The organism is Amycolatopsis sp. CA-126428, from assembly GCF_002904335.1.
Taxonomy (GTDB): Bacteria; Actinomycetota; Actinomycetes; order Mycobacteriales; family Pseudonocardiaceae; genus Amycolatopsis.
The window spans coordinates 1-55577 of sequence record NZ_PPHF01000070.1; the positions used below are offsets into that span (position 1 = coordinate 1).

At 71.2% G+C, this 55577-nt stretch carries 57 protein-coding genes (1 of these 57 running past the window's edge); 22 read left to right on the forward strand and 35 right to left on the reverse strand.

Annotation, left to right across the window (positions count from 1 at the left end):
• Positions 1–154: 154 nt before the first annotated feature.
• Complete coding sequence (gene tyrS / locus C2L58_RS17460) at positions 155–1429, reverse strand: tyrosine--tRNA ligase (protein WP_103338645.1); 1275 nt, start codon at positions 1427–1429, stop codon at positions 155–157.
• Between the two features lie 32 nt (positions 1430–1461).
• Positions 1462–2100 (reverse strand): DNA-3-methyladenine glycosylase, encoded by a 639-nt coding sequence (locus C2L58_RS17465; RefSeq protein WP_103338646.1) that lies wholly within the window; start codon positions 2098–2100, stop codon positions 1462–1464.
• 115 nt (positions 2101–2215) lie between these two features.
• Between C2L58_RS17465 and C2L58_RS17470 the strand changes: the two genes are divergently transcribed.
• Genes C2L58_RS17470 through C2L58_RS17480 form a run of 3 tightly spaced genes read left to right on the forward strand, consistent with a single transcriptional unit; the run spans position 2216 to position 3956 of the window.
• Positions 2216–2770, forward strand: coding sequence for a hypothetical protein (locus tag C2L58_RS17470; RefSeq protein ID WP_103338647.1), 555 nt, complete (start codon positions 2216–2218; stop codon positions 2768–2770).
• Positions 2767–3306, forward strand: coding sequence for a DUF4166 domain-containing protein (locus C2L58_RS17475; protein WP_103338648.1), 540 nt, complete (start codon positions 2767–2769; stop codon positions 3304–3306). The genes C2L58_RS17470 and C2L58_RS17475 overlap by 4 nt, the downstream gene beginning before the upstream one ends.
• Positions 3306–3956, forward strand: coding sequence for a TetR/AcrR family transcriptional regulator (locus C2L58_RS17480; protein ID WP_103338649.1), 651 nt, complete (start codon positions 3306–3308; stop codon positions 3954–3956). Before C2L58_RS17475 ends, C2L58_RS17480 begins: the two co-directional genes overlap by 1 nt.
• Here C2L58_RS17480 and argH read toward each other — a convergent pair.
• The 8 genes from argH to argC are packed head-to-tail and all read right to left on the reverse strand — an operon-like array spanning position 3949 to position 11376.
• A complete protein-coding gene (argH, locus tag C2L58_RS17485; RefSeq protein ID WP_103338650.1) occupies positions 3949–5364 on the reverse strand; it encodes an argininosuccinate lyase in 1416 nt (471 codons plus the stop codon). The two genes, C2L58_RS17480 and argH, sit on opposite strands and share 8 nt — an antisense overlap.
• Positions 5365–5394: 30 nt before the next feature.
• Positions 5395–5658: an argininosuccinate synthase gene (locus C2L58_RS17490; RefSeq protein ID WP_233225775.1), complete on the reverse strand. Its 264-nt coding sequence runs from the start codon at positions 5656–5658 to the stop codon at positions 5395–5397.
• Entirely contained in the window at positions 5655–6155 is a 501-nt protein-coding gene (locus C2L58_RS17495) for an arginine repressor (RefSeq protein ID WP_103338651.1), read from the reverse strand. The genes C2L58_RS17490 and C2L58_RS17495 overlap by 4 nt, the downstream gene beginning before the upstream one ends.
• Positions 6152–7078 (reverse strand): ornithine carbamoyltransferase, encoded by a 927-nt coding sequence (gene argF / locus C2L58_RS17500; RefSeq protein WP_103338652.1) that lies wholly within the window; start codon positions 7076–7078, stop codon positions 6152–6154. Before argF ends, C2L58_RS17495 begins: the two co-directional genes overlap by 4 nt.
• Positions 7078–8280 (reverse strand): acetylornithine transaminase, encoded by a 1203-nt coding sequence (locus tag C2L58_RS17505; RefSeq protein ID WP_103338653.1) that lies wholly within the window; start codon positions 8278–8280, stop codon positions 7078–7080. Before C2L58_RS17505 ends, argF begins: the two co-directional genes overlap by 1 nt.
• Entirely contained in the window at positions 8277–9194 is a 918-nt protein-coding gene (gene argB / locus C2L58_RS17510) for an acetylglutamate kinase (RefSeq protein WP_103338654.1), read from the reverse strand. Before argB ends, C2L58_RS17505 begins: the two co-directional genes overlap by 4 nt.
• Positions 9191–10351 (reverse strand): bifunctional glutamate N-acetyltransferase/amino-acid acetyltransferase ArgJ, encoded by a 1161-nt coding sequence (gene argJ, locus C2L58_RS17515; protein ID WP_103338655.1) that lies wholly within the window; start codon positions 10349–10351, stop codon positions 9191–9193. The genes argB and argJ overlap by 4 nt, the downstream gene beginning before the upstream one ends.
• The gene (gene argC / locus C2L58_RS17520) at positions 10348–11376 is read right to left on the reverse strand and encodes an N-acetyl-gamma-glutamyl-phosphate reductase (RefSeq protein WP_103338656.1); all 1029 of its coding nucleotides are present in this window, start codon (positions 11374–11376) and stop codon (positions 10348–10350) included. Before argC ends, argJ begins: the two co-directional genes overlap by 4 nt.
• Before the next feature lie 74 nt (positions 11377–11450).
• On the opposite strand from argC, the gene C2L58_RS17525 reads away from it, so the two are divergent.
• A complete protein-coding gene (locus C2L58_RS17525; protein WP_103338657.1) occupies positions 11451–12407 on the forward strand; it encodes a helix-turn-helix transcriptional regulator in 957 nt (318 codons plus the stop codon).
• Here C2L58_RS17525 and C2L58_RS48670 read toward each other — a convergent pair.
• The 3 genes from C2L58_RS48670 to C2L58_RS17535 all read right to left on the reverse strand — a co-directional run bounded on the left by C2L58_RS48670 (position 12364) and on the right by C2L58_RS17535 (position 15228).
• A complete protein-coding gene (locus tag C2L58_RS48670; RefSeq protein ID WP_146073616.1) occupies positions 12364–12861 on the reverse strand; it encodes a hypothetical protein in 498 nt (165 codons plus the stop codon). The genes C2L58_RS17525 and C2L58_RS48670 overlap by 44 nt on opposite strands.
• Before the next feature lie 82 nt (positions 12862–12943).
• Entirely contained in the window at positions 12944–13441 is a 498-nt protein-coding gene (locus C2L58_RS17530; RefSeq protein WP_103338658.1) for a helix-turn-helix domain containing protein, read from the reverse strand.
• Between the two features lie 203 nt (positions 13442–13644).
• Positions 13645–15228, reverse strand: coding sequence for an alpha/beta hydrolase (locus C2L58_RS17535; protein WP_103338659.1), 1584 nt, complete (start codon positions 15226–15228; stop codon positions 13645–13647).
• 193 nt (positions 15229–15421) lie between these two features.
• Between C2L58_RS17535 and C2L58_RS17540 the strand changes: the two genes are divergently transcribed.
• Positions 15422–16111, forward strand: a complete 690-nt coding sequence (locus C2L58_RS17540; protein ID WP_103338660.1) for a DNA alkylation repair protein — start codon at positions 15422–15424, stop codon at positions 16109–16111.
• A gap of 233 nt (positions 16112–16344) precedes the next feature.
• Here C2L58_RS17540 and pheT read toward each other — a convergent pair whose 3' ends face one another.
• From pheT to infC, 6 genes are all read right to left on the reverse strand, one after another.
• A complete protein-coding gene (gene pheT, locus C2L58_RS17545; protein ID WP_103338661.1) occupies positions 16345–18918 on the reverse strand; it encodes a phenylalanine--tRNA ligase subunit beta in 2574 nt (857 codons plus the stop codon).
• Positions 18918–19979 carry a phenylalanine--tRNA ligase subunit alpha gene (gene pheS, locus C2L58_RS17550; RefSeq protein WP_103338662.1) on the reverse strand — a complete coding sequence of 354 codons (1062 nt, stop codon included), beginning with the start codon at positions 19977–19979 and terminating at the stop codon, positions 18918–18920. Before pheS ends, pheT begins: the two co-directional genes overlap by 1 nt.
• Positions 19980–20238: 259 nt before the next feature.
• Positions 20239–21054, reverse strand: coding sequence for a TrmH family RNA methyltransferase (locus C2L58_RS17555; protein ID WP_255410547.1), 816 nt, complete (start codon positions 21052–21054; stop codon positions 20239–20241).
• Positions 21051–21428 carry a 50S ribosomal protein L20 gene (rplT, locus tag C2L58_RS17560; protein WP_004559056.1) on the reverse strand — a complete coding sequence of 126 codons (378 nt, stop codon included), beginning with the start codon at positions 21426–21428 and terminating at the stop codon, positions 21051–21053. The genes C2L58_RS17555 and rplT overlap by 4 nt, the downstream gene beginning before the upstream one ends.
• Positions 21429–21495: 67 nt before the next feature.
• A complete protein-coding gene (gene rpmI, locus C2L58_RS17565) occupies positions 21496–21690 on the reverse strand; it encodes a 50S ribosomal protein L35 (protein ID WP_103338663.1) in 195 nt (64 codons plus the stop codon).
• Between the two features lie 68 nt (positions 21691–21758).
• Positions 21759–22376, reverse strand: a complete 618-nt coding sequence (gene infC, locus C2L58_RS17570; protein ID WP_103338664.1) for a translation initiation factor IF-3 — start codon at positions 22374–22376, stop codon at positions 21759–21761.
• Between the two features lie 205 nt (positions 22377–22581).
• On the opposite strand from infC, the gene C2L58_RS17575 reads away from it, so the two are divergent.
• The 3 genes from C2L58_RS17575 (at position 22582) to C2L58_RS17585 (ending at position 24822) form a co-directional block, all read left to right on the forward strand.
• The gene (locus C2L58_RS17575) at positions 22582–22941 is read left to right on the forward strand and encodes a DUF1844 domain-containing protein (RefSeq protein WP_103338665.1); all 360 of its coding nucleotides are present in this window, start codon (positions 22582–22584) and stop codon (positions 22939–22941) included.
• 244 nt (positions 22942–23185) lie between these two features.
• Complete coding sequence (locus tag C2L58_RS17580; RefSeq protein WP_199191315.1) at positions 23186–23830, forward strand: GntR family transcriptional regulator; 645 nt, start codon at positions 23186–23188, stop codon at positions 23828–23830.
• On the forward strand, positions 23827–24822 hold the full coding sequence (locus C2L58_RS17585) for a 1-aminocyclopropane-1-carboxylate deaminase (RefSeq protein WP_103338666.1): 996 nt from the start codon (positions 23827–23829) through the stop codon (positions 24820–24822). Before C2L58_RS17580 ends, C2L58_RS17585 begins: the two co-directional genes overlap by 4 nt.
• Positions 24823–24857: 35 nt before the next feature.
• Here C2L58_RS17585 and C2L58_RS17590 read toward each other — a convergent pair whose 3' ends face one another.
• From C2L58_RS17590 to C2L58_RS17600, 3 genes are read right to left on the reverse strand one after another with little or no spacing between them, the layout of a single operon-like run.
• Complete coding sequence (locus C2L58_RS17590) at positions 24858–25241, reverse strand: RidA family protein (protein WP_103338667.1); 384 nt, start codon at positions 25239–25241, stop codon at positions 24858–24860.
• A complete protein-coding gene (locus C2L58_RS17595; protein ID WP_103338668.1) occupies positions 25241–25999 on the reverse strand; it encodes an IclR family transcriptional regulator in 759 nt (252 codons plus the stop codon). Before C2L58_RS17595 ends, C2L58_RS17590 begins: the two co-directional genes overlap by 1 nt.
• The gene (locus tag C2L58_RS17600; RefSeq protein ID WP_233225785.1) at positions 25996–26931 is read right to left on the reverse strand and encodes a sugar kinase; all 936 of its coding nucleotides are present in this window, start codon (positions 26929–26931) and stop codon (positions 25996–25998) included. The genes C2L58_RS17595 and C2L58_RS17600 overlap by 4 nt, the downstream gene beginning before the upstream one ends.
• 168 nt (positions 26932–27099) lie before the next feature.
• Between C2L58_RS17600 and C2L58_RS17605 the strand changes: the two genes are divergently transcribed.
• From C2L58_RS17605 to C2L58_RS17640, 8 genes are all read left to right on the forward strand, one after another.
• Positions 27100–28398 (forward strand): amino acid deaminase, encoded by a 1299-nt coding sequence (locus C2L58_RS17605; protein ID WP_103338670.1) that lies wholly within the window; start codon positions 27100–27102, stop codon positions 28396–28398.
• Positions 28398–29993, forward strand: coding sequence for an N-acyl-D-amino-acid deacylase family protein (locus C2L58_RS17610; RefSeq protein ID WP_103338671.1), 1596 nt, complete (start codon positions 28398–28400; stop codon positions 29991–29993). The genes C2L58_RS17605 and C2L58_RS17610 overlap by 1 nt, the downstream gene beginning before the upstream one ends.
• Complete coding sequence (locus C2L58_RS17615; RefSeq protein WP_103338672.1) at positions 29990–31378, forward strand: GntP family permease; 1389 nt, start codon at positions 29990–29992, stop codon at positions 31376–31378. Before C2L58_RS17610 ends, C2L58_RS17615 begins: the two co-directional genes overlap by 4 nt.
• Before the next feature lie 48 nt (positions 31379–31426).
• Positions 31427–32554: a lactonase family protein gene (locus C2L58_RS17620; RefSeq protein WP_103338673.1), complete on the forward strand. Its 1128-nt coding sequence runs from the start codon at positions 31427–31429 to the stop codon at positions 32552–32554.
• A gap of 72 nt (positions 32555–32626) precedes the next feature.
• Positions 32627–33901 carry an extracellular solute-binding protein gene (locus tag C2L58_RS17625; RefSeq protein WP_103338674.1) on the forward strand — a complete coding sequence of 425 codons (1275 nt, stop codon included), beginning with the start codon at positions 32627–32629 and terminating at the stop codon, positions 33899–33901.
• Entirely contained in the window at positions 33901–34848 is a 948-nt protein-coding gene (locus tag C2L58_RS17630; RefSeq protein WP_103338675.1) for a carbohydrate ABC transporter permease, read from the forward strand. Before C2L58_RS17625 ends, C2L58_RS17630 begins: the two co-directional genes overlap by 1 nt.
• On the forward strand, positions 34839–35687 hold the full coding sequence (locus C2L58_RS17635; protein ID WP_103338676.1) for a carbohydrate ABC transporter permease: 849 nt from the start codon (positions 34839–34841) through the stop codon (positions 35685–35687). Before C2L58_RS17630 ends, C2L58_RS17635 begins: the two co-directional genes overlap by 10 nt.
• A 1-nt stretch (position 35688) precedes the next feature.
• Positions 35689–37056 (forward strand): beta-N-acetylhexosaminidase, encoded by a 1368-nt coding sequence (locus C2L58_RS17640; RefSeq protein WP_103338677.1) that lies wholly within the window; start codon positions 35689–35691, stop codon positions 37054–37056.
• On the opposite strand, the gene C2L58_RS17645 is transcribed toward C2L58_RS17640, so the two are convergent.
• Positions 37057–38847, reverse strand: coding sequence for a M64 family metallopeptidase (locus C2L58_RS17645; protein WP_233225777.1), 1791 nt, complete (start codon positions 38845–38847; stop codon positions 37057–37059). It abuts the gene before it with no gap.
• 47 nt (positions 38848–38894) lie between these two features.
• On the opposite strand from C2L58_RS17645, the gene C2L58_RS17650 reads away from it, so the two are divergent.
• Positions 38895–39542, forward strand: a complete 648-nt coding sequence (locus tag C2L58_RS17650) for a hypothetical protein (protein ID WP_146073617.1) — start codon at positions 38895–38897, stop codon at positions 39540–39542.
• Between the two features lie 4 nt (positions 39543–39546).
• On the opposite strand, the gene C2L58_RS17655 is transcribed toward C2L58_RS17650, so the two are convergent.
• Positions 39547–40215 carry a response regulator gene (locus tag C2L58_RS17655; protein WP_103338679.1) on the reverse strand — a complete coding sequence of 223 codons (669 nt, stop codon included), beginning with the start codon at positions 40213–40215 and terminating at the stop codon, positions 39547–39549.
• Positions 40212–41786 carry an ATP-binding protein gene (locus tag C2L58_RS17660; protein ID WP_103338680.1) on the reverse strand — a complete coding sequence of 525 codons (1575 nt, stop codon included), beginning with the start codon at positions 41784–41786 and terminating at the stop codon, positions 40212–40214. The genes C2L58_RS17655 and C2L58_RS17660 overlap by 4 nt, the downstream gene beginning before the upstream one ends.
• Positions 41787–41958: 172 nt before the next feature.
• Between C2L58_RS17660 and C2L58_RS17665 the strand changes: the two genes are divergently transcribed.
• Positions 41959–43305 carry a cation:dicarboxylate symporter family transporter gene (locus tag C2L58_RS17665; protein ID WP_103338681.1) on the forward strand — a complete coding sequence of 449 codons (1347 nt, stop codon included), beginning with the start codon at positions 41959–41961 and terminating at the stop codon, positions 43303–43305.
• Positions 43306–43403: 98 nt separating this feature from the next.
• Here C2L58_RS17665 and C2L58_RS17670 read toward each other — a convergent pair whose 3' ends face one another.
• Complete coding sequence (locus C2L58_RS17670; protein ID WP_103338682.1) at positions 43404–43805, reverse strand: winged helix-turn-helix transcriptional regulator; 402 nt, start codon at positions 43803–43805, stop codon at positions 43404–43406.
• A 121-nt stretch (positions 43806–43926) separates the two neighbouring features.
• On the opposite strand from C2L58_RS17670, the gene C2L58_RS17675 reads away from it, so the two are divergent.
• A complete protein-coding gene (locus C2L58_RS17675; RefSeq protein WP_103338783.1) occupies positions 43927–45366 on the forward strand; it encodes a DHA2 family efflux MFS transporter permease subunit in 1440 nt (479 codons plus the stop codon).
• Here the strand turns inward: C2L58_RS17675 and C2L58_RS17680 are convergent.
• From C2L58_RS17680 to C2L58_RS17695, 4 genes are all read right to left on the reverse strand, one after another.
• Positions 45354–45797, reverse strand: a complete 444-nt coding sequence (locus C2L58_RS17680) for an SRPBCC family protein (RefSeq protein WP_103338683.1) — start codon at positions 45795–45797, stop codon at positions 45354–45356. The two genes, C2L58_RS17675 and C2L58_RS17680, sit on opposite strands and share 13 nt — an antisense overlap.
• 4 nt (positions 45798–45801) lie before the next feature.
• Complete coding sequence (locus C2L58_RS17685; RefSeq protein WP_103338684.1) at positions 45802–46518, reverse strand: anti-sigma factor family protein; 717 nt, start codon at positions 46516–46518, stop codon at positions 45802–45804.
• Positions 46515–47066 carry a sigma-70 family RNA polymerase sigma factor gene (locus C2L58_RS17690; RefSeq protein ID WP_026469270.1) on the reverse strand — a complete coding sequence of 184 codons (552 nt, stop codon included), beginning with the start codon at positions 47064–47066 and terminating at the stop codon, positions 46515–46517. Before C2L58_RS17690 ends, C2L58_RS17685 begins: the two co-directional genes overlap by 4 nt.
• 145 nt (positions 47067–47211) lie before the next feature.
• A complete protein-coding gene (locus C2L58_RS17695; RefSeq protein ID WP_103338686.1) occupies positions 47212–47715 on the reverse strand; it encodes a hypothetical protein in 504 nt (167 codons plus the stop codon).
• Between the two features lie 226 nt (positions 47716–47941).
• Here C2L58_RS17695 and C2L58_RS17700 point away from each other — a divergent pair, with 226 nt between their 5' ends.
• Complete coding sequence (locus C2L58_RS17700) at positions 47942–48484, forward strand: fibronectin type III domain-containing protein (RefSeq protein WP_103338687.1); 543 nt, start codon at positions 47942–47944, stop codon at positions 48482–48484.
• A 3-nt stretch (positions 48485–48487) separates the two neighbouring features.
• Here the strand turns inward: C2L58_RS17700 and uvrA are convergent, their stop codons facing one another.
• On the reverse strand, positions 48488–51352 hold the full coding sequence (gene uvrA, locus C2L58_RS17705; RefSeq protein WP_103338688.1) for an excinuclease ABC subunit UvrA: 2865 nt from the start codon (positions 51350–51352) through the stop codon (positions 48488–48490).
• Between the two features lie 110 nt (positions 51353–51462).
• Positions 51463–52668 (reverse strand): acyltransferase family protein, encoded by a 1206-nt coding sequence (locus C2L58_RS17710; protein ID WP_103338689.1) that lies wholly within the window; start codon positions 52666–52668, stop codon positions 51463–51465.
• 110 nt (positions 52669–52778) lie between these two features.
• Between C2L58_RS17710 and C2L58_RS17715 the strand changes: the two genes are divergently transcribed.
• Entirely contained in the window at positions 52779–53456 is a 678-nt protein-coding gene (locus tag C2L58_RS17715) for an MBL fold metallo-hydrolase (protein WP_103338784.1), read from the forward strand.
• Between the two features lie 85 nt (positions 53457–53541).
• On the opposite strand, the gene C2L58_RS49245 is transcribed toward C2L58_RS17715, so the two are convergent.
• Positions 53542–53700 carry a hypothetical protein gene (locus tag C2L58_RS49245; RefSeq protein WP_158264135.1) on the reverse strand — a complete coding sequence of 53 codons (159 nt, stop codon included), beginning with the start codon at positions 53698–53700 and terminating at the stop codon, positions 53542–53544.
• Between the two features lie 293 nt (positions 53701–53993).
• Between C2L58_RS49245 and C2L58_RS17720 the strand changes: the two genes are divergently transcribed.
• Positions 53994–54485: an AMIN-like domain-containing (lipo)protein gene (locus tag C2L58_RS17720; RefSeq protein WP_103338690.1), complete on the forward strand. Its 492-nt coding sequence runs from the start codon at positions 53994–53996 to the stop codon at positions 54483–54485.
• Between the two features lie 16 nt (positions 54486–54501).
• Here C2L58_RS17720 and C2L58_RS17725 read toward each other — a convergent pair whose 3' ends face one another.
• Positions 54502–55299, reverse strand: coding sequence for a DUF1684 domain-containing protein (locus tag C2L58_RS17725; protein WP_103338691.1), 798 nt, complete (start codon positions 55297–55299; stop codon positions 54502–54504).
• Between the two features lie 84 nt (positions 55300–55383).
• Positions 55384–55577: the 3' portion of a hypothetical protein gene (locus C2L58_RS17730; RefSeq protein WP_103338692.1), read on the reverse strand. 733 nt of this gene lie beyond the right edge of the window; the window shows 194 of its 927 coding nt (coding positions 734–927); its start codon lies beyond the right edge, outside the window; its stop codon occupies positions 55384–55386.

Here is a 55577-nt window from a genome sequence, read left to right on the forward strand (position 1 = left end):
TCGCGATCCGCGAGAGCTTGGTTCGTGTCCCGGTGGCCACCCGGTTTCCCTGGCGACTTGGAGAACTTTACACCCCTCCGGAGGGCCCGGAACAGGGGGGTACCTTAACCGCGTTCCCGCAGGTCAGGCCCCTGTTCCGGGCCGCCGGAGGCGGTCAGCCGCCGAGCGCGACGCCGGCGACGTTCCGCTTGCCCTTGCGGACCACGAGCCACTTGCCGTGGAGGGCGTCCTCGCGGGACGGCTTCCAGTCCTCGTCCGCGATCTTCACGTTGTTGACGTACGCGCCGCCCTCCTTGAGGGTGCGGCGCGCGGCGCCCTTGCTGTCCACCAATCCCCCGGCGAGCAGCAGGTCGACGATCGTCGGCTCGGCCGCCGGGTCGACCTTGCCGTTCGGGACCTCGGCCATCACCGCGTCGAGGGTGCGTTCGTCCAGTTCGGCGAGTTCGCCGCGGCCGAACAGCGCCTGGCTGGCGTTGATCACCTGCCGGGTCTGCTCCTCGCCGTGGACGAGGGTGGTGAACTCCTCCGCCAGCCGCTTCTGCGCGGCTCGCAGCTGCGGGCGCTGTTCGGTGTCCGCCGCCAGTGCGGCGATCTCCTCCTGGTTGAGGAAGGTGAACATCCGCAGGTAGCGGATGACGTCGGCGTCACCCACATTGACGAAGTACTGGTACCAGGCGTACGGCGAGGTCATCTCCGGGTCGAGCCAGAGGTTCCCGCCGCCCGTCGACTTCCCGAACTTGCGCCCCTCGGCGTCGGTGACCAGCGGCGCGGTCAGCGCGTGCACGCCCGCCCCGTCGGTCCGCCGGATCAGGTCGACGCCGCCGACGAGGTTGCCCCACTGGTCGGAGCCACCGACCTGCAGCTTGCAGCCGTACTGGCGGTGCAGCTGCAGGTAGTCCTGCGACTGCAGGAGCAGGTAGCTGAACTCGGTGTACGACATGCCGTCGCCCTCGAGCCGCCGCTTCACCGTCTCCCGGTTCAGCATGACGTTGATCGAGAAGTGCTTCCCGATGTCGCGCAGGAACTCGAGGGACGTCTGCTGCCCGGTCCAGTTCAGGTTGTTCTCGACGATCGCGCCGGTCGCCGAGTCGTCGAAGTCGACGAACCGTTCGAGCTGGCCGCGGATGCGCCCGGCCCACTCGGCGACGACGTCGAGGGTGTTCAGCGTGCGCTCCCCGGTGTCGCGCGGGTCGCCGATCATCCCGGTCGCGCCGCCGGCCAGCACGATCGGCCGGTGCCCGGCGCGCTGGAAGCGCTTGAGCATGAGCAGCGGGACGAGGTTGCCGGCGTGCAGGCTGGGTGCGGTCGGGTCGAAGCCGCAATAGAGCGTCACGGGACCCTGGTCGAGCTCGCGCCGGAGGGCGTCGATGTCGGTGGACTGCGCGATCAGGCCGCGCCAGGACAGCTCGTCGAGGATGTGTTCGCTCACGCCTGTAGATCCTCCCGCACCAGGTCAACCGACTAACTGGCGGGTCGGACCCGCCGCTTGCCGCCGCGGCGGTAGGTGGACACGGCGGGCGAGCCGTCGACCCAGAACCGCCACGGCGTGTCCATCGCCATCGCGACGCCGACGCGCGGGCCGCTGCGGACCCGCTCGGCCGGCACCCGCTCGCCGACCCGCAGCCGGACCGGCGACGACGGGTCGGTGAGGTCGACGCCGTTCTCCTGCCGGTCGATGCGCAGCACCGACGTGAGGATCGCCGGGCCCTTGGCGAGTTCGCCGGTCCCCCGCGCGTTCGGCCGCCGCTTGCGGACGACGTCGAGACCGCTGACGACTTCGCCCGCCCGTAGCAGCACCGCGCCGGCCACGCCGTCCTGCGAGCCGACGATGTTCGCGCAGAAGTGCATCCCGTAGACGAAGTACACGTACAGGTGCCCCGCGGGCCCCCACATCACGGCGTTGCGCGGGGTCCGGCCGCGGTAGCAGTGCGACGCCGGGTCGTCCTCGCCGCGGTAGGCCTCGACTTCGACCAGCCGGACGCCCACGGTGCCGTCGGGGCCGTCGGCCTCCAGGACCGAGCCGAGCAGCAGGTGGGCCAGGTCGACCGGATCGAGCGCGAGTTCGTCGCGGGTGAACAACCGGCCTGCGTCGCCGCTCAAACGGGGTTCCTCTCCTCGGCTGCCTGGCGCGCCCACCCTAACCCTTGAGCGATCGCTCAAACTACTTCTCTACAGTCGTTTTGAGCAGTCGCTCAAACTCTGAGGGGAGCAGGAGATGCGACCGAAGGCGCTCTACGTGGAGACCGTGATCCGCACGGACCTCGACACCCTCTGGCGGCACACCCAGGACCCGGTCCTGCACCGCCGCTGGGACCTCCGCTTCGCCGAGATCGCTCCGATCGACGGTCTTGACGGCCACTTCCGCTACGTCTCGCGGTTCCTCGGCGTCACGGTCGCCGGCGTCGGGGTGAGCGCGGCGTCGCGGGACTGGCCGGACGGCTCGCGCACGTCGGTGCTGCGGTTCGCCTCCGCCGACCCGCTGTCGCTGATCAGCTCGGGCGCCGGTTTCCGGCGCTACACACCGGTCTCCGGCGGCGTCCGGTTCGTCACCGGCTTCGACTACGGCACCCGCTGGGGACGCTTCGGACGGCTGGCCGACCGGGTGTTCCGGCCGGTGTTCGGCTGGCTGACGGCGTGGTCGTTCGACCGGCTGCGGCTTTGGCTGGAGACCGGCATCCCGCCGGAGGACCAGCCCCTGACCGCGCCCTCGGCCGCCCGCTGCGGCCGGACGCGGCCCCGCGACCAGGTGACTGCCGGAGCGTCGTCGTGACCGGCGTCTTCGAACGCACGCTCGGGGCGGATTTCGCGAACCTGCACCCCCGGATGCGGGAGCGGCTCGCCCTGTCGGACGGGCTCGGGATGATCGGCCACGGCGTGATGGACCGGATCTGGCGCGGCCCCGGCTTCACCCTGCCGTTCCGGTGGCTCGGGTCGGCGTGGCACATCCTGTTCCCCGAGCGCGGCCGGAACGTGCCGTTCACCATCGAGAACTACCCGTACCTGGACGGGCACGGCCGCGAAACGGTGTCCTTCGTGCGGACCTTCGAGTTCCCGGGGCGGCGCCGGCGGTTCGACGCCCAGATGGTGCACAGCACCGGACGCGGGCTCGTCGACTACCTGGGGACCCACCGGCACCTCGCGGTGACCGTCCGGCCGGACGGCGGGTTCCGGATCGAGGTCACGGTGGTCCATCCCCGCTTCGGGCCGGTGTTCGGCTACGCGGGCGGCTTCAGCGCCCGGTTCGTCGACGTCGGCCGCGGGGTGAGCGGCGCGGTCAAGCCGCTTCGTGAGAAGGTCATGGACTGATGGGCACCGGCCGGAACTCCAGTTCGCAGGACACGAAGCAGCGGCTCGTGGACGGCGTACTGGAAGTCGTCCGGCAGCAGGGCATCACCGCCGTTTCCGCCCGGTCGGTCGCCAGTGCCGCGGGCGCGAACCAGGCGCTGGTCTTCTACCACTTCGGCAGCGTCGAGGAACTCGTCGCGCAGGCGTGCCTCTCCGCGACGGAGGCCCGGGTCGCCCTCTACCGGGACCGGTTCGCGGCCGTGGCCACGGTCGGCGAACTGCTGGCGCTCGGGCGGGAGATCCGGACCGCGGAACGCGCGGAAGGCAACCTGGCCCTCCTGGCCCAGACGTTGGCCGGGGCCCAGGGCAGCGAACGGCTCGCCCAAGCGACCCGCGAGGGCCTGGACAAGTGGATCACCGAAGTCCGGGTGGCTCTCGAGCGCGTGCTCGAGGGGTCGCCGCTGGCCGAGCTCGCGGATCCCGACGGGCTGGCCCACGCCGTGTCCACCGGGTTCCTCGGGCTGACCCTGTTCGACACGGTCGACCCCGACGGCGCCGAGCAGGCCGTCGCCGCGCTGGAGCGGCTGGCCGTGCTCGTCGACGTCCTCGACGGGCTCGGCCCGGTGGCCACGCGGGCCGTCCGGGCCAAGCTCCGCAAGACCCTCAGTTGAGCCACTGGCGTGCCGCGGTGACACGCTCCTCGAGCCGGGCGCGCTGCTCGCCCACGCGCACCGGCGCCGTGCCGCCCCGGGCGTCACGGGACTTCACCGAGCCTTCGACGGTCAGGACCTCACGGACCGCGGGGGTGAGCGCCGGATTGATCTTCTCGAACTCTTCGTCGGTCAGCGCGTCCAGGCCGACGCCGCGGGCCTCGGCGACCCGGACGCTCTCGCCCGCCGCTTCGTGCGCGACGCGGAACGGCACGCCCTGGCGCACCAGCCATTCGGCGATGTCGGTGGCCAGGGTGAAGCCGGCCGGCGCCAGCTCGGCGAGCCGGTCGGTGTGGAAGGTGAGCGTTTCGAGCATGCCGGCGATCGCCGGGAACAGGAGCTCGAGCTGCTCGACCGAGTCGAACACCGGCTCCTTGTCCTCCTGCAGGTCGCGGTTGTAGGCCAGCGGCTGCGCCTTGAGGGTGGCCAGCAGGCCGGTGAGGTTGCCGATCAGCCGGCCCGCCTTGCCGCGCGTCAGCTCCGCGACGTCCGGGTTCTTCTTCTGCGGCATGATCGAGCTGCCGGTGGCCCAGGCGTCGTCCAGCGTGACGTACCCGAACTCGGCGGTGTTCCAGATGATCACCTCTTCGGCGATCCGGGACAGGTTCACCGCGAGCATCGCGACGGCAAAGGCGAACTCGGCGACGAAGTCACGCGAAGCGGTGCCGTCGATGGAGTTTTCGACGCTGGTGGCGAAGCCCAGCTCCTCGGCCACGGCTTCGGGGTCGAGCCCCAGCGACGAGCCGGCGAGGGCCCCCGAGCCGTACGGTGACTCGGCCGTACGGGCGTCCCAGTCCTGCAGCCGCGAGACGTCGCGCAGCAGCGCCTGGCCGTGGGCCATCAGGTGGTGGGCGAGCAGCACCGGCTGGGCGTGCTGCAGGTGCGTGCGGCCGGGCAGGATCGCGTCCGGGTGCCGCTTCGCCTGCGACACCAGCGCGTCGATGACCTCCAGGGTGCCCGCGACGACCCGGCGGGCGGCGTCGCGCAGCCACATCCGGAACAGCGTGGCCACCTGGTCGTTGCGCGAGCGGCCGGCGCGCAGCTTGCCGCCGAGCTCGGTGCCCGCGCGCTCGAGCAGGCCGCGTTCGAGGGCCGTGTGCACGTCCTCGTCGGCGATCGTCGGGGTGAACGTCCCCGAAGCGACGTCCTGGGCGAGCGTGTCCAGCGCGGCCAGCATGCCGGTCAGCTCGTCGTCGGTGAGCAGGCCCGCCTTGCGCAGCACCCGAGCGTGCGCCCGCGACCCGGCGATGTCGTAGGGCGCCAGGCGCCAGTCGAAGTGCGTCGACGCGCTCAGCGCGGCCATGGCCTCCGCCGGACCGCTGGCGAACCGGCCGCCCCACAGCTGCACCGGCTGCTCGTTCCCGCTCACTGTTCTCGCTTCTCCTCGGTGTTCGTGGGTTCAGGCGACCGTGATCCGGCCGTCGTACAGGACCAGGCGGACACTGGCATATCCGCGGCCGGTCCGCCGTTCGAGTGCGGCGCACGCTTCGCCGCGCCCGATTCTCTGCGCTTCGCCACGCGCGCTCAACATCCGGCGCGCTTCGGCGACGGAGACCGTCTCGCCGTCGATCGCCACCGGGATCCCGTGGTCGAACGTGATCACGACCTCGTCCGGCGCGAGGAACTCGCCCTCGGCCGGGAAGATGTCGGCGATCGCGATCATGGCGATCCTTCGTCCGCCGATCGCTGCGCGAGGGCGGCGAAACGCTCCGCCAGTTCCTTGCCCGTCAACGGTTCCCGGGCGATGACGGCGACCGTGTCGTCGCCCGCGATCGAGCCGACGACCTCTTCGAGCGCCGCCCGGTCGATGGCGCTGGCCAGGAACTGCGCCGCGCCCGGCGGTGTCCGCAGCACCATCAGGTTGCCGGACGAGTCCGCCGAGACCATCAGCTCGGCGAGCAGCCGGGAGAGCCGTGACGTCCCGCCCTGCACCCCGCGCACCGGGCTGCCGTCCTCGGGGATGACGTAGACCGGCGCGCCCGAGTCCGGCCCGCGCAGCTTGACCGCGCCCAGCTCGTCGAGGTCGCGCGACAGCGTCGCCTGGGTGACCTCGATGCCCTCGGCGGCCAGCAGCTTGGCCAGCTCGGTCTGGCTGCGGATCGTCATGGTGGACACCAGTTCGGTGATCCGCGCCTGCCGCCCCACCCGGCTGCTGGTCATCGCCGGCTCTCTTCGAACAGCCAGACCAGCAGGGCCTTCTGGGCGTGCAGCCGGTTCTCGGCCTCGTCCCAGACCGCGCTGGCCGGGCCGTCGATCACCTCGTCGGTGATCTCCCAGCCGCGGTGCGCGGGCAGGCAGTGCAGCACGATCGCGTCGTCCGCGGCCTTCTTCAGCAGCTCGGCGTTGACCTGCAGGGCGCGGAACGGGCCGACCCGGTCGAGGCCGTCGTTCTCCTGCCCCATCGACGTCCACGTGTCGGTGACGAGCACGTCCGCGCCGTCGACCGCCTCGTAGGGGTCGGTGAAGGCGGTGGCCGTGCCGCCCGTCTCCTCGCCGCGCTTCTTGGCGTCGAGCATGACCTGCTGGTCGGGCTGGAACCCGAGCGGCGAGACGACCCGGACGTGCATCCCGGCGGTGATCCCGCCGAGCAGCAGCGAGTGCGCCATGTTGTTGGCGCCGTCGCCGAGGTAGACGAGCTTGAGACCGGCGAGCTCGCCCTTGCGCTCGCGGATCGTCATCAGGTCGGTGAGCACCTGGCACGGGTGGAACTCGTCGGTGAGCGCGTTGACCACCGGGATCGACGCGGCCGACGCCATCGTCTCGATGCGCTTCTGCGCGAAGGTGCGCCACACGATCCCGTCGACGTAACGCGAGAGGACCCGCGAAGTGTCCTCGATAGTCTCTTCGCGGCCGAGCTGCATCGAGCGGCCGTCGACGATCACCGGGTGGCCGCCCAGCTGGCTGATGCCGACCTCGAACGAGAACCGGGTCCGCGTCGAGTTCTTCTCGAAGATCGCCGTGATGGACTTGCCGGCGAGGATCTTGTTGCCCAGCGGGTCGGCTTTGAGCGCGTCGGCGAGGTCGAGGATGGCTTTCTGCTCGGCCGGACTGACGTCGTCGTCGCGGAGGAAGTGGCGCAGCATCAGTCGGAGTCCTTCGTGGTGGAGTCGAGCGCGTCAGGGAGGGCGGCGAGGAAGCCCGCGGCCTGCTCGCCGTCGAGGACGAGCGGGGGCGCGAGCCGGACGGCGTCCGGCGCGACCGGGTTGACGAGGTAGCCCGCGGCCTGGGCGGCCTGGGCGACCGCCGCCGAAACGGGCTGCTTCAGGGCGATGCCGAGCAGCAGCCCGGCGCCGCGCACGCCGGCGACGAGCGGGTGGCCCAGCGCCTCGACGCCCGCCGCGATGTCCTTGCCCAGCGTGGCGACGTGGTCGAGGAGGCCCTCGGCGGCGATGGTCTTCAGCACGGCGAGGCCGGCCGCGCAGCAGACCGGGTTGCCGCCGAAGGTGGTGCCGTGCTGGCCCGGCTTGAGCAGTTCGCCGGCCGCGCCGACGCCGATCACCGCGCCCAGCGGCAGCCCGCCGCCGAGGCCCTTCGCCAGGGTGATGACGTCCGGGACGATGCCGGCCTGCTGGTAGCCGAACCAGGTGCCGAGCCGGCCGAGACCGGTCTGCACCTCGTCGAGCACCAGCAGCGTGCCGGTGGCTTTGGTGATTTCGCGGGCGGCCTGCAGGTAGCCGTCCGGCGCCGGGATGACACCCGCCTCCCCGAGCACCGGCTCCAGGAACACGGCCGCGGTGTCGGTGTCGACGGCGGCCTGGAGCGCCCCGACGTCCCCGAACGGCACGTGCTCCACCCCGGGCACCAGGGGCTTGAAGGGGTCGCGCTTCGCGGGCTGGCCGGTGAGCGTGAGCGCGCCCAGGGTCCGGCCGTGGAACGCGCCTTCGGCGGCGACCACCTTGGTGCGCCCGGTCAGCCGGCTGATCTTCAGCGCGGCTTCGTTGGCCTCGGCGCCGGAGTTGACGAACAGCACCTTGCCGTGGCCGGTGAGGCCGGCGACGTCGAGCAGCGCCTCGGCGAGCTCGACGGCGACGGGGTTGACGTAGAGGTTCGAGGTGTGGCCGAGCCGCTTGATCTGCTCGGTGACGGCCTCGACGATCGCCGGGTGGGCGTGGCCGAGCGCGTTGACGGCGATGCCGCCGACGAGGTCGACGTACTCCTGGCCGTCGGCGTCCCACACCTTCGCGCCTTCGCCGCGCACCAGCGTCAGCTTGGGCGTGCCGTAGTTGTCCATCAGGGCGGACTGCCAGTGCGCCTGGCCGTCCACATTGGACGTGAGGTCGGTCACGGGAGCTCCGTTTCGGGGAAGACCATGGTGCCGACGCCGCGGGAGGTGAAGACCTCCAGCAGCACCGAATGGGCGAGGCGGCCGTCGATCACGTGCGCCCGGCGCACGCCGCCGCGGATGGCGCGCACGCACGCCTCCATCTTCGGGATCATGCCGCTGGCCAGGCCGGGAAGCATGGTCTCGAGGCGGTCGACGCGGATGCGGTCGATCAGCGACGACCGGTCGGGCCAGTTCGCGTACAGGCCTTCGACGTCGGTGAGCACCACGAGCTTCTCGGCGCCCAGCGCGGCGGCCAGCGCACCCGCGGCCGTGTCGGCGTTGACGTTGTGCACGACGCCGTCGACGTCCGGGGCGACGGTGGAGACCACCGGGATGCGCCCGGCGTTGACGATGTCGAGCACCGCGTCCGGGTTGACCTCGGCGACCTCGCCGACCAGCCCGATGTCGACCGGCTCACCGTCCACAGTGGCCTGTTTGCGCTCGGCGGTGAAGAGCCGGGCGTCCTCGCCGGAGATGCCGACCGCGTACGGCCCGTGGGCGTTGATCAGCCCGACGAGCTCGCGGCTGACCTGCCCGGTGAGCACCATCCGGACGATGTCCATCGTCTCCGGCGTGGTGACCCGCAGGCCGCCTTTGAACTCGCCCTCGACGCCGAGGCGCTTGAGCATCGCGGTGATCTGCGGGCCGCCGCCGTGCACGACGACCGGGCGAAGGCCGGCCAGCCGGAGGAACACCATGTCCTCGGCGAAGGCCGCCTTCAGCTGGTCGTCGATCATGGCGTTGCCGCCGTACTTCACCACCACGGTGGCACCGTGGAACCGCTGCAGCCAGGGCAGCGCTTCGATGAGCACACCGGCCTTCTCGGCCGCCGTCGCGAGTCGTTCGTCCGCGGAAATCAGAGCCTCCTGGGTCATGAGGAGTACGCGCTGTTCTCTTCGACGTAACCGTGCGAAAGATCCGTGGTGTAGATGGTCGCGGTGCTCTCGCCGACGCCGAGGTCGACGACGATTTCGATGGCCCGGCCGGTGAGGTCCGCCTCGGACCGGTCGGCGGCGGGCACCCCCTGGGCGAACAGGGTGACGCCGTTGATCGCGATCGACACGGCCTCCGGGTCGATGCGGGCCGGCACCCGGCCGAGCGCCATGGCGATCCGGCCCCAGTTCGGGTCGGAGCCGAACAGGGCCGTCTTGACCAGGTTGTCCTCGGCGATCGTGCGGGCGACGGCGATCGCGTCGGCCTCGGTGGCCGCGCCCCGCACGGTGACGTCGACGTCCTTGGTCGCACCCTCGGAGTCCGCGCGCAGCTGGAGGACCAGGTCGTGGCTGACCGCGGTGAGCAGCTCGGTGAGCTCCGCTTCGGTGGGTTCGACCCCGCTCGCGCCGGACGCCAAGACCAGGACGGTGTCGTTGGTGGACGTGCCGCCGTCGACGTCGAGGCGGTCGAAGGTGACGTGGGTGGCCGCGCGCAGGGCCCGGTCGAGGATTTCCTTGTCCACGACGGCGTCGGTGGTCAGGACCGAGAGCATGGTGGCGAGGTTCGGCGCGAGCATGCCCGCGCCTTTGGCGAAGCCGCCGACGCTCCAGCCGCTGTCGTGTTCGGCGAAGGCCTGCTTCGGTTTCGTGTCGGTGGTCATCACGCCCGTGGCGGCGTTGAGGCCCGCTTCGGGGCTCGCGTCGAGGGCCTTGAAGGCGGTGTCCACTCCGGACAGGACCGCGTCCATCGGGAGCCGTTCGCCGATCAGGCCGGTGGAGCAGACGGCGACCTCGATCGCGCCGGCTTGCAGGACTTCGGCGACCTTTTCGGCGGTGGCGTGGGTGTCCTGGAAGCCGCCGGGCCCGGTGGCCGCGTTGGCGCCGCCCGAGTTGAGGACGACGGCCTTCAGCCGCTGCTGCTTGAGCACTTCCTGCGACCACAGCACCGGCGCGGCCTTGATGACGTTGCGCGTGAACACGCCCGCCGCGACGTCGAGCGGGCCGTCGTTGACGACCAGGGTGAGGTCGAGCGCGCCGGAGGCCTTGATCCCGGCGGCGACGCCGGCGGCGCGGAAGCCCTGGGGGCCGGTGACGGTCACGGTGCCACTCCTACGGTGGAAAGGCCGGTGGTCTCGGGGAGGCCGAGGGCCAGGTTCATCGACTGGACGGCACCGCCGGCGGTGCCCTTGGTCAGGTTGTCGATCGCGGCGACGACGATCAGCCGCTCGGCGTCGGGGTCGACCGTGACCTGCAGCTGGGTGTTGTTCGAGCCGAGCGTCGACGCGGTCGTCGGCCAAGCGCCCTGGGGCAGCAGCTGGACGAACGGCTCGGCGTCGTAGGCCTTTTCGTACGCCGCTCGCGCGGCGGCCTCGTCGATGTCGCCCTTCAGCGGAGCGCTCGCCGTGGTGAGGATGCCGCGGGGCATCGGCGCGAGGACCGGGGTGAAGGACACGGTGACCTTCTCGCCCGCGACGGCCGAGAGGTTCTGTGCGAACTCGGGGGTGTGGCGGTGGGCGCCGCCGACGCCGTACGCGCTGGCCGAGCCCATCACCTCGGAACCGAGCAGGTTCGGCTTGAGGCTCTTGCCCGCGCCGGAGGTGCCGGTGACCGCGACGATCGTGACGTCGGGCTCGATCAGGCCGGCGGCGAACGCGGGCGCGAGGGCCAGCGATCCGCCGGTCGGGAAGCAGCCCGGCACGGCGATGCGCTTGGTACCGGCGAGTTTTTCGCGGGCGCCGGGCAGCTCGGGCAGGCCGTACGGCCATTGGCCGGCGTGGTCGCCGCCGTACCAGCGCTGCCAGGCGGCGGCGTCGGCCAGGCGGTGGTCGGCGCCGAGGTCGACCACCAGGACGTCCGGGCCGAGCTGCGCCGCGATCGCCGCGGAGTGCCCGTGCGGCAGTGCGAGGAAGACGACGTCGTGGCCGGCGAGGGTCTCCGGCGTCGTCTCGGCCAGGACGCGGTCGGCGAGGGGGACGAGGTGGGGCTGGTGGACGCCGAGCTTCGTGCCCGCGCTGCTGGCGGCCGTGAGCGCGCCGATCTCGACCCCGGGATGGGTCAGGAGCAGGCGCAGCAGCTCACCACCCGCGTACCCGCTGGCTCCGGCCACCGCGATGTTCACCGTCATACGCATGATTATGCACGCCCTTGCAAGTCTAAACAAACCCGGAGTGGTGGCCGCCACCTTGGGATGCTGGGCGCATGACGGACACCCCGGCCCGGCTGCTCGGCCTGCTCTCGCTGCTCCAGACCCCCCGCGAGTGGCCGGGCAGCGAACTGGCCGGGCGCCTGGGCGTCAGCCCGCGAACCATCCGCCGCGACATCGAGCGGCTGCGCGACCTGGGGTACCCGGTCGAGGCCAGCCGCGGGATCACCGGCGGGTACCGGCTGGTCGCCGGCACCGCGATGCCCCCGCTCGTGCTCGACGACGAGGAAGCCGTCGCGATCGCGGTCGGGCTGCGGACCGCCGCGGGGCAATCCGTGTCCGGCATCGAGGAGGCGTCCGTGCGGGCGCTCGCCAAGCTGGAACAGGTCCTGCCGGCCCGGCTGCGCCGCCGGGTGGGCACGATCGGCACGGCGACGGTCGCCGTGCCGGCCACCGGACCGGTCGTCGACCCGGCGCAGCTGACGGTGTTCGCCGGGGCGATCACCAACCACGAAACCGTCCGCTTCCGCTACCGCGCCCACGACGGCGCCGAGACCCGGCGCCGGGCCGAGCCGCTCCGGCTGGTCGCCGCGGGCCGCCGCTGGTACCTGGTCGCGTACGACCTCGACCGGGCGGACTGGCGCGTGTTCCGCGCCGACCGCGTCCGCGAAGCCCAGGCGACCGGCGGCCGGGCGGTGCCACGCGAGCCGCCCGCGACGGACCTGGCGACCTACGTCACCGACCGGTTCCACGACCTGGCACCGACGTATCGGGCGGTGGCGGTCCTGGCGGAACCGGCCGCTCAGGTGGCGCCCCGCCTCGGCCAGGCGCCGGCCGACCTGACCGACCTCGGCGACGGCCGATCCCGGTGGCGGAGCCACCCGGACACGGTGGACTGGCTCGCGTTCCGGTTGCTCGGGCTGGGGTGCGCGTTCACGGTCGAGGAACCGCCGGAGCTGGTCGAACACCTCAAGGTGCTGGCCGCCCGCGCCGCCGCGGCGGTGCGGGGCTGACCGGGAAGCCCGGCGCGGGGACGGCTGCGCGGGACAGTGACACTTTCCTCGGCCGCGCACCGCGACCCTGTCGGGCGCCTGACCATGCCGACCGCGGCCCCGGCGTGAGGTTGTATCGTGGTACAGCACCTCTCCTCCTCCTGCGGAAATGGCGGTGAGGCAGCCCTTCGCGGTGTTCCAGCGCGAACCAGCCGCCGCGGGCGGCAGCCTGCTCACCGAAGCCGGCTTGGATGTAGTGGTCGCCTCGATCGAGGACCGCGAACCAGTTCTCCGCCGACAACCGGCCCAGCGCCGCTGCGATGTCGGCCGCGCCGGGGTTCTCGATCCGCGATCCGTCGCAGGACGACAACACCAGCACCGGATCGCCGCGCGCCGCGGGCGGGGCGTACACCGCGCCGCCTTGCGGGTCGTAGAGGACGAGACTGTGGCGCTCGGCCAATTCATCGAAGCTCATCGGGCTGCTCCGTTCGGTGAAGTGAGGGACGACGGCGGCCCGGTGGGCCGGTCCACGCCGCGGACCGGCCCACCGCCGCCGGTCAGCCCGGCTCACCTCCGTCCAGATCCGTGCGCCTGCTCGGCGGCACGGGGAGGTAGCAGCCCGGGTTCTCCGGGTCGCAGCCCACGCGCGGCAGCCGGGCGCGGATGCCGCCGGGGGTGCGCTCGAAGTACTCCGCGATCTGCGCGACGCTCTCCCCCGCGATCCACCGGCTCTCCAGCTCCGCGTCCGACTCCGCGCTCCACGGGCGGCCCTGCTGGGCAGGACGGCCCGCGGATCTTCGCCGGGGCCCGCGGCCCGCGCCGGTCGCGGACAGCAACTCGTCCGCGACGAGCTCCGCCACCGTGGCCGCCACCGCGACGTCCACGTCGAGGCTGCCCTCGGCGACCGGTTCGCCGCCGGGACCGCCGGCCTCCAGGGTGATCATCACCCGGGGCGTGGGTTCGGCGCGGTCGACGTCCGTCCTGGTCGCGACCACGATCTGGTAGGTGTTTTCCTCTGCCCGGATCTCGGTCCGGCGCTCTTCGATGATCGACATGCCACGAAGCTAGCGCGCACCCCCGACAATTTTCGGTCACGCGCAGCTCACGGCCCACTTCGCTCCGAAATTGTCGGACCCCTCCCCTAACGTCTCCCTCGACCACGAACCGTCACCAGGAGGCGACGATGGGACACCGGCGGACAAGACGCTGCCCCGGTCCGGAAGAACCGGACCGGGGCAGCGGGATCACGCGGTTTCGCTCAGAAGTGCAGCAGCTGGGCCAGCGCGCTCTGCTTCTCCTGGGCGGCCTTCGCGGTGTTGTCCGAGTTCTGCGCCGCGGCGCCGTCGGGCACCGGCGCCGGCACCGGGCTGCACTGGACGTCCGAGTGGTTGCCGGGCTGGCGCTTCGGCAGGGTGCCGGTGGCCAGGTAGTCGGCGATCTTGTCGTCCACACAGGACACCCCGGACAGCGAACCGGCGTGCGTGGTGCCGCCCGGCGCGCTGATCAGGCTCGAGTTCGGGAACCGCTTCCGCACCTCGAGGCTGCCGGCGTACGGCGTGGCGGCGTCGAGCTCCTCGCTGATGAGCAGCGCGCCGGCCACCTTGCGGCCGTCGATGTCCACCGGCTTGCCCGCCTTCGCCGGCCAGAACGCGCAGGGCGCGTTGAACCAGGCGTTGCCCCAGGTCTCGAACGGGGCCTTGAAGTAGGTCAGCCAGTTGTCGACCCGCCACCGGTTCCAGTCGGTCGGCCACTGCACGTCGGTGCACTGCACGCCCAGGTACACGGCGAAGCCGTTATCGTCGCCGGGCGGGTTCGAGCTGTCGTAGAGCTCCTTGAGCGTCTGCCAGTCACCCTGGTGCACGTAGCCGTCGAAGGCCTTGGCCATGTCGACCCAGCCGAAGACGTAGTAGCCGGCCTGCAGGAAGATGTCGGTCCACTCGTCGCCGCCGATCACCCCGCCCGCCGGGTCCTTGGCGAGCTTGCGCTGCGTGGCGTACCACAGCTTCTCGACGGCGTCGCCGGTCTTGCCCAGGTGGTAGACGTCGTCGTACTTGGCCAGCCAGTCGAAGTAGATCTTGATGTTCTTGTCGAACGCGACGTCCTGGTCGAGGTTGGCCTGGTACCAGACCTTCCGCGGGTCGACGTTGCCGTCGAGCACCATCCGGCGGACGTTCTTCGGGTACAGCGTGCTGTACGCCTGGCCGAGGTAGGTGCCGTAGGAGAAGCCGTAGTAGTTGATCTGCTTCTCGCCCAGCGCCTTGCGCAGGCTGTCCATGTCCTGCGCGACGTCGGTCGTCTTCAGGTGGTTCAGGATCTCGCCGTTCTTGCGGCACGCGTCGGCGTACCCCTTCGAGCGGGCGAGCCAGGTCTTCTCCAGCTGCACGGTGGTCGGCACGTAGGCCGGCCGGTTGTAGCTGAAGTAGTTCCCGTCGCAGCTGATGGCGGGCTTGCTGGACCCGACGCCCCGCGGGTCGAAGCCGATCCAGTCGTAGTTGTCCCCGGCGTGGTTCGGCACGTACTTGCCGAGCACCGACAGGCCGAGGCCGGAGCCACCCGGGCCGCCCGGGTTCACCAGCATGATGCCCTGGGACTGCGCGGTCTTGTGCTTGATCCGCGAGACCGCGACGGAGACCTTCGTCCCGCCCGGCTTCGCGTAGTCCATCGGCACTTCGAGGAAGCCGCATTCGGCGCCGTTGGCCTTGAGGCTCGCCGACGCGCAGGGGCCCCAGGCGATCGGCGCGGGAGTGAACTGCGCCCCGGGTTCCGCCGAGGCCGCGGGCGCGGCGGCCATCAGCCCGGCCGCGAGCCCCGCGGCGGCGATGGCGGCAACGATTCGTTTCACAGTCATCCTTTTCGTCCGCATTCGACGGCGTTCGCCAGATTTTCGACGAAACTACCGGCAACCTCGGCCAATCTCGCTGACCGACGCGACTTTCGCCATCCGCCTTTCGTCGGGACCTGCGGCGCCTGCGCAAGCCGGAACTGTCGGTGGCCGGCAGTACGCTCCGGATCGCCGGAGCCCGACGGGAGGACAGATGAGCGCGGACGAGAGGCTGGTCAAGGCGATCCGTGCCGGACTGGCGGAGCTGGCGGACCCGGCGAAAGCGCCGGCGATGCAGGCGTACATGAAGTCGGCCATGCCGTTCCGCGGGGTGGCGAAACCCGAGCGCGGCGCCCTCCTCAAGCGGGTGCTGGCCGAGCACACATTGCCGGATCGGGTGACATTCTCGGCAACTGTCCTGGAGCTGTGGCGGACCGCCGAATTCCGCGAGGAGCGCTACGCGGCCATCGATCTTTCCGGGTACCGGGCCTACCGGCGGTGGCAGGACCCGGACCTGGTCCCGGTGTACGAGGAAATGATCGTCGGCGGAGCGTGGTGGGACCACGTGGACGAGTTGGCCATCCGGAGGATCGGCCCGATCCTCCGGGAGTACCGCCCCCGGATGACACCGATCATGCTGGCTTGGGCCCGCGACGACGACCTCTGGCGCCGCCGGACGGCCATCATCTGCCAGGTGGGGGCCAAGGAAGACACGGACAAGGACCTGCTCACCCGCGCGATCGAGCCGGCGATCGGGGAGACCGAGTTCTTCCTGCGCAAGGGAATCGGCTGGGCCCTGCGAGACTACGCGAAGACGGCGCCGGACTGGGTGCGGTGCTTCGTGGACGATCACCCGGGGTTGTCCGGGTTGTCCAGGCGGGAGGCGCTCAAGCACATCGGCTGAGGTGCGGGTGCGGGGCGCCTGGAGGGTCGGTTCGCGTGTCTGGACGGTCGGCTCGCGTGACTGGACAGTCGACACGCGTGACTGGACAGTCGGCTCGCGTGATTGAACGGACGACACGCGTGCCTGGGGGGTCGACACGCGTACCTGGACGGTCGGCTCGCGTGCCTGGGGGGGTCGGAGCGGGGCTGGTGGGCCGGCCCCTCCTGCCGGAGGGCGGGAGGGGCCGGGGAGCGTCAGGCGCGGAGGGTGGCGTTGAAGCGCTCGCCTGCCGCTGCCACCGCTGCGTCGCGGGCCTTGGTGGCCTCGTCGATCGTCAAGGTGCGGTCCGGCGCGCGGAACCGCAGCTTGTACGCCAGCGATCGCTTGCCCTCGCCGACCTGCTCGCCCGCGTACACGTCGAACAGCGTGATGTCCTCCAGCAGCTCGCCCGCACCCGTCCGCAGGACCTCCGCGAGGTCCGCCGACGGGACATCCTCCGCCACCACCAGGGCCACGTCCAAGAGCACGGGCGGGTAGCCCGAGACGCTCGGTGCCGGGCGGGCGTCCGGGAGCGGGATCGCGTCCAGGTCCAGCTCCATCGCCACCGTCCGGGGCGGCAGGCCGAGGGCCTCGACCACCTTCGGGTGCAGCTCGCCCGCGTAGCCGACCGGCCAGTCGCCGACCCGGAGCTGGGCGCAGCGGCCCGGGTGCCACGGCGGGAGGTCGGCCGCCTGCACCTTCAGCTCGACCCCGGCCGCCTCGGCGATCGTGCGGGCCGCCTGGACCGCGTCGGCCCAGTTCGCCGGCTCGCCCGGACCCCACCAGCCCGCCCGGTGCCGGTTGCCGGCGAGGACCGCCGCCACGTGCAGCGGCTGCTCGGGCACCGCCGCCTCCAGCAGGGCCAGGTCCTCGTCCGACGGGCGCCGGTCGACGCCGAGGTCGGGAACCTTCAGCGGGTTCGGGGCCGGGAGCACCACCTGGCCGATGTGGTACAGCGAAACGTCCTTCATCCCGCGGGACACGTTGCGCAGCAGGGTGTCCAGCAGGCCCGGCAGCAACGTCGTCGCCAGGCGGTTGCGGTCGGCCTCCAGCGGGTTGCGGACGACCAGCGCGTTGCGGCGGCTGTCGTCGGCCGGGAGACCGAAGGCGTCCCACACCGCGTCGCTGACGAACGGGAACGGGCGCACCTCGACGTACCCCGCCTCGGCCAGCGCCCGGGAGACACTCCGGACGCGCCGCTGGCCGTCGGTCAGGCCGCGGCCGGCCGGGGCCGCCGGGAGGGTCGACGGGATGCTGTCGTAGCCCTCGAGCCGCAGCACCTCTTCGACGAGGTCGGCCGGCTGGTGCAGATCGCCGCGCCAGCTCGGCGGGATCGCCGTGACCAGGCCCGTTCCGTCGTCACCCGTGCCGACCGAGACCTTGCAGCCGATCTGGGTGAGCCGGCGGACCGTCACGCCGCGCTGGTAGTTCACGCCCGCGACCTTGTCGGGCAGGTTGATCGGCATGACGACCGGCGGGTTCGGCTCGACCGTGCCCTCGTCGGTGCGGCCGGGCTGGATGGCGGCGTCGCCGTACTGGCGCAGCAGCCGGGCGGCCAGCTCGACCGCCGCCGCGCACAGCTGCGGGTCGGTGAACCGCTCGAACCGCTTGGCGGCCTCGGAGAACAGCTTGTGCCGCCGCGCGGTGCGGCTGATCGCCGCCGGGTTCCAGTGCGCCGCCTCGAGCAGCACGTCGGTGCTCTCCGGCGTGATCTCGGTGCTCGCGCCACCCATCGTGCCGGCGAGCGAGATGACGCCGCTGTCGTCGGCGATGACCACGTCGTCCGGGTCGAGCGTGCGCTCGACATCGTCCAAAGTGGTCAGTTTCTCGCCCGGCTTCGCCCGCCGCACCACCAGGTCGCCCTGGATGGCCTTGGTGGCGAACGCGTGCAAGGGGTGCCCGAGCTCGAGCATCACGTAGTTCGTGACGTCGACGGCCAGCGAGATCGACCGGATGCCGGCCAGCATCAGCCGCCGGCGCATCCGCCACGGCGTCGGCGCGGTCGCGTCCAGGCCGGTGACCCGGCGCAGCACGAACCGCGGGCAGCCTTCCGGGTCCTCGACGCGGACCGGCCAGGCGTCGCCCTCGGCCGCCGGGACCTCCAGCAGGGCCGGGTCGCCGAAGGGCACGTCGAGCGCGTTCGACAGCTCGCGCGCGAGCCCACGGATCGACAGCGCGTAGCCCCGATCCGGGGTCGGAGCGAGCTCGATCACCGAGTCGTTCAGGCCGAGCAGCTCTTGGGCGTCGTCACCCGGGCTCGCGGTGCCCGGGGGCAGCACGAGGATGCCGGTGTGGTCGTCGCCGAGGCCGAGCTCGCGCGCCGAGCAGATCATGCCGTCGCTGATCCGGCCGTAGGTCTTGCGGGCGGCGATGGCGAAGTCGCCGGGCAGGACGGCGCCCGGCAGCGCGACGACGACCAGGTCGCCCTCGACGAAGTTGCGCGCTCCGCAGATGATGCCGCGGGTCTTGATGCCGTGCGGGCCCTCGTCGAACTCGCCGGCTTCGTCCTCGTCCTCGTCCTCGTCGTCGAGTTCGTCGTCGTCGAGGTCCTCGGCTTCGTCGGCGGGCTCGCCGACGTCGACGCGGCAGAAGCGCACCGGCTTCTTGAACTCGGTGAGCTCCTCGATCTCGGCCACCCGGCCGACCACCAGCGGGCCGGTCACGGGACCGAGCTCGTGCAGGTCGTCGACCTCGATGCCGATCCGGACGAACGCGTCGGCCAGGTCCTGCGGCGTGACCTCCTCAGCGAGCTCGAGGTGTTCGGTCAGCCAGCTGACTGGGACTCGCACTACGCCTCCGTTCCGAAGGGAAGGGTGAAGCGGACGTCGCCCTCCACCATGTCGCGCATGTCCGGGATCCCGTTGCGGAACTGCAGGGTGCGCTCGATGCCCATGCCGAAGGCGAACCCCGAGTACACCTCGGGGTCGACACCGCAGGCGCGCAGCACGTTCGGGTTGACCATGCCGCAGCCGCCCCACTCGACCCAGCCGGGGCCGCCCTTCTTCTCCTCGAACCAGACGTCCACCTCGGCGGACGGCTCGGTGAAGGGGAAGAAGTGCGGGCGCAGCCGCGTCTTGGAGCTTTCGCCGAACATCGCGCGGGCGAAGGCGTCCAGCGTGCCCTTGAGGTGGGCCATGGTGATGCCCTTGTCCACCGCGAGGCCTTCGACCTGGGTGAACACCGGGGTGTGCGTCGAGTCGAGCTCGTCGGTGCGGTACGTCCGGCCGGGGCAGACGACGTACACCGGCAGGTCGCGGTGCAGCAGCGTGCGCGCCTGGACCGGCGAGGTGTGCGTGCGCAGCACCAGGCCCGAGTCCTCTTCGCCGACGTAGAACGTGTCCTGCAGCTGCCGGGCCGGGTGGTCCTTGCCGAAGTTCAGCGCGTCGAAGTTGAACCACTCGGCTTCGAGCTCCGGGCCCTCGGCGACCTCGTAACCCATCGCGACGAAGGCGTCCGCGACGCGTTCGGAGATGGTGCTGATCGGGTGCCGGGCGCCGCGCGGGACGCGGTCCCACGGCAGGGTGACGTCGACCGCCTCTTCGCGCAGCACGCGCTCGTCGCGCTCCACCTGGAGCTCGGCGCGGCGGGCGTCGAAGGCCGCCTGGACGGCCTGGCGGGCCTCGTTGACGCGCTTGCCCGCCTCGGCCTTCTCCTGCTTGGGCAGGGCACCGATCTCACGGCGGGCCAGCATCAGCGGCGCGTGGTCGCCGAGGTGGGCCGGCTTGACCTCGGCCAGCCCTTCGAGCCCGGTCGCGGCGGCGAACGCCGCTTCGGCGGCCTTGACCGCCGCCTGCAGCGTCTCAGGGGCGAGTACCGCGCCCTGTACTTCCTTCTCCGTGGCTCCGGACATAACTCCTCGGCGTCCGCTGGGACTGGTTCGTTCGCGCTCCGCCGCACACGGCGCGCGAGAGGTCAAAGGCGGGAAAAGTCTATGGGATCGGCTCCGCACGCCCCCGGTCGCCCCGGGGGCGTGCGGACACCCGGTCACCGCGCGGAGAACACCTCGGCGGAGGCGGCCGGCGCGAGCGCACCGGGCACCGCTCCGCCGGCTCCGGCGCGGCGGTGCAGAAAGCCGTGCCACACCCCGAAAGGAGGGGGCCGGCCGCTGGTCAGCGGCGTGCCGCCAGCGCGCTCGTGTAGACGCAGACGGCCGCCGCGGTGGCGAGGTTGAGGCTCTCGGCGCGGCCGTACATCGGGATCCGGACCGCAAGGTCGGTCCGGTCGAGGACCTCGGCCGGCAGACCGTGGGCTTCGTTGCCGAACACCCACGCCGTGGGCACGGCGAGGTCCACCCGATCGAGTTCGGCGTCGGCGTAACCGTGGGCGGCGAACGTCCGCAGGCCCGCGGCCGAGCAGACGGCCAGCGCGGCCGGGACGTCGCGGACGCGCGCGATCGGCAGGTGGAACAGGCTGCCGGCGGCCGCGCGGACGCACTTGCCGTTGTGCGGGTCGACCGTGTCGCCCGCCAGGACGACCGCGTCGGCGCCGGCCGCGTCGGCGACCCGGATCACCGTGCCGGCGTTGCCGGGGTCGGCGACGTCCACCAGCACCACCACGAGCCGGGCAGCCGGGGTCACGGCCTCTTCGAGGGGCCGGTCCAGCAGCGCGCAGACGGCCACGATGCCCTGCGGCGTCACGGTTTCCGACAGCCCCTCGGCGGCGCGGTCGGTGATCGGCGAGACCCCGACGCCGGCCGCGCGGGCCGCGTCCACCAACTTCGCGTGCTGTGCGGCCGCGCGCGAAGTGACGAACAGCTCGTACACCGTGCCGTCCGCCAGCGCGGCCTCGACGGCGTTGGCGCCCTCGGCCAGGAACCGGCCGGTCTTGTCGCGTTCCGCGCGCCGGGTCAGCTTGCGCGCAGCAACGACCCGGGGGGTCCGTTCGGTGAACGGATCCGCCCCGGGTCGGGAAAAGCTGCCGGTCAGGCCGACTTCGCTTCGCCGGTGTTGACGTTGGCCTTGGCGAGCTCGGCCAGCGCGGTGAAGGCGGCGGCGTCGTTGACGGCCAGGTCCGCGAGGATCTTGCGGTCGACCTCGACACCCGCGGCCTTGATGCCCTGGATGAACCGGTTGTAGGTCACGCCGTTGGCCCGGGCGGCCGCGTTGATGCGGGTGATCCACAGCTGGCGGAAGTCACCCTTGCGGGCACGGCGGTCCCGGTAGGCGTAGTTCAGCGAGTGAAGCGTCTGCTCCTTGGCCTTGCGGTACAGCCGCGAACGCTGGCCGCGGTAGCCGCTGGCCAGTTCGAGAGTTGCGCGACGCTTCTTCTGGGCGTTTACCGCCCGCTTGACGCGTGCCACGGGTCCATCCTGTCGATCTCAGGGGGCGAGGGGGCCGCCCCGGGTGGTTACAGCAAGTTCTGCGGGATCAGATGCCGAGCAAGCGCTTCACGCGGCTGACCTCGGTCTTGGCCACCTCGGTGGTGCCCTCGAGGCGGCGGGTCACGCGGCTGGACTTCTTCTCCATGCGGTGACGCCGGCCGGTCATCTGGCGGCGCAGCTTGCCCGTCCCCGTCTTGCGGATGCGCTTGGAGGTCCCGCTGTGGGTCTTCATCTTCGGCATTTCTGTCCTCTTTCGTGCGGCGGCTCACCGGAGAATCCGGTGAGCCGCTGGCTCGTGCTGGTCGGCGCTTATGCCTCGGGGGTCGGCTCGGGGGCCGCCTCGGCCTTCGCCTTCGGCTTCACGTTCTTGTGCGGGGCCAGCACCATGATCATGTTGCGACCGTCCTGCTTCGCCGAAGACTCGACGAAACCCAGTTCGGTGACGTCCTCGGCGAGCTTCTGCAGCAGCCGGTAGCCGAGCTCCGGCCGGGACTGCTCGCGACCGCGGAACATGATCGTGACCTTGACCTTGTTGCCCGCCGCCAGGAAGCGCGACACGTGACCCTTCTTGGTCTCGTAGTCGTGCTGGTCGATCTTGGGGCGCAGCTTCTGTTCCTTGATGACGGTCAGCTGCTGGTTCCGACGCGACTCGCGGGCCTTCTGCGCGCTCTCGTACTTGAACTTGCCGAAGTCCATGAGCTTGCACACCGGCGGGCGGGCCTGCGGCGCGACCTCGACGAGGTCGAGGTCGTTCTCCTGCGCCAGGCGCAGCGCATCCTCGATCCGGACGATGCCGACCTGTTCGCCGGCGGGTCCGACGAGACGGACCTCCGGCACCCGGATTCGGTCGTTGATGCGTGTCTCGGAGCTGATGGGGCCTCCTTGGTCCGAGGAATGTTTCGTGTTCTCGTTCGACCTGGTGCCCACATAGCGAAGGCCCCGACACCATTCGGTGCGCGGGGCCCACTCTGTTTCCGATCGCACCCGGCCGCGAAGCCGGGCACTTCACCCTGGACTTGACGTCCGGGTGAGACCGGACCCGGCCACCTGTACGGTGACGCGGGTGGGAGCGGGGCTCCACTTGCCGCCCCCGATCGCTCGGGGGCTGGTCGCTCGTGGAAGGGTACCAGACGTGTCGGAACAACCTTCCCAACAGCCCCCGTATTCCCCGGACGCGCGCCACCTGGAGGACATCCCCAGCGTGGAGGTGATCAGCCGCGCCGCCGTCATGCTGCTGTCGGCCGGCGCCGAACGGCTCGGCCTGGCCGACGCCGATCCCGCCACCTCCCCGCACCGGGACCTCGATGAAGCGCGCCGCCTGATCACCGCGCTGGCCGGGCTCGTGACGGCCTCCGCCGAGTACCTGGGGCTGCACGCCGGGCCGCTGCGCGATGGCCTGCAGTCGCTCCAGAAGGCATTCCGGGAGGCTTCGGCTGTGCCCGACGAGCCTGGTCAGGGGCCTGGCGAGAAGTACACCGGCCCCGTCTACTGACATTTCAGTCGCTCGGAGCCTGGCTCGGCCGGCTTGCTCGTCGCTCGTCACTGACATTTCACTCGCCCGGGTGCCAGCCCGGGCGAGCCTGCGAGTAACTGATATTTCAGTCGCTCGGCGCCTGGCCGGGCGAGCCGCTCGTGACTGATATTTTACTCCCTCGGGATCCTCGCCCGACGAGCCTGCTTGTGACTGATGTTTCACTCGCTCGGGTTCTTGCCGGGCGAGCCTGCTCACATCTAACATGTTAGATGTGAGTCTCTCAAAGGTCAGCCGCCCACTCCTGCGCGACGAGGCGTACGACCGCATCCGGCAGGCCATCGTCGACGGCACGTTGCCGCCGGGTACCCCCCTGCGCGACGGCGACCTCGCCGACCAGCTCGGCCTCTCGAAAGCCCCCGTCCGGGAAGCCCTCCGGCGGCTGGCCGACGACGGCCTCGTCGACTCGAAGCCGCAGAGCTACACGCGGGTCTCCGACGTCATGTCGCGCGACGTCCTGGACGCCCGGGAGATCGTCCGCGTGCTGCACGAGTTCGCGGTGAAACAAGCCGCCCCGAGGTGCCGGGCGGCCGACGTCGCCGCGATGCGCGCGGCCAACGACCGCTTTGCCGCGGCGATCGAAGCGCGGGACGTCGCCGCCGCCGTGAAAGCGGATGACGATCTGCACGACATCCCCGTCCGGCTGGCGGGCAACGCCGCGGTGGCCGCGACCCTCGACCGCTACACCCCGCTGCTGCGCCGGCTGGAGCGCGCGCACTTCAGCTCGGCGCTCGCCTGGAACTCCGTCGAGCGCCACACGAAGCTCATCGACGCCCTCGAGAAGCACGACACCGAAACCGCCGCCTCCGTGATTTCGACCATCTGGACCGAGCTGCTGGAGGACCGATGACCCTCGCCGACTTCCCCCGCTACCCCCTGCTGTTCGGCCCGTCGCCGGTGCACCCGCTCGAGCGGCTCACCGCGCACCTCGGCGGAGCGAAGGTCTGGGCGAAGCGCGAGGACGTCAACTCCGGCCTCGCCTACGGCGGCAACAAGACCCGCAAGCTCGAATACCTGGTCGCCGACGCGCTCGCGCAGGGCGCCGACACGCTCGTCTCCATCGGTGGCGTCCAGTCCAACCACACCCGCCAGGTCGCGGCCGCCGCCGCGCGGGCCGGGCTGAAGGCCGTGCTGGTGCAGGAAAGCTGGGTCGACTGGCACGACCCGCTCTACGACAAGGTCGGCAACATCCAGCTCTCGCGCATCCTCGGCGCGGACGTCCGGCTCGTGCAGGCCGGCTTCGGCATCGGGTTCAAGGAAGCCTGGGAGGACGCGGTCGCCGAGATCGAAGCGAACGGCGGGAAGCCGTACGCCATCCCGGCCGGCGCGTCGGACCACCGGCTCGGCGGCCTCGGGTTCGCGAACTGGGTCGTAGAGCTGGAGCAGCAGGAGGCGGAACTGGGTGTCTTCTTCGACACGGTGATCGTCTGCTCGGTCACCGGCAGCACCCAGGGCGGCATGGTCGCGGGGACCGCGCTCGGAAGGACCCGACGCATCCTCGGCATCGACGCCTCCGCGAAGCCCGGGGAGACGCGCGAGCAGGTCACGCGCATCGCACGCAACACCGCCGAGCTGATCGGCGCCGGCGAGATCGCGGAAGTCGAGCTGGACGACCGCTACCACGCCGGGGTCTACGGCATCCCGGACAAGTCCACTGTGGACGCGATCGAGACCTGCGCGCGGCTGGAGGGCATGATCACCGACCCGGTGTACGAGGGCAAGTCGATGGCGGGCCTCATCGACCTGGTCGGCCGCAGGGAAATCGGCACGGACTCGAACGTCCTCTACGCCCACCTGGGCGGGCAGCCCGCCCTCAACGGCTACACGAGCGTCCTCGGCTGAGGTGGTGGGCCGGGAGCACCCGGCCCACCCCGAGCTCAGTCCAGCACGCAGAGCACGTCGATCTCGACGAGGAGCTCGCCCGGGAGGCCGACGTACACCGTCGTGCGGGCGGGCTGCGGCGCGTCGCCGATCAGCTCGTCGTACACCTCGTTGAACGGCGCGAAGTGGGCCGTGTCGGTCAGGTACACCCGGACCATGATCGCGTCGGCGAGGCTCGAGCCCGCCGCCGCCAGCACGGCTTCGATGTTCTTGAACGTCTGCCGGGTCTGGCCCGCGACGTCGTCACCGACGATCTCGTTCGTGGCCGGGTCGAAGGCGACCTGGCCGGCGACCTGCAGCAGGTTCCCCTTGCGGACGGCCTGCGAGAACTTCGCCGGCGGCTTCGGCGCGTTCTCGGTGGAAACTGCCGTCTTGCTCATCAGTGCCCCTTTCCGTTCTCCGTCCATCCGCTGTGGACGGAAGCTTCCTTCGTGGCGGCCCGCAGCTCGGGCACCAGCGCCAGCAGGCCGTCGTAGTCGAGCAGCACCTTCGGCACCGACATCGACGCGGCGGCCAGCACCTCGCCGCCGGTCCCCCGCACCGGCGCCGCGATGCAGTGGATGAAGTCCTCGTGTTCGGCGTTGTCGACGGCGTACCCGCGCTGGGCCACGCGCTCCAGCTCCGCCAGGTATTCCGAAGCCGTGGTGATCGTGTTCGGCGTCCGCACCGGGTACTCGATCGACCGCGCGATCTCCTCGCGCCGGGCCACCGGCATCGCCGCGACCAGCACCTTCCCCACCGCGGTGCAGTGCAGCGGCGCGCGCTTGCCGATGCGCGAGTACATCCGCACCGAGTGCCGGCCTTCGAACTTGTCGATGTAGACGACTTCGCCGTCCTCGTAGCTGGCCAGGTGCACGGTGTGCCCGGTGCGCGCGTTGAGGGCGGCGAGCGCGGGGTGGGCGCTGCGCCGGACGTCGAAGGAGTCCAGGGCCTGGTTGGCGAGGTCGAACATGGCACTGCCCAGCCGGTAGTGGCGGGCGCCTTCGCGGCGGACGAAGTGGTGCTGTTCGAGGGTGCGCAGCAGCCGCAGCACGGTCGACTTGTGCACGCCGATCTCGTCGGCGAGGTCGTCGAGGGTCCGCGCGTCCTGCGCGATCGAACCCAGCAACGTCAGCGCGCGGTCCAGGCTTTGGCTCATGCGAGCACCACGCCCTCTCCGGTCAGCCGGGCCGAACGCCACTCGTCCGGGTCCGCGTGCAGGAGGATATCCACGACGCTGCGGGGCAGCGGGACCCCGACGTCGTCGTGGGTCAGCAGGGTGACGGCGGCCTGCAGGTGGCCCTGGCGCAGCCGTTCCAGGGGCGTGGCGCCGCGCAGGGTCGCGGCCAGGAACCCGGCGGCGAACGCGTCGCCGGCGCCGACCGGCTCGACGACGTCGACCTTCAGCGCGGGCGCGAACAACGGCTCCCCCTCGACCAGCGTCGCCCCGCGCTCGCCGTGCTTGACCACGAGCGTGCGCCGCCCCGGCAGCAGCGTGCGCAACTCCGCCGGATCCCCGGTCCCCCACACCCGCTGGGCCTCGTCGTCGCCGGTCAGGACGATGTCGGCCTGCCCGGCCAGCTCGGCGAGCAGGCCGGGGTCGCGGCCGGCCCACAGCGCGGGGCGCAGGTTGACGTCGAACGAGATCAGCCGGTCGCCGCGGGGCATCTCCAGCAGGGCGCGGACCAGCGCGAGGCAGCTGTCCGACAGCGCGGGCGTGATCCCCGACAGGTGCAGCACGCGGACGCCGTCGAGGTCGAGCCGATCCAGCAGCTCCGGGCCCATCCCGGACGCGGCCGAGCCCGTCCGGTAGTAGCGCACGGGACTGCCGCCGGCGCCGCTTTCCTTGACGTAGAGCCCGGTCGGGCGCAGCGGGTCGACCGAACAGGCACTGACGTCGACGCCGTGGGAGGCGACCTCCCGCAGCATCGCCCGGCCGAAGGGGTCGTCGCCGACCGCGCTCACCCAGCCGCTGCGCACCCCCAGCGTCGGCAGGTTGCAGGCCACGTTCGACTCGGCGCCGCCGATGGTGCGCACCCAGTGCTTCACCTCGTCCGGCGGGCCGGGTTCGGCGGGCACGAACAACGCCATCGTCTCGCCCACGCACAGCACCTCGGGCCCGCTCGTCACTTTCCGTCTCCCTGCCCTTCACCCCGTTGACCTGTGGCGACCCGGATGCTACACCTATGGCACTCAAAATGCGCAACGTCCGTTGCAGCATACGCAACTGTAACACTCCTAACGCAGGAGTCGCCGCCGATGAATCGTTGCCTGATGGACCCCGCCGCGCTCGACGCGCTCCGCCAAGAACGCGTCGACTGGCGCTTCCGCTCCGCCGCGCCCGCGCTCACCGGGCTCACCCTGCAAGAGGCCGCGGACCGCCGGCTGAACCTGTTCACCGACGGGTTCTTCGCCCCCTTCGTCGTCATCGACGAAGAAGCGCTCGAACACAACCTGCGGACGATGGCCGCCTGGTGCGCCGCCCGCGGCGTGGCGCTCGCCCCGCACGGCAAGACGACCATGGCACCGCAACTGTTCGCGCGCCAGATCGAGCACGGCGCGTGGGGTGTGACCTGCGCGAACGCCGGTCACCTCCGGATCTACCGAGCCTTCGGGGTGTCCCGGATCCTGCTCGCCAACCAGCTCCTCGACCCGGCCGGCCTGCGCTGGCTGGCCGCCGAACTGGCGGCCGACCCGGGCTTCGAGTTCCTCTGCTGGGTCGACTCCGTCCGCGGCGTCGAGCTGATGACCGCGGCCCTCGAAGGCGCCGAGCGCCCGGTCGACGTCCTGGTCGAACTGGGCGCCGACGGCGGCCGCACCGGCGTCCGCGACACCGCGACCGCGCTGGCGATCGCCGAAGCGGTCCAGGCCAGCCCGGTGCTCCGGCTGCGCGGCACCGGCGGCTACGAAGGCGCACTCTCCCACGACACCGACGAAGCCGCGCTGGCCAAGATCAGCTCCTATGTGGACGGCCTGCGCAACCTGGCGATCTCCCTTTCCGACAAGGGACTCCTCGACGGGCAGATCGTCGTCACCGCCGGCGGCAGCGCCTACTTCGACCAGGTGGCCGACGAGCTGACGAAACCGTGGCCGGACGGCCTCGACGTGCTCCCGGTGCTGCGCAGCGGCGCCTACCTCACCCACGACGACGGGTTCTACCGCCAGATCTCCCCGCTCGGCGACCACCCGCGCATCGACGGCGTCGACTCGTTCCGGCCGGCGCTGCGGGCGTGGGCGCAGGTGACGTCGAAGCCGTCGGACGAGCTCGCGCTGCTCACCCTCGGCAAGCGCGACGCCTCCTTCGACGAGGGCATGCCCGAGCCGCAGCTGCGCCGCACCCCGGACGGCCCCGCCGAACCCCTCGAAGGCCACGTCGTCACGAAGCTGAACGACCAGCACGCCTTCCTCGCGCTGCCGCCGGGGTCGCCGGTCGAGGTCGGCGACTGGATCGGGCTCGGCCTCTCCCACCCGTGCACGGTGTTCGACAAGTGGCCGCTGCTGCCGGTGACCGCGGCCGACGGCGAAACCGTCGTCGACTACGTCCGGACGTGGTTCTGATGGACGTCGTCTTCCGCGGCGCGCTGGTCGCCGACGGCACCGGCGACGCGATCACGCGGCACGACGTCGGGATCACCGGGGCCAAGATCGCCAGTGTCGCCGAAGCGGGGTCGCTGGCCGGGCGCCGGACCATCGACGCCGACGGGCTGGTGCTCGCGCCCGGGTTCATCGACATGCACTCGCACTCGGACCTGCAGCTGCTGGCCAACCCGGACCACCCGGCCAAGATCACCCAGGGCGTGACGACCGAGGTCCTCGGCCAGGACGGGCTGTCGTACGCGCCCGTCGACGACGTCGTGCTCGAAGCGCTGCGGCAGCAGCTCGCGGGCTGGAACGACGACCCGCCGGGGTTCGACTGGAACTGGCGCTCGGTCGGCGAGTACCTCGACCGGCTCGACCGGGGCATCGCCGTGAACGCCGCCTACCTGGTACCGCAGGGCACGGTCCGGATGCTCACCGTCGGCTGGGACGACCGGCCCGCCACGGACACCGAGCTGGACCGGATGAAGGAACTCGTCGCCACCGGCCTGCACGAGGGCGCGATGGGGATGTCTTCGGGCCTCACCTACACGCCGGGGATGTACGCGGAGACGAGCGAGCTCGTCGAGCTGTGCCGGGTCGTCGGCGAGCTGGGCGGGTTCTACAGCCCGCACCACCGCAGCTACGGCAAGGGCGCGCTGGAGGCGTTCGCCGAAATGATCGACGTGAGCAGGCGGTCCGGCTGCCCACTGCACCTGGCCCACGCGACGATGAACTTCTCGGTCAACAAGGGAAAAGCACCCGACCTGCTGAAGCTCCTCGACGACGCCCTCGACGACGGCTGCGACATTTCCCTCGACACCTACCCGTACCTGCCGGGCGCGACCTACCTGAGCGCGCTGCTGCCCAGCTGGGCCACCGAAGGCGGACTGGACGCCACCCTCGCCCGGCTGTCCGATGTGGACGAACGCGAGCGGATCCGCGCCGAGATCGAGGAGTCCGGTTCGGACGGTGCGCACGGCGTCCCGATCGACTGGGAAGCCATCGAAATCAACGGCGTGCGCAACGAACACAACGCCCACCTGGTCGGGCACAGCGTTGCCGCGTCGGCCCGCGCACAAGGCACCGAACCGGCGAAGCTCTACTTCGACACCCTGCTCGACGAGCGGCTCGGGACGTCGTGCCTGATGCACGTCGGGCACGAAGAGAACGTCCAGGCCATCATGCGGCACCCCACGCACACCGGCGGCAGCGACGGCCTGCTCGTCGGCGCGCGGCCGCACCCGCGCGCGTGGGGCACGTTCCCCCGCTACCTCGCCCGGTACGTCCGTGAACTGGGCGTGCTGGACCTCGCCGAATGCGTCGCCCACCTCACCGGGCGCGCCGCACGGCGGCTGCGGCTGACCGACCGCGGGCTGGTCCGCGCCGGGTACGCCGCGGACCTGGTGCTGTTCGACCCCGAAACGGTCGCCGACACCGCCACCTTCGAAGACCCGCGGCAACCCGCCACGGGCCTCACCCACGTGTTCGTCAACGGCGTCGCCGCCCTCGACGACGGTCGTCCCACCGGCGCCCTCGCCGGTGGTTCCCTGCGCAACCCCCGGAGAGCACGATGATCCACTGGCTGCAACACACCACCGGCGGGCTGCTCACGCTCGCCGCCGTCTCGATCGCCGTCCTGCTGGTGCTGATCATCAAACTGAAGCTGGAACCCTTCATCGCGCTGATCGTCGTCGGCCTGCTGACGGCGCTGGCCGCGGGCCTGCCCGTCGGCACCATCGTCGGGTCGGCCCAGAAGGCGTCGGACTCCCTGCTGGAAAAGGGGTTCGGCAGCATCCTCGGGCACATCACGGCGATCATCGGACTGGGCACGATCCTCGGGTCGATCCTGGAACGCTCGGGCGGCGCGAAGGTGCTCACCGGGGCGCTGCTGCGGTCGTTCGGCGAGAAGCGGGCGCCGCTGGCCATGGGGGTCGCCGGGTTCATCTTCGGCATCCCGGTGTTCTTCGACATCGGCATCTTCGTGCTGGCCCCGCTGGTCTACGTCGCCGCGAAGCAGGGCGGCAAGTCCCTGGTGCTGTACGCGATGCCGCTGCTGGCCGGCCTGTCGATCACGCACGCCTTCCTGCCGCCGCACCCGGGCCCGGTCGCCGCGGCCGGGCTGCTGCACGTCGAGCTCGGCTGGATCATCCTGATGGGCCTGGCCTGCGGTATCCCGGCGTTCCTCATCGGCGGCGTGCTCTACTCGACCTGGATCGGCAAGCGCATCGTGGTCGACGTGCCCGAGGACATGGTCTTCGCCGAGGAGGAGGGCGAGCGCGAGGAGAACCCGCCGGCGCTGGGGCTGGTCGCCTCGATCATCGCGGTGCCGCTGGTGCTCATCCTGGCCGGCACGTTCGGCAGCATCTGGCTGCCGAAGGGTTCGGCGCTCGCCGGCGTCGCCGCGTTCATCGGCACCCCGGCCGTCGCGCTGACCGTCGCCGTCCTGCTCGCCTCCTGGCTGCTGGGCCTGCGGCGCGGGTTCACCGGCAAGGACCTCAACGAGCTGGCCGCGAAGTCGCTGCGGCCGGTCGCGATGATCCTGCTGGTCGTCGGCGCGGGCGCGTTCTTCGGCGCGGTGCTCTCGGCGACCGGGATCGGCAAGGCCGTGGCCGACTCGCTGCACGACGCCGGGCTGCCGGTGCTGCTCGCGGCGTACGTGATCAGCTGCGGCATGCGGATCGCGCAGGGTTCGGCGACCGTCGCCATCGTGACCACGAGCGGGATCATCGCCCCGACCGTGGCCCAGCTCGGTTATTCGCAGATCCAGCTGGCGCTGCTCGTGATGGCGATTTCGGCCGGGTCGATCATCGCCTCGCACGTCAACGACGGCGGGTTCTGGATCGTTTCGCGGTACTTCAACCTGACCGTGCCGCAGACGCTCAAGTCCTGGACGGCGCTGGAAACCGTGCTTTCCCTGTCCGGTTTCGGGGCTTCGGCATTGCTCATGGCCGTGGTCTAGACCATACTGGGGCCTGTCACCGCCGAAACCCGTTGGGAGACAAAGACGATGACCGGACTTTCCCGTCGCACGTTCCTCGGCGCCGCGGCCGGCGCGGGCGCCGCCACCGTCCTCGGCACGCAGGTGGCCGGCGCGGCCACCACGGAGAAGGGCTGCTTCGCCGGCACGACCGCGTACCTCGGCAGCTACACGACCGGGGCGACCGGGCACGGCCTCGACGTCGCCACCCGTTCGGGCGCGGCACTGTCCCTGGTCCGGACGATCCCGGGGATCACCGACACGTCGTGGTTCGACCGCAGCGCCGACGGCAAGACGCTGTACGTCACCAACGAAGGCGACCCGGCCGGGTACGTCTCGGCGCTGAGCCTCGCCGCCCCGGGGAAACCGAAGCTGCTCAACAAGGTCTCGTCGAAGGGCGGCGCGCCGACGCACCTGAGCGTGCACTCGAGCCAGAAGTACGTGCTCGCCGCGAACTACAGCTCGGGCAGCGTCGTCGTGCTGCCGATCCTGGCCGGTGGCAAGCTCGGCGCGGCCACCGACCTGGTGACCCACCACGCCGACTCGGGGCAGGCGCACGCCCACCAGGTCGTCAACGACCCGACCGGCCGCTGGGTCCTGGCGGTCGACCTGGGCGCCGACTCGGTGTACGTCTACGGCTTCGCCGCCGGGAAGCTTTCGTTGCACCAGCAGCTGAAGCTGCCGTCCGGCGCCGGGCCGCGGCACCTCGCGTTCGACCGCACCGGGAAGTTCGCCTACATCCTGCAGGAACTGCGGGCGGAGGTGACGGTGGCGAGCTGGGACGCGGCGGCGGGGCAGCTGAAAGCGCTGTCCGTCGTCCCGGCCGTGCCCGCCGGGAGCACCGGCGACCAGTTCCCGGGCGAGATCGTCGTGTCCAACGACGGGAAGTTCGTGTACGCGACCGTCCGCGGCCCGAACACCCTGGCCACCTTCGCCGTCTCCGGCGGCGGCGCGACGCTGAAGCTGGTGTCGAGCGTGCCGACCGGCGGCAACTGGCCGCGGCACGTGGCCCTCGACCCGGCCGGAAGCTGGTTCTACGTCTCGAACCAGCGCTCCGGCACCGTCACCTGGCTGCCGCGCGACCCGGCCACCGGCCTGCCCGGCGCCGCTGCCGGCCAACTGGCCGTCGGCAGCGTCAACTCCGTCTACTTCGCCTGAGTCCGTCGTGAGTGGTAAGGCGGGTTAGAACCCGCCTTACCACTCACGAGGGCACCTACGGGAGGTTCCCCCATGAGACTGTTGCCGTTCGTCGCTGCGCTGGCCCTGCTGGCCGGCTGCGCGCCCACCCAGTCCGCACCCGCGGGCGGCGGCGCGGACGACAAGACCGGCACCGTCCGCGTCTGGCTGTTCGACGAGGCCAACCGCGCGCCGAAGGAGGCCGCGGTCAAGGACGCGATCACCGAGTTCAAGGCGGCCCACGCCGGCGTCGAGGTCGACGTCCAGTGGGTGCCGGTCGAGGGCCGCGCCGACAAGTTCTCCGGTGCCTTCAACGACGCGGCCAACGCCCCGGACGTCGCCGAGTTCGGCAACACCGACGTCTCGAACTACGCGGCCACCGGGGCGCTGGCCGACCTGACCGGCGACCTCGCCGCGTGGCCCGAGGGCAAGGACCTCATCCCGACCGTGCTGGACACCGCGAAGTCCGGCGGCCAGACCTACGGTCTCCCCTGGTACACCGGCATCCGCGCGTTGTACTACCGCACCGACGTCTTCACCGAGCTCGGCCTGAAGCCGCCGGCGACGCTGGCCGAGCTGACCGACACCGCCCGCCGGATCCGCGCCGCCAAGCCGGACCTCTACGGCATCGCCGTCGGCGGCAAGTACACCTACGCGATGCTGCCCTTCCTCTGGGCCAACGGCGGGGAGCTGGCGCAGGAGCAGGGGAGCAAGTGGACGTCGACCGTCACCGGTGAGCAGGCGAAGGCCGGCGTGACGCAGTACGCGAACCTGCTCAAGGACGACATCTGCCCGCCCGCCCAGTGCGCCAACCTGACCGGCACGCAAAGCGTCACGGCGTTCGCCGGCGGCAAGGCCGGGATGACCATCGGCGGCGACTTCAACCGCAAGGCCGTCGAGCAGGGCGCGGTGAAGGGCAAGTACGCCGTCGTGCCGCTCCCGGGCACCGCGGCGGGCAGCACCGCGCCCGCGTTCGCCGGGGGCAACCTGCTGGGCGTGTTCAAGGCGAGCAAGCACCGCGGCCTGGCGCTGGAGTTCGTCGAGCTGCTCGGCGGCGCGAAGTACCAGGAGAAGATGTACACCGCGATGGGCAACCTGCCGACGCTGAGCGGGGTGCAGCAGAAGCTCGCCGCGAATGACCCGTTCCTCAAGCCGTTCGTCGACACCCTGAAGGCGGGCACGAAATTCGTCCCGGCGACGCCGGCGTGGTCGAAGATCGACAGCCAGAACGTGCTGCCGACGGCCGTGCAGCAGATCGCGACCGGCGGGAAGGACCCGTCGGCGGCCCTGGCGGACGCGGCCGCGGCGATGAACAAGGCCTTCGGCTAGTGGTGACGGTCCAGGAAGCCCCTTCCGTCACGGCGCCCGCGCGGCGGCCGAGGCGGAAGGAAGACGGCCGGGCCGCCGCGCTCTACCTCGCCCCGGCGGGCGTCCTGCTCGCCGCGCTGCTGGCCTACCCGATCTACCAGCTGGTCCTGATCTCCTTCTACGACTACGGCCAGCCGCAGGCCGCGGGCAACGCACCGCTGGTGTTCCTCGGCTTCGCGAACTACGCCGACCTGCTGTCCCAGGCGCAGTTCTGGACCGTGCTCGGCAACACGGTCGGATTCGCCGCGGCCTGCGTCGCCGGTTCGCTCGTCGTCGGCACCGGGCTCGCGGTGCTGGCTTCGCGGGTGCGCTCGCTGCCCCGGACGCTGCTGTTCCTGGCCGCGCTGGGCGCGTGGTCGACGCCGGCGATCGCGGGCTCCTACGTCTGGCTGTTCCTCTTCGACACCGACTTCGGCCTGGTCAACGAGGTGCTGTCGGGCCTCGGGCTGCCGTTCGAGCACCACTCCTGGACCTTCGGCACGCTCGGCGCCTTCGGGCTGGTCGCGGCCGAGGTGATCTGGTGCTCGTTCCCGTTCGTGCTGGTCACGATGTACGCCGGGATCAAGGGCGTGCCGGACGAGGTCCTCGAAGCCGCGTCGCTCGACGGCGCGTCGGCGTGGCGCACGACGTGGACGATCGTGCTGCCGATGGTGCGGCCGCTGCTGATGATCGCCACCGTCCAGTCGATCATCTGGGACTTCAAGGTGTTCACCCAGATCTACGTGATGACCAACGGCGGCGGCGTGGCCGGGCGCAACCTGGTCCTCAACGTCTACGCCTACCAGCAGGCCTTCGCCGGGCAGGAATACGGCCTCGGCTCGGCGATCGGAGTCGTCATGACGCTGTTGCTGCTGTCGGTCACCGGGTTGTACGTCCGGACGCAGCGCCGGAGCGCGGCATGGCTGTGAAACGTCCCGGGCGGCTGGCCGCCGAAGTCGTCACGGTCGTGCTCGCCGGAGTGATCGCGTTCCCGCTGTACTGGATGGTGCTGTCGGCGGTGAAGCCGCCCGGCGAGATCCAGTCGGCGAACCCGAAGCCCTGGACCTTCAGCCCGTCGTTCGACAGCTTCTCGCGCGTCCTCACGGTTTCGGGCTTCGGGCGGTTCTTCGTGAACAGTTTGGTGGTGGCCCTGGTCGTCGTCGCGCTGTCGCTACTGCTGTCGTTCCTCTCCGCGGTGGCTCTGACGCGGTTTTCCTTCAAGGGGCGGACCGTGCTGCTGGTGATGACGCTCGTCGCCCAGATGGTGCCGGTGGAGGCGCTGACCATCCCGCTGTTCTTCCTGATGCGGTCCCTCGGCGCGGCGGTGCCGGCTTTCGGGCTGAACGAGCTGGGTTCGCTGGTGCTGGTGCACCTGGCGTTCAGCCTGCCGTTCGCGATCTGGATGCTGCGCGGGTTCGTCGCCGCGGTGCCGGTGGAGCTGGAAGACGCAGCGGCTCTCGATGGTGCGTCGCGGATGCGGTTCACCTGGCAGATCCTGTTCCCGCTGGTGGCGCCCGGGCTGGTCGCGGTCAGCGTGCTCGCGTTCATCCACGCGTGGAACGACTTCCTGTTCGCCAAGACGTTCATCGTCTCCAAGACCGAGAACCAGACGCTGCCGCAGGCGATCCTGGTGTTCTTCAAGCCGGAGGACACCGATTGGGGCGCGGTGATGGCGTCGTCGACGCTGATGACGATCCCGGTGCTGGTGTTCTTCGTCCTCGTCCAACGACGGCTGGTGTCCGGCATGGCCGGCGCCGTGAAGGGCTGATATGGCTTTCGACACCCTGCTCCCCCGCCCGGTTTCGGTGACGCCCACGCCGGGTTCGTGCCCCTGGCCGTCCACTGTGGAGATCCGGCCGGCTTCCTTGCCACCGGAGGGGTACCGGCTCACGATTTCCCCCTCCGGCGTGGTTTTGGAGGCGGCCGATGCCGCCGGGGAGTGCCACGGGCGGGAGACGTTGCGGCAGCTGGCGGGACCGGCCGCGTTCCGGGTGGCCGGGTTCGCGCCTTCGTCGCTGCCGTGCGGCGTGGTCGAGGACCATCCGCGGTTCGGGTGGCGTGGCTGCCTGCTCGATGTGGCCCGGCACTTCCGGACCAAGGCCGAGGTGCTCCGGTTCGTCGACCTGCTGGCCGCGCACAAGCTGAACGTGCTGAACCTGCACCTCACCGACGACCAGGGCTGGCGCTTCGAGGTCCCGGCGTTCCCCCGGCTGACGTCGGTGGGCGGCTGGCGGCCGTCGTCGATGGCAGGCAGCGGAGGTGTCCAGGACGGCCGTCCGCACGGCGGGTTCTACACGAGCGACGACCTGCGCGAGATCGTCGCCTACGCCGCTTCGCGGGCCATCACGGTGGTGCCGGAAATCGACATCCCGGGCCACGCGCGGGCGGCGCTGGCGGCCTACCCTTCGCTGGGGACTTCGTCGTCCTACGAGGTCTGGACCGCCTGGGGCATCAGCACTTCACTGCTGTCGCCGGTGGAGTCCACTTTGGATTTCTTCCGGCAGGTGTTCGACCACCTGCTGGAGATCTTCCCGTCCCCGGTGATCGCCCTGGGCGGCGACGAGACACCGGGCGCGACCGACGAGCACCGCGCGTTCGTCCGGCAGCTGGCCGAGCACCTGGTGGCCCGCGGCCGCACCCCGATGGGCTGGGACGAGGTCCTCGACACCGACGGCCTCCCGCCGATGGTGATCGCGGCCTGGCGCAACGAGGACGCGGGCCTGCGGGCGGCTTCGGTGGGACACGACGTGGTGATGTGCCCGGAGCAGCACGTCTACCTGGACCACCGGCAGTCCGACCAGCCCGACGAGCCGATCCCGGTCGGGGAGGTGCACACGCTGGAGGACGTGTACGCGTACGAGCCGGCGCTGAGCGGGCCGCGGCTGCGCGGGGTGCAGGCGCAGGTGTGGAGCGAACACCTGGACAGTGTCCGGCGGGTGGACTACATGGCGTTCCCGCGGTTGTCGGCGTTCGCGGAGGTGGCTTGGAGCGCGGGACCACGGGACTACGCGGAGTTCCTGCCTCGGCTGCGCGACCACCACCTGCCCCGCCTGGACGCGCTCGGCGTGGAGTACCGGCCGCTGGACGGGCCGCACCCCTGGCAGCTGCGGCCGGGCGTGCCGGGCCGGCCGCGGTGATCACGGCAGCAGCGTCACCGTGACCGACCGGGTCGGGCCGACGTTGCCGGCCGCGTCGATGGACCGGTACTCGATCCGGTGCGTGCCGTACCCCGGCTTGCGCTCCGAGAACGGCGACACCGTCAGGCCACCCTCGCCGAGGTTGCCGTACGCCAGGCCGTCGATCTCCGTGCCGCGCGGGGTGAACAGGTACGGTGCCGCCGGGTCCGTCGGCCAGCCGTAGTACTTGTGCCAGCCGTCGCCGTCGACGCGGAACTCCGGCATTCCGTCCGGCGACTTCAGGCGCATCGTGAACGAACCGTGGTACACGCTGCCCTCGGGCAGCTCGGCCGTGGTCGTCGGGCCCGTGGCGTCCACCGGCCAGGTCAGCGTCGTGCCGCCGGTCGTCGCGGTGAGCGTGTGCGCGCCACGTGAGGCGTCGAGGGCGAAGTCGGACCCGGTTCCGGCCGGGCGGCCGTCGAGCGCCCACCGGACCTCCGGGATCGAGCCGGTCGGCTCGCCGGTTTCGACGTAGACCACGTCGTGGCCGCCGACCGGGCGCGAAACCGGCGTCGACGCCACCACCGCCGGGCCGCCGGCGGGCGGGGTGACCACCGCCGTGTCGACCGTCCAGGTGCGGGTCGCCGACGGGCGGACGGCGGGGTCGCGGACGAACGGCGTCGGATCGGTCACCGTCGCCGTCAGCGTGTGGCGGCCGGGGCGCAGGTGCGCGCGACGCAGGTCGACCGCGTTCCGGCCGGGCAGCGCAACGCCGTCGAGGGTCCAGCGGACGTCGAGGCGGTGGCTCACCGGGTGCAACGGGCGCACCCAGACGACGCGGTCGGCACCGATCGTCCCGGCCGGGGTGCCACCGGCGATGAGCGGCACCTTCGCCGCGATCCGCTGCGTCATCCGTTCGCGGCCGACCTGGTCGAACGCGTAGCCGAGGGTCTTCATCATCGAGTGCCTGCTCGGCCGCCACACGCCGGTCTGGGTGTCCAGCCCGCCTTCGAAGCGGCCGATCGTGCCGCCGGACTCGCTGGGTTCGCCGAGCCAGCGCCACCACTTCGCGTGCTGGGCGCGCATCTGCGGCTCGGTCAGCAGGGTGTGGTGGACCGAGTCCGGCTCGCCGCCCTCGTACGCGCCGCCCGGAACTCCGCGGGCGTAGTAGTCGTACTCGTCGTCGAGGCCGCCGAGCGAGTGGCCGAGTTCGTGCGGCGAGATGAGCGCGGACAGCGCGTTCCCGCCCGACGCCGTCGCGTAGGTGCCGCCCGCGCCGCCGTAGGTGGAGCTGTTGCCCAGCGCCAGGATCTGCCGGTTCGCGGGCGTCGTGCCGGGCACGAGATCGGCGTACCGCTGGGCGGCCGCGTCGTCGACGGTCAGCAGCCGCTGCACGCTCTGGGCGTTGCAGCCGCCCCAGAAACCCATGTCCAGCGGGGTGTTCCGGTGCGGCGCGTCGAGGGAAGGGTCACAGTCCACACCGGATTCCGGAGAGGCGATGGACACGGCGTAGACGTTGAAGTAGCTGCGGTAGGACTTGAACGGCTCGAGCGACCACAGGGTGCTGACGTGCCGCTCGACATCGGCGAAGAACTTCGGCTGCTCGGCGGCGGTGTAGCCGTCCCCGAGGACGACGAGGTTGAACCGCTGCGCGACCGGCCCGGTCACCTGGACCTCGGTGACGCTCGCGGCCGGCTCGGCGGCGTGGGCCGGGACGGCGATCCCGGCGGTCAAGACGAGCGCGGCAACGAACCCGGCCCACTTCCGCATGGCGGCACTCCCCTGGTCGGCGATCTTTCCGGTGTACCGCACCCGTCGAAACGCCGGAACCCGCCGGAAGTCGGGGCTATGCTGACCGGATGGGGAATCGAGGGGGAATCTCGATCGCGGCCGGCGTGTTCGTGCTGCTGACCGCGTGCTCGGCCGCCGAACCGATCGCGCAGACCGCACCGCCCACGCCGGCGGTTTCGTCTCCGAAGCCGGCTCCGGTCTCGGATGCGCCGGCGCTGGGTCCGGGGCCGGGCTCGCCGGCGCCGACCACACCGCAGCCACCGCCGCCGCACTCGCCGGACAAGGTCACCTCGGCGTGCCCGTTCCTCGGAGTCACCGACGCCAGCGCCGCGATGAGCGCCCACATCGATGCCTACGCCGTCGAAGAAGCACCGGACAAGCGGCCGGGAATCACCACCTACCACTGCGCCTACGCCAGCCGGACCGGCGGGCTGCAGATCCACGACCTGTTCGTCACCGTCATCCCGGGCACCGGGCAGTTCGCGTCGCTGCTGAAGGAGTGGACCACGGACTGCGACAAGCCCGCGACCCCGATCGCCGGGATGGAAGCCACCGCCCGCACCTGCGCCCTGAGCGGCGCGGGCCAGGGCGGGGACGTCATGATCCTGGTCGGGAAGAAGGGCCACGGCGAGACACGGCTGGCCGAATTCCACCTGTGGCCCACCCGGTCGGACGTCTACCCGAAGATCGCGCAGCTCCTGCTCGACCGGCTGTAAGTCGTCATACGCGAGTCAGCCGGTACCAGACTTCCGGGCGGCCGACCTGGCCGTAGTGCGGCTCTCGGTGGGCCATCCCGTTGTCCGCCAAGTACTCCAGGTACCGCCGTGCCGTCACGCGGGACGCGCCGATCGCGCTGGCCGCCGCGCCGGCCGAAAGTCCCTCCGCCGCACCGGAAAGGGCGTCGGTGATCGCCTCCAGGGTCTGGACGCTCATGCCCTTCGGGAGCGGGGGCTGCTCGGTCGTGCGCAACGCCCCGAGGGCCCGGTCGATCTCCGCCTGGCCGGTGACCTCGCCGGACGCGTCGCGGAATTCCGCGTAGCGCTCGAGCTTTTCGCGCAGGGTCGCGAACGTGAACGGCTTGAGCAGGTACTGCACCACCCCGACCGACACCGCCGCCTTGACCAGGGCGAGGTCGCGCGCCGACGTCACCGCGATGACGTCGATCGGCAGTCCCGCCGCGCGCAGCGACCGGCACACCGCCAGCCCGTGCGTGTCCGGCAGGTAGAAGTCCAGCAGCACCAGGTCGACCGGCTCGCGTTCGCAGAACCGCAGCGCGTCGCCGCCGGAGTGGACCACGCCGGCCACCGCGAAGCCGGGGAGCCGCTCGACGTAGACGCGGTGCGCCTCCGCGGCCACCGGCTCGTCCTCCACCACCAGCACCCGGATCACCGGCCCGCCTCCTGCCGCGGCAGCCGCACGGTGAACACCGCGCCCGCGTCCCGGCCGACCTCGACCGTACCGCCGTAGCGGCGCACCGCCTGCCCGACGAGCGCGAGCCCGAGCCCGTGGCCGTCCTCCGCCTTCGTCGACCAGCCGCGGCGGAACACGTCGGCGTCCTCGGGCACGCCGGGCCCGGTGTCGGCGACGCGCAGCAGCAGCCCGTCGTCGTCGGTGCGGGCGGTGACGACGACCGACGGCTTGCCGCCGCCGCGCACGGCCGCGTCGAGGCCGTTGTCGATCAGGTTGCCGAGGATCGTCACCAGGTCGCGGGCCTCGATCCCGTGCGAGACGTCGTCGATCACGGTGTCCGGGGTGACGGTGAGCTCGACCCCGCGCTCGCTCGCTTCGGCGGCCTTGCCCAGCAGCAGCGCGGCGAGCACCGGCTCGGCGACCGCGCCGACGACCCGGTCGGTCAGTTCCTGGGCGAGGGCGAGCTCGGCGGTGGCGAACTCGACGGCCTGCTCGGGTTTGCCGATCTCGACGAGGGAAACGACCGTGTGGAGCCGGTTCGCGGCCTCGTGCGCCTGCGACCGCAGCGCCTCGGCGAGGCCGCGGGCGGTGGTCAGCTCGCCGGTCAGCGACTGCAGTTCCGTGTGGTCGCGCAGGACGACGACGGTGCCCTGCGAACGGCCGCCCGAGCGGACGGCGGTCGTGCTGACCAGCAGCACGCGCGAGTCGGTCAGGTGCAGTTCCTCGGCCCGGTTCTCCGCCGACGTGAACGCCTCGGCCAGCCCGTCCGGCAGGCCCAGCGTCGCCAGGTCGCGGCCGACCGGATCGGCGTCGAGGCCGAGCAGCGTGCGCGCGCCGTCGTTGCAGAGGCCGATCCGCCCGTCCCGGCCGACGAGCAGCACGCCTTCGCGGACCGAATGCAGGACGGCCTCGTGGTACTCGAAGAGGTTGCTCAGCTCGTCCGGCGCGACGCCGCGGGTCTGGCGCCGCAGCCGGGCGCTGATCAGCCAGCCGCCCAGCGCCCCGACCAGCACGACCGCACCCGCCACGCCGAACAGCGGCCACAGCCGTTCGCGCAGCTCGGCCGAGATCGCCTTGACGGTGATCCCGACCGCGACGAGCGCGATCACCCGGTGGCCGGCGTCGAACACCGGCTCGACCGTGCGCACCGACGGGCCGAGGGAGCCGGTGTAGGTCTCGGTGAACTCCTCGCCGCGCTGCGCCTTGGCGATGTTGCCGATGTAGGACTGCCCGATCAGCGCCGGAGTCGGGTGCGTGTAGCGGATTCCGGCCGGGCTCATGATCGTGATGAAGTCGACCTGGGTGTGGTCCTTCACGCGCTGAGCGAAGGGCTGGAGCGCAGCACTCGGGTTCGGCGCGCCCACCGCCGCCACGACGCTGGGCGCGTCGGCGACCGTCAAGGCGACCACGCGGACCTGGTCGCGCGCGTTCTCGTCCACCGCGTGCTGCGCGTCGATCCAGGCGAACGTGATCCCGGCGCCCGCCAATACGCAGAGCACCACGAGCTGCAGCACGAGCAGCTGGCGCGCCAGGCTCCAATGGGACCGCAACGTCGGGGACACCTCCTCATACCAGCACACCGCGCGAGCCGATGTCCGAACGGGACAGTGCGATCTCCACGCGACGCGATCATCACACGAACTCAATGAACACAAGTGAGCCGGATCACCGAACTCGGCCTACAGTGTGCCGCAACCTGGACACCCCTAGCTGGAGGCAACGGTGCCGACACCGACCCCCGACGCGGCGCCACGCCGTCGCGACAAGACCCACTACCTGTACCTGGCCGTGATCGTCGCGGTCCTGCTCGGGATCCTGGTGGGCTTTCTCTTCCCCGGTTTCGCCAAGGGCCTCAAGCCGCTGGGCGACGGGTTCGTCAACCTGATCAAGATGATGATCTCGCCGATCATCTTCTGCACGATCGTGATCGGCGTCGGCTCGGTCGCCAAGGCGGCCAAGGTCGGCAAGGTCGGCATCATGGCGCTGGTCTACTTCATCGTGATGTCGACCTTCGCGCTCGCCATCGGCCTGGTCGTCGGCAACATCCTGCACCCGGGTGAGGGGCTGCACCTCAACCCCGCCGACGTGAAGAGCGTCCAGAAGTCCGCCACCGGCTCCGAAGGCCCGGTCGACTTCCTGCTCCACATCATCCCGAAGACGTTCGTCTCCGCCTTCACCGAGGGCCAGGTCCTGCAGACGCTGCTCGTCGCGCTGCTCGTCGGGTTCGCGCTGCAGAAGCTGGGCCCGAAGGGCGCGCCGATCCTGCGCGGTGTCGAGCACATCCAGCGCCTGGTGTTCCGGGTCCTGGCGATGATCATGTGGGCCGCGCCGATCGGCGCGTTCGGCGCGATCGCCGCCGTGGTCGGGGCGACCGGCTGGGCGGCGCTGAAGAGCCTCGCGGTGATCATGATCGGCTTCTACGTGACCTGCCTGGTGTTCGTGTTCGTCATCCTCGGCCTGGTGCTGTGGCTCGGCGCGCGGGTGAACATCTGGCACCTGCTCCGCTACCTCGGCCGCGAGTTCCTGCTGATCCTCTCGACGTCGTCGTCGGAATCGGCGCTGCCGCGGCTGATCGCGAAGATGGAGCACCTCGGCGTCGGCAAGTCGGTCGTCGGCATCACCGTGCCCACCGGGTATTCGTTCAACCTGGACGGCACGGCGATCTACCTGACCATGGCGACGCTGTTCATCGCCGCGGCCCAGGACGAGCCGTTGTCGCTCGGCGCGCAGATCGGGTTGCTCGTCTTCATGATCATCGCGTCGAAGGGTGCGGCCGGCGTCAGCGGTTCCGGCATCGCGACCCTGGCCAGCGGCCTGCAGTCGCACCGGCCGGAACTGGTCAACGGCGTCGGGTTCATCCTCGGCATCGACCGGTTCATGTCCGAGGCGCGTGCGCTGACCAACTTCGCGGGCAACGCCGTCGCGACCGTCCTCATCGGAAACTGGACGAAGGAGTTCGACCGCGAACAGGCGGAACGCGTGTTCGCCGGGAACGCCCCGTTCGACGAAGCCACGTTGATCGACGAGGAGCGCGAACCCGAGCCCGAGGAAGTGGCGGCGAAAGCCTGACCTCCTGAACGTTCGTGCTCATGCCCCCGCTGAGCACGAACCACCGCGGGCCGCGGTGCGAGTCCCCCCGACCTCGCACCGCGGCCCGTTCCACGTCTTCAGCCGGCGGCTTGAGCGTCGTAGACGACGCGGGCGGCGGCGATGTCGTCGCGGTGCTGCTCCGCCCAGCCGAGCAACCCGCTCAACGACTGGTACAGCTCCTTCGCCATCGGCGTGGCTTCGTACTCCACGCGCGGCGGGACGGTCGGGTAGATCGTGCGGTCCAGCAGGCCGTCACGCTCGAGGTTGCGCAGGGTCAGGGTCAGCATCCGGCGGCTGATGCCGGCGACCGAGCGTTCCAGCTCGGTGAACCGCACCGGGCCCCGGATGGCCTCCAGGAGGATGCCGATCGCCCACTTGCCGCTGATCCGGTTGATGACCTCCAGCACCGTGCAGACGTCGAGTTTCTCCGGGTCGATCTCGGTGACCTGGACAGGTACACCGATGTTCCCCTGGGACATGGAAGTGCCTCCTTACGCGGGCACCCATGGTCACACATGATGGGCACTGTTACAAGAAGTGCCCTGGCGTCGACCAGGAAACTCTCGACTGGAGGGGCCCACTGTGCCATTCGACAACAACGTGCCCGAGAACCACCCCACCCGCTCCCGCGGCCTCGCGTTGGCGGTGCTGTGCGCCGCCTCGCTGATGGTCGTGCTCGACAGCAGCATCGTCGCCGTGGCACTGCCCGCGATCCAGGCCGACCTCGGCTTCACGCCCGCCGGGCTCTCCTGGGTCTTCACCGGCTACCTGGTCGCGTTCGGCGGCCTGCTGCTGCTCTCCGGGCGGCTCGGCGACCTGCTCGGCCGCCGCCGCGTCTTCCTCGGCGGGCTGGGCCTGTTCACCGGCGCCTCCCTGGTCGCGGGCCTGGCCGCGGACGCGGGCGTCCTGGTCGCGGCACGGTTCGTCCAGGGTGTCGGCGGCGCGCTGGCGTCGGCCGTGGTGCTCGGGATGATCGTCACGATGTACCCCGAGCCCCGGGCCCGCGCGAAGGCGATCGGCGTCTACAGCTTCACGCAGGCGGCGGGCGCGTCGATCGGGCTCATCGCGGGCGGCGCGCTGACCCAGGCGCTGAGCTGGCACTGGACGTTCTACGTCAACCTGCCGATCGGCGTGGCGGCGCTGCTGCTGGCCGTGCGGGTGGTCGAGGCCGACCGCGGCACCGGCCTGCGGGAGGGGCTGGACGTGCTCGGCGCGGTCCTCGTCACCGCCGCGGTGATGCTCGGCGTGTACGGCATTTCGTCGTCGTCCTGGGCCGCGCTCATCGCGGCCGTCGTCCTGCTCGCGGCTTTCGGGGTGCGGCAAGCGAAGGCGCGGACGCCGTTGCTACCGCTGCGGCTGTTCAAGATCCGCGCGGTGGCCGGCGCGAACGTGGTGATGGTGCTGATGGTCGCCGGGATGCTCGGCTTCCAGTTCGTCACGGCGCTGTACCTGCAGCAGGTGCTCGGCCTCGACGCGCTGGGGACCGGCGTCGCGTTCCTGCCGGTGCCGCTGGTGATCGCGGTGGCGTCACTGGGCTTCGCGGGCAAGCTCGCGGCGCGGTTCGGCCCGCGGGCGGTGCTGCTGGGCGGCTTGGGCCTGGTGATCGCCGGCCTGCTGCTGCTCACCCGCGTCTCGGTGGACGGTGCCTACTTCGCCGACGTCCTGCCGCCACTGCTGCTGATGGGTCTCGGCGCCGGCGCGGCCATCCCGGCGCTGATGGGCCTGGCGATGGCGGACGTCCCGGCCGCGGACGCGGGCGTGGCGTCGGGCCTGATCAACACGACCCAGCAGGTCGGTGCGGCCGTCGGCACGGCGGTGCTGGCCGCGGTCGCCGCCTCCCGCACGGAGAGCCTCGGCGCGCTGGACCACCGCGAAGCCCTGGCGGCGGGGTTCCGGCTGGCCTACGGGGTCAGCGCGGGCTTCCTGATCGCGGCGGTGGCGCTGGGCGGCGTGCTCCTGACCCGCCGCACCCGGAAGGTCGCCCCGGCGGCCCCGGCGGTTTCGGAGCCGGAGGCCTGCATCGCCGGTCAGGTCAAGTAGGCCGAAAGCCCACGGTGGCCCCGCCGCATCATCAGCGCGTGGTTCGCGCGGAAGAGCGGCCGGGCCACCGTGTCGAAGCGCCGCAGCAACTCCTTACGGGCCTGGACGTCCTGGGTGATCTCCAGCAGCGTGCCCGCGCCCGCCGCGCGGACCGCTCCCGCCAGGGTCCCGTCGAGGTCGCCGCTGAGCCTGACCCGCATCAGGCCCATGCGCTCGTCCTGGAGGTCCCGGTGCATCCGGACGACAATCCGGAACGGTAGCCGGGACCGGCAAACCAGCTCGGCGGTGTCGTCGTCCACGCGGCGCACCGCGCGGACGTCCGACCACCACCTCGGGTAGCCGGCGAGGTCGGTGACCACGCCGAACACCCGCTCGGGCACGGTTTCCGGCAGCAGCCACGTGCTGCGGAACCGGTAGCGCGTCCCCGTCACGACGTCATACCTGGGCCGAGACCAGCTTCCGGCCGTCCACCGTGACGATGTCGACCGACTTCACGTCGTCGGGGGCGACCAGCGCCGACCCGTCGAGGTTGAAGCCCTGGCTCTCCCACTTCTCCGACACCTGCCAGCTGCCGGCGGTCACCGCTTTGCCTTCCTTGGTGACCACTTGGAGCAGGCACTTCTCGCCGGCTTTGACGCCCTTGACGCTGACGTCCGTCTTGACCCAGCCCTGGAACGGGATGATCGATGCGGCCAGCTGCACGCCGGTCGTCGGATCCCGCCCTTCGACGGTCTTCGTGCCGGGCACGTTCGACGGTGGCGGCGCGGGAAGCGCCTGATTCGGTGACTCGGCCGTCTGGCGGCCCACCAGCACGCCGCCGCCGAGGGCGGCCACCACCAGCACCGCCGCCGCGACCAGGGCCAGGCCCCGGCGTGGCGCACTGCGGGCCGGAGCCACGCGCTCTTCCTCGTCGCGCACCCGGCGCAAGGTCTTCTGCAGCAGCAGGTCCCCGCCCTCGGGCGGCCCGTCGAGGAACGCCTCGGGCGGTACCTCGTCGAGCGAGTCGCGCAGGGCCACGAGCTCGTTCAGGTCGAACCGGCACTGCGCGCAGGTCTGCAGGTGCCGCCGCTCGAAGTCGGCCGCCTCACCGGGATCGAGCGCGCCGAGGGCGTACGCGCCGAGCTGCGTGTGACTCTCGTCCACCGAGTTCATCGCGCCACCTCCGTTCCGCTCGAAATCATCGCTGCTCTGAGTGCTCGTAGTGCGTAGTAAGACCTTGATTTCACGGTACCCGGTGCGACGCCCAGTGTTCTCGCCGCTTCGGCCACCGTCCGTCCCCGGTAGTAGATCTCCACCAGGACCTCTCGATGCTCGTTGGACAGCCCGTCCATCGCCCCGAGCACGGTCATCGAGTCGACCACCCCTTGGGCGTGGTCACGCTCGACGGCCGGGGTCGGCACGCCTTCGGCCGGTTCGGCCACCTCTTGTGGCCGTGCCGCACGGGCCCGTGCCCGGTCGGTGACCAGGTTGCGCGCGACGGTCAGCAACCAGCCGCGCACCGAGCCTTTCCCGTCGTTCTGCAGGTCGTCGGCGTGTTTCCACGCCCGGACCAGCGTCTCCTGGACCACGTCCTCGGCTGCCGCACGATCCCCGGTCAGCCTCGTCGCGTAGGCCAGCAGGCTTCGCCCGTGTTCGGCGTACAGCTGCCGAATGAGGTCTTCACCTTTGGCCTTCTTAGGCCGCCTGCCTCCTATGGCCACCCTCGTCCTCCCGACGGTGTTCTGAGTCGTCGAGGACAGTAGTGCAACCCTCAGCTCCACCGGCGGTGCGTGCGTCGAGCGCAGCGCGACCATGGTGTTCATCGGCTGCCCGTCCTTCCTCGTTCTGCCCGGAAACCGTCGTCTGTCAGGACCCGGCGCCGCCGGCCTTGCCGCCCGCGGTGATCTTGCTGCCGTCCGGCGCGACGGCGAACCACGTGCCGTTGGCGCCTTGGCCGTTCATGTCGCCCGCCACCTTGTCGCCCGCGTACTCGTACAGCGGCCAGCCGTTGAGGGTGATCTGCTTGGTGCCGTCCTTGCGGGTCGCGGTGCCCACCTGGGTGTCCTGGATGCCCTTGAGCATCGGCGTGGCCACCCCGGCGAGCATCGGCGGCCAGGACGTCGCGCACTCGCCGTCGCAATTGGACGTCGGCGGCTGGGAGAGGTCCTTGTCGAACCGGTAGAGCGTCTTGCCGTCGGCGTCGGTGACCACCGCGCCGACACCGTTGATCGTGCCGACCTGCAGCATCTTGTGCCCCGGCTCCCCGTGTTGCGGTCCTTGGGCACCGTCGGCCATGTCGCCACAGGCGGACAACGATGCGACGGCGACGAGCGCCACCGCGCTGGCGACCACCGGCCCGATACGGTTCATGACGTTCTCTCCTCGGTGAGGGCGGCTCCGCCATCCGGCGGACCTCGATACCTCACAACACGGGCGTGGCCGAAAAACGGTTCAGCCCGGTTTTCGCCCCATTCGGTGCCGGTTCGCCGCCGGATTGGTCAGTCCCGGTGATCGGCACGATCTTGTCGCCGTGCGGGCGGAGTTCCTAAGCTGATCACGTCCGCACCGCCGCCCCCGCCCGATCCGGGAGGCCGCCGTGCCCGTCAAACCCTTCGTCCTGGTGGCGCTGCTGGCCGCGGGCTGCTCCGGCTCCGCGCCGGCGCCTTCGTTCACGGCAACCCTGACCACCCCGACGGACATCGTGCTGAGCTGGCCGGACGACGGGGCCGGCCACCGGATCGAATACGCGAACGACCCGGCCGGGCCGTGGACGACGCTGCGGTTCCTCCCGGCGCACACGACGAGCTACCACCACCCGGACCTGATCCCGGAGACGCCGTTCTACTACCGGGAACAGCCGTTCACCGGTCCGGTCTCGACGGAGGTGCGCACGGTGGTTTCCGGCGACACGGCCACGTTCACCTGGGCCGACCGCTCACCGGACGAAGCCGGGTTCCTCCTGGAGATCCGGCGTCCGGGCGCGCCGGACTACGACCCGGTCGAGGTGACCGAGCCGAACGTGACGACGTGTGCGCTCTCACTCCTGCCCGGCGAGGAGAAGTCCGCCTACCGGCTCCGGGCGCTGCACTACGGCCCGCTCTCCCCGGTGGTCCACCAGACCACCGGGAAGGAGCGGTAGCCGCTACTCGGCCGGGGTGAGCACCGTCCGCAGGAACTCGCCGGTGTAGCTGCCCTCGACCTCGGCGACGTGCTCCGGCGTGCCCTCGGCGACGATCTGGCCGCCGCCGGAGCCGCCCTCGGGGCCCATGTCGATGATCCAGTCGGAGGTCTTGATCACGTCGAGGTTGTGCTCGATCACGATCACCGAGTTGCCCTTGTCGACCAGCCCGTTGATCACGCCGATCAGCTTGTTGATGTCCTCGAAGTGCAGACCGGTCGTCGGCTCGTCGAGGATGTACACCGTCTTGCCGGTCGAGCGCTTCTGCAGCTCGCTGGCCAGCTTGACGCGCTGCGCCTCACCACCGGACAGCGTCGGCGCCGGCTGGCCGAGCCGGACGTAGCCGAGGCCGACGTCCACCAGCGTCTGCAGGTGGCGGTGGATGGCCTTGATCGGCTCGAAGAACTCCGCGGCCTCCTCGATGGGCATGTCGAGCACGTCCGAGACGGTCTTGCCCTTGTAGTGCACCTCGAGGGTCTCCCGGTTGTACCGGGCGCCCTTGCAGACCTCGCACGGGACGTAGACGTCCGGCAGGAAGTTCATCTCGATCTTGATCGTGCCTTCGCCGGCGCAGGCCTCGCAGCGGCCGCCCTTGACGTTGAACGAGAACCGGCCCTGCTGGTAACCGCGGACCTTCGCCTCGGTCGTCGCCGCGAACAGCTTGCGGACGTGGTCCCAGACCCCGGTGTAGGTGGCCGGGTTGGACCGCGGGGTCCGCCCGATCGGCGACTGGTCGACGCGCACCAGCTTGTCGACGTGGCCGAGGCCGTTCACGCGGGTGTGGCGGCCCGGCACCTGGCGGGCGCCGTTGAGCTTGTTCGCCAGCACCGTCGCGAGGATGTCGTTGACCAGCGTCGACTTGCCCGAGCCGGAGACGCCGGTGACCGAGACCAGGCAGCCGAGCGGGAACGAGACGTCGAGGCCGCGCAGGTTGTGCTCGCGCGCGCCGACCACGGTCAGCTGCCGCTTCTTGTCGATCGGCCGCCGGATCGCCGGCACCTCGATCTTCCGCCGGCCGGACAGGTACTGCCCGGTCAGGGAGTCCTTGCTCTTGAGCAGCTTCTTGTACGGTCCACTGTGGACGATGTGGCCGCCGTGCTCGCCGGCGCCCGGGCCGATGTCGACCACCCAGTCGCTGGAGCGGATGGTGTCCTCGTCGTGCTCGACGACGATCAGCGTGTTGCCGAGGTTGCGCAGCCGGGTCAGCGTCTCGATCAGGCGGTGGTTGTCGCGCTGGTGCAGGCCGATCGACGGCTCGTCCAGCACGTACAGCACGCCCACCAGGCCGGAACCGATCTGCGTCGCCAGCCGGATGCGCTGGGCTTCACCACCCGAAAGGGTGGCCGACGCGCGGTCGAGCGAGAGGTACGTCAAGCCGACGTCGAGCAGGAAGCGCAGGCGGGCCTGGATCTCCTTGAGCACCGCGCCGGCGATCATCGCCTCGCGCTGCCCCAGCTCCAGCTCGTCGAGGAACTGCGACGCCTCCGCGATGGACAGCGCGCAGACCTCGGCGATGGACATGTCGCCGCGGGTCTTGTGCGCCAGCGTCACCGCGAGGATCTCCGGCTTGAGCCGGGTGCCCTGGCAGGCCGGGCACGGCACCTCGCGCATGTAGCCCTCGTACCGCTCGCGCATGTACTCGGACTCGGTCTGCTCCTGGCGCCGCTCGAGGAACGGGATGACGCCTTCGAAGGCCGCGTAGTACGAGCGCTGGCGGCCGTAGCGGTTCTTGTAGCGGACGTGGACCTGCTCGTCGACGCCGTGCAGCACCGCCTTCTGGGCGCGCGCCGGCAGCCGCCGCCACGGCGTGTCCATCCGGAAGCCGATGGTCTCCGACAGTGACTCGAGCAGCCGGATGAAGTAGTCCGCGCTCTGCCCGCCCGACCACGGCGCGATCGCGCCCTCGGCCAGCGACAGCTCGTCGTCCGGGACCACCAGCTCCGGGTCGACCTCCTTGCGGATGCCGATGCCGGTGCACTCGGGGCAGGCGCCGTAGGGCGAGTTGAAGGAGAACGAGCGGGGCTCGAGGTCCTCGATGGCCAGCGGGTGGCCGTTGGGGCAGGCGAGGTTCTCGGAGAAGCCGCGGATCCGGTGCGGGTCGTTCTCCGGGAGGTCGACGAAGTCGAGCTCGATCAGCCCGTCGGCCAGGCGCAGCGCCGTCTCGACCGAGTCGGTGAGCCGCTGGCGCGAGCTCGACTTGACGCTCAGCCGGTCGATGACCACGGCGATCTGGTGCTTTTCCTGCTTCTTCAGCTTCGGCGGGTCGGTGAGCGCGTGGACCGTGCCGTCCACGACCACGCGCGCGTAGCCCTGCTGCTGCAGGTTCTCGAACAGGTCGACGTACTCGCCCTTGCGCCCGCGCACCACCGGCGCGAGCACCTGGAAGCGGACGCCTTCGTCCATCTCCAGCACCTGGTCGACGATCTGCTGCGGGGTCTGCTTGCTGATCGGCTCACCGCACGTGGGGCAGTGCGCCTTGCCGGCGCGGGCGTAGAGCAGGCGCAGGTAGTCGTAGACCTCGGTGATCGTGCCCACAGTCGAACGCGGGTTGCGCGAAGTCGACTTCTGGTCGATCGACACCGCGGGCGAGAGGCCCTCGATGAAGTCGACGTCGGGCTTGTCCATCTGCCCGAGGAACTGGCGGGCGTACGCCGAGAGCGACTCGACGTAGCGCCGCTGCCCTTCGGCGAAGATGGTGTCGAAGGCGAGGCTCGACTTCCCCGACCCGGACAGGCCGGTGAACACGATCAGGCTGTCGCGGGGCAGGTCGAGATCCACGCCGCGGAGGTTGTGCTCGCGGGCACCGCGAACAACGAGGCGATCAGCCACGCCAGGGTCCTCTCAGGTCATTCTCAAGTCATTCTGCTGCGGTCGCCGGCCCGGTCTGTGCTCTCTCGAGCTGCTCTCTCGAGCTGGCTGCACGGGCGGCCGCTTCCATGCTACGAGCCACCACCGACAGAAACTGATTCCGCGCCTCTGACCTGCGGTTCTTCGGGCTTCCGGCGGCTGGTGAGCCACCGGTGGGCCGGACGTTCGACCCCCGCGGTGACCGCCCAGCCGGCCAGCACGGCGGCGACGAGGATCACGGGGAGCCGCAGCCAGCCGGGGAGGCCGGCGTCGACCAGGGCACGGGCCAGGATGTAACCCAGTTCCTGGTGCACCAGGTAAAGACCATACGAGATGCCCGCGAGCCAGGTGACGGCCGGGGCGATCCGCGCCAGCCCGGGGAACCGCCAGTCGGGGCCGCGGGCGGCCACGCAGACCAGCAGGAGCAGGACGGCGAACCCGATCGTGGACGGCCAGCGCAGCGCGTCCTGCGGCAGCGCGACGTGGAACGGGAACACCTGCAGGTCCTGCGCGGCGACGGCGGCGACCACGAAGAGCGCGGCGTGCCAGTTCTCGAGCCGCCCCCGCGACCACAGCCAGATCGCGACGCCGATGGCGAAGACGTGCAGCCGGTGCAGGCCGAGGCCGTAGAAGAACGTCTCGACGACCGGGCTCGCCGTCCCCGGCGGGAAGACGAGGAACCGGAGGGTGAGCGGGACGAGGATCAGCGCCCAGAGCAGGGCGACGGTCAGCCGGTGGGTGCGCCACGACCGCGGCCACAGCAGGGCCGCGCCGGTGAAGGCCATCAGCTGGACCGGCAGCGTCCAGTAGGAGCCGTCGAGGTAGTAGAAGTCGCCCGAGCGGATGCCCCACTCCTGCACCATGCCGAGGTTGGTGACCAGGTCCAGCCCGGTCGGGATGTACCAGGGCGACGGATTCGCCGGCGGTCCCTGCGGCACGCCGAACAGGAACCCGATGACGCCGGGCGGGTAGGGCAGGCCGCTGAAGGAGATGGCCGCCCACCGCGTCACGACGTAGGTCACGAGGACGGCGACCAGGTACGCGGGTACGAGGCGCGCGACGCGGTTCCACAGCCACCGGCGCGGATTGCCCTTGCGGAGGCTGGCGCAAACGAAGAAGGCGGAGATCACCAGCAGGATCGCGGCGCCGAACTGCGCTGTCACCCGGAAGGGGTACCCCGTGAGCTCGGGGTGGAGAAGGGCACCCTGGTGGGTGACGTGCCCGAGGATGACCGCGAGGACGGCGACGACCCGGAGGAGGTCCCAGCTGATCCGGCGCGGCGTCGGGGAGGTGGGCACGGTCGTCCTGAGGTCGGGGCTGGCGGGGTCCGCCGTGAGCCTACGTGGCGGGGTGGCCGCGCGCTTGTGCGGGTGGAACCGCTTGGAACGAAACGACTACCGTGTGCACGGTGAACATCGTGGACACCTACACCGGGCACGTCGACCCGGGCGGCGACGCCGCCCGGCGCACCCTGGACGCGCTCACCGTCACCAAGCTGTCCGTCGGCCCGATGGACAACAACGCGTACCTGCTGGTGTGCCGGGAGACGAACGAAGCGCTGCTGATCGACGCGGCGAGCGACCCCGAGCGCATCTCCGACCTGATCGGCCACGGCCCCGAGCGGCCCGCGTTGCGGACGGTCGTCACCACCCACCAGCACCAGGACCACTGGCAGGCCCTGGGCGCGGTGGCGGGAGCGAACGGAGCCAACACGGCGGCCCACCCGCTGGACGCACCGCCGCTGCCGGTCCCGCCGGACTTCCTGGTCGAGCACGGCGACACGCTGACGGTGGGGCAGGTCACCCTGTCGGTGATCCACCTGCGCGGCCACACGCCGGGGTCGATCGCGCTGCTGTACCGGGATCCGGGTGGTCACCCGCACCTGTTCACCGGGGACTCGCTGTTCCCGGGCGGGGTCGGGAAGACGGCGTCGCCGGAGGACTTCACGTCGTTGCTGGACGATGTGGAGACGCGGATCTTCGGGGAGCTGCCTGACGAGACGTGGTTCTACCCGGGCCACGGGGATGATTCGACGCTGGGTGCGGAGCGGCCGAAGCTGCCGGAGTGGCGCGAGCGCGGCTGGTGAGCTGAGCGGCGGGCCGGCCCGCATCGGTGCCGGCGAGCCGAGCATGATCGGGGGCACGCCACCGGAGATCGGCGCCTGTTCGGTATCAGGCCGAAGGGTCGTGGATCCAGGCGACCTCGCCGGTCTCCGGCAGCCGCCCGAGGGCCTCGGTCTCGGCTGCGATGCGACGGAGGCGCTCCTCCTTCGTGCCGGACCACGCCTGGAAACCGGGGTCCTGCTCGATGAGGTCCCGCTGATCTCCCACCGAACTCCGCCGGATTCGCCGATCCGCAACCGGTGAGCCTACGCATCGAGTCTCCGAAGTTGCCCAGAGGAAGTTGCCCAGAGCTGCGCGACCGGCAACGCCTCGTCGCGGCGACGCGAGCCTGTGACGTCCTCTGGTGGGGGATCGTCGACGACCCCACGGACTCGGACGGAGCAGCCGGGTAACGCTTGAGCCGTCAAAGCCGGACCTGGGGCAACTCACCGGACGAACCGGGCGTCTCCCGGAAACCCAGCGCTGGGACTCCCATCGGTTCTCTCCGTCAGGAGGCCACCATGCCCAGAACCCGACGACGTGCGCTCGCCGCCGTCACCCTGCTGATCGCCGGGAGCGGGATCCTCGCCGCCGCGGGGCCCGCGCAGGCCGCCGATCCCGTCATTCCCACCCTCACCAACATCCGGACCGGGCTCAACGCCGGGTTCGACCGGGTCGTGCTCGACCTCGGGAGCGGGCCCGCTCCCGCCGTCTCCTACCAGCTCGTCGACGAGCTCACCGCCGACCCGAGCGGCGAGATCGTGTGGCTCACCGGGGAATACTTCATCAACGTCGCCGCCTTCCCCGCGGCCGCGCACGATACCGCCGGGAACCCGACCTACACTGGGCCGCAGAAGTTCCGGACGCGGAACCTGCACAACGTCATGGCCGTCGCCGTCACCGGGGACTTCGAGGCGAGCCTGAACATCGGGCTCGGCGTGCGGTCGCGGACCGCGGTGAACGTCTTCACGCTCTCCGCACCCAACCGCGTCGTCATCGACGTCGCCCACTGAGCGGCAGGCGGGGAAGTCACCCGCGCTCGTACGGGATCTTCTCCCCCGCCTCGACCGCGAACGGCAGGTGGTTGCCCGCCGGCGGCAGCGGGCACGTCGCGAAGTCCGTGAACGCGCAGGGCAGGTTCACCGCGCGGTTGAAGTCCAGCTCGACCGACCCGTCCGCTGCCGGTGCCCCGACCGGCAGCGAGCGGTTGGCCGCGTACGTCGTCACGCCGCTCGTGCCGTCGGTGAACAGGATGCTGAAGCCGCCGTCCTTGCCGTTGAACGCGGTCAGCGTGTACGACGCGCCCTGGTGCGAGAAGTGGACCAGGCCAGGTGCCGTGTAGACGTGGCTCAGGCCCTCCACCACGGCGCCGACCGTCGTCGGCCGCGGCGAGTCGAACGGCTCGAACCGCCCGGGCAGCACCCAGGACGGCGACGGCTCGTACGCCGGGACGCCGTGGAACTCGCGCAGCACCTCGGCCTTGGGGTCGTGGACGCGGATCAGGTACCCCGACCGGCGGGCCACCTCGATCTCGACGTCACCGGCCAGCACCCGGGTGCCCGCGCCGCTGTTGACCAGCTCGAACCGCCGGACGCCGGTGATCGGTTCCCCGTCGTGGGTCAGCGAGGCGCCGGCCGGGTCGACGTAGGCCGCGTCGGCGTAGGCCGCGTCGGCGTCCTGCCACCAGCGGCCCGGGATGCCGGGGTACTCCCGGGGAGCGTCCGTCAGCCAGTCCAGCGAGACCAGCGCCAGCCAGCCGTGCGGCTCGGCCAGGTCGGTCTCGCGCCGCGTCTTCCAGTCCTGCCACTCTTGGGTGAACGTGCTCATCGCGGGCCCCTTTTCCGTCGGCTACGACCTTGCCAACCCGCTGCTCGCGCCGCTATTCCGCGTCCCAGTATCCGGACGCCCACCTCAGTCGAAGGACCACTGCAGCCCGTAGCTCAGGCCCTGGTGCAGGTCGTGGAACTCGAGGCCGACCTCGCCGACCCGGTTGACGGTCAGCGCGTCGCCCGAGTCGATGCCGTCGTCGACCACCCGGCCCGGGACGCCGTTGAGGCGCCACACCCTTGACGGCGGTGCCGCCCGGTCGAACCGGACCCGGACCG

What these genes read in the sequence shown, in the direction of transcription:
- C2L58_RS17470 (WP_103338647.1), top strand. Translation starts at nt 2,216, where the DNA reads ATGCGACCGAAGGCGCTCTACGTGGAGACCGTGATCCGCACGGACCTC.
- C2L58_RS17480 (WP_103338649.1), top strand. Translation starts at nt 3,306, where the DNA reads ATGGGCACCGGCCGGAACTCCAGTTCGCAGGACACGAAGCAGCGGCTC.
- C2L58_RS17490 (WP_233225775.1), bottom strand. Translation starts at nt 5,658, where the DNA reads ATGATCGCGATCGCCGACATCTTCCCGGCCGAGGGCGAGTTCCTCGCG.
- C2L58_RS17495 (WP_103338651.1), bottom strand. Translation starts at nt 6,155, where the DNA reads ATGACCAGCAGCCGGGTGGGGCGGCAGGCGCGGATCACCGAACTGGTG.
- argF (WP_103338652.1), bottom strand. Translation starts at nt 7,078, where the DNA reads ATGCTGCGCCACTTCCTCCGCGACGACGACGTCAGTCCGGCCGAGCAG.
- argB (WP_103338654.1), bottom strand. Translation starts at nt 9,194, where the DNA reads ATGACCCAGGAGGCTCTGATTTCCGCGGACGAACGACTCGCGACGGCG.
- argC (WP_103338656.1), bottom strand. Translation starts at nt 11,376, where the DNA reads ATGACGGTGAACATCGCGGTGGCCGGAGCCAGCGGGTACGCGGGTGGT.
- C2L58_RS17525 (WP_103338657.1), top strand. Translation starts at nt 11,451, where the DNA reads ATGACGGACACCCCGGCCCGGCTGCTCGGCCTGCTCTCGCTGCTCCAG.
- C2L58_RS48670 (WP_146073616.1), bottom strand. Translation starts at nt 12,861, where the DNA reads ATGAGCTTCGATGAATTGGCCGAGCGCCACAGTCTCGTCCTCTACGAC.
- C2L58_RS17530 (WP_103338658.1), bottom strand. Translation starts at nt 13,441, where the DNA reads ATGTCGATCATCGAAGAGCGCCGGACCGAGATCCGGGCAGAGGAAAAC.
- C2L58_RS17540 (WP_103338660.1), top strand. Translation starts at nt 15,422, where the DNA reads ATGAGCGCGGACGAGAGGCTGGTCAAGGCGATCCGTGCCGGACTGGCG.
- pheS (WP_103338662.1), bottom strand. Translation starts at nt 19,979, where the DNA reads ATGTCCGGAGCCACGGAGAAGGAAGTACAGGGCGCGGTACTCGCCCCT.
- rpmI (WP_103338663.1), bottom strand. Translation starts at nt 21,690, where the DNA reads ATGCCGAAGATGAAGACCCACAGCGGGACCTCCAAGCGCATCCGCAAG.
- C2L58_RS17580 (WP_199191315.1), top strand. Translation starts at nt 23,186, where the DNA reads ATGTTAGATGTGAGTCTCTCAAAGGTCAGCCGCCCACTCCTGCGCGAC.
- C2L58_RS17585 (WP_103338666.1), top strand. Translation starts at nt 23,827, where the DNA reads ATGACCCTCGCCGACTTCCCCCGCTACCCCCTGCTGTTCGGCCCGTCG.
- C2L58_RS17590 (WP_103338667.1), bottom strand. Translation starts at nt 25,241, where the DNA reads ATGAGCAAGACGGCAGTTTCCACCGAGAACGCGCCGAAGCCGCCGGCG.
- C2L58_RS17595 (WP_103338668.1), bottom strand. Translation starts at nt 25,999, where the DNA reads ATGAGCCAAAGCCTGGACCGCGCGCTGACGTTGCTGGGTTCGATCGCG.
- C2L58_RS17600 (WP_233225785.1), bottom strand. Translation starts at nt 26,931, where the DNA reads ATGGCGTTGTTCGTGCCCGCCGAACCCGGCCCGCCGGACGAGGTGAAG.
- C2L58_RS17605 (WP_103338670.1), top strand. Translation starts at nt 27,100, where the DNA reads ATGAATCGTTGCCTGATGGACCCCGCCGCGCTCGACGCGCTCCGCCAA.
- C2L58_RS17610 (WP_103338671.1), top strand. Translation starts at nt 28,398, where the DNA reads ATGGACGTCGTCTTCCGCGGCGCGCTGGTCGCCGACGGCACCGGCGAC.
- C2L58_RS17615 (WP_103338672.1), top strand. Translation starts at nt 29,990, where the DNA reads ATGATCCACTGGCTGCAACACACCACCGGCGGGCTGCTCACGCTCGCC.
- C2L58_RS17620 (WP_103338673.1), top strand. Translation starts at nt 31,427, where the DNA reads ATGACCGGACTTTCCCGTCGCACGTTCCTCGGCGCCGCGGCCGGCGCG.
- C2L58_RS17625 (WP_103338674.1), top strand. Translation starts at nt 32,627, where the DNA reads ATGAGACTGTTGCCGTTCGTCGCTGCGCTGGCCCTGCTGGCCGGCTGC.
- C2L58_RS17635 (WP_103338676.1), top strand. Translation starts at nt 34,839, where the DNA reads ATGGCTGTGAAACGTCCCGGGCGGCTGGCCGCCGAAGTCGTCACGGTC.
- C2L58_RS17640 (WP_103338677.1), top strand. Translation starts at nt 35,689, where the DNA reads ATGGCTTTCGACACCCTGCTCCCCCGCCCGGTTTCGGTGACGCCCACG.
- C2L58_RS17650 (WP_146073617.1), top strand. Translation starts at nt 38,895, where the DNA reads ATGGGGAATCGAGGGGGAATCTCGATCGCGGCCGGCGTGTTCGTGCTG.
- C2L58_RS17670 (WP_103338682.1), bottom strand. Translation starts at nt 43,805, where the DNA reads ATGTCCCAGGGGAACATCGGTGTACCTGTCCAGGTCACCGAGATCGAC.
- C2L58_RS17685 (WP_103338684.1), bottom strand. Translation starts at nt 46,518, where the DNA reads ATGAACTCGGTGGACGAGAGTCACACGCAGCTCGGCGCGTACGCCCTC.
- C2L58_RS17695 (WP_103338686.1), bottom strand. Translation starts at nt 47,715, where the DNA reads ATGAACCGTATCGGGCCGGTGGTCGCCAGCGCGGTGGCGCTCGTCGCC.
- C2L58_RS17720 (WP_103338690.1), top strand. Translation starts at nt 53,994, where the DNA reads ATGCCCAGAACCCGACGACGTGCGCTCGCCGCCGTCACCCTGCTGATC.
- C2L58_RS17725 (WP_103338691.1), bottom strand. Translation starts at nt 55,299, where the DNA reads ATGAGCACGTTCACCCAAGAGTGGCAGGACTGGAAGACGCGGCGCGAG.